Source organism: Microseira sp. BLCC-F43, assembly GCF_041929235.1.
In the GTDB taxonomy this organism is placed as follows: domain Bacteria; phylum Cyanobacteriota; class Cyanobacteriia; order Cyanobacteriales; family Aerosakkonemataceae; genus Microseira.
Genome location: NZ_JBHFNP010000137.1, coordinates 1 through 42,333, shown reverse-complemented (window position 1 = coordinate 42,333; position 42,333 = coordinate 1). Strand labels below are relative to the sequence as shown.

The following is a 42,333-nucleotide window of genomic DNA, read 5'->3' as shown; positions in this document are numbered from 1 at the left end:
TTTTCTTTGTTATTTTTTTTTTTTTTATTTTTCCTTTTTTTTTTTTTTTTTTTTATTTGTGGTGGGGGGGGGATTTTTTGTTTGGGGGCCGCCCCTGTTCGGGGGCCCGCCAAAAAAACTTGCGCCACAAGGGCTGTATTTCACCAAATTGCAAACTGCTATAAAGGCTCGTACTTCTAGGACGGTAAACTAACAGGACTAAAGCTGCGTGCCACAATTGCTGGCTGGTGCGTGACGTTACAAGTCTCATTGCTACGTTGAAATATTCTCACAACGTCACGCACCCTACAGAAAAAATATGCTAACTGTCAACTGTTCGCTGTCAACTGTTCGCTGTCCACTGTCAACTGTCCACTGTCCACTGAAAGTCACTCTTCGACGTTGAGGATTTGCGGCACTTTGAAGAAGTCGCCATCCCCTTCTGGTGCGTTGTTTAGGATGGCTTCCCGATCGGGATAAGGTCGCAGTAGATCTTGTCGCGTGATGTTGCTGACATCAATTGCCCTTGTTGTGGGTTCTACTTTACTGACATCTAACTCCCCCAGCTGCTCGACATATTCCAAAATACTCCCCAACTGGGTGGTAAATTGTTCCTCTTCCTCTGGGGTTAATTCTAGACGGGCTAGTATTGCAACTTTGCGGACTTGGTCGCGGTCAATCATAAAATTTGCTAATTGCTAATTGCTAATGGCTAATTGGTGATTGGTAATGGGTAATGGGTAATTGGTAATTGGTAATTTTTTCTATTAGCCATTAGCCATTAGCCATTAGCCATTACCCATTACCTAAAAGAACACATCTACTTGCGATCGCCCAGTAGTCTTCAGCCAGTTTTGGGCTTCAATATAGTTGTTGGGGGCGAGGCGAATCGCTTCTTGCCAATACTTGGCGGCTTTGTCGTATAAAGCTTCGGCAGCTTCGCTTTCCCCTGCTTCTTTGGCTTTGTCTCCTTGGTAATGAAAAATTACGGCGATGTTATTCAAAGCTTGGGGCAGGCGGGGATTGAGATCGATGGCTTGGTAATAGTATTCCAATGCCTTCTCGTGTTCGCCGTTGCTGGTGTAAATCAGCCCGATGTTGTAAAGAATGTAACTGCGGTCGTTGGAGTCTTCCTCCAGGGTTAGGGCTTCAAAGTAGTTGTCCAAGGCTTCGGCGTACTCGCCATCCGCCTGGGCGGACATGCCATCGCGGTAGTAAACGAAGGCTTCTTTGGCTTTCTTATTGGCGGGCATCAGCTTCAGGATCATGTCTGCCATCACCGTGAAGCTTTTGTCAATGAAATTGTCGTTGCGCTGAGTTCTTGGCATATTATTCCGTGCTATGGAGCTAACTTTTATTTTGAATTATGGCGCAGGGGGCAAGGGGATGGAATTTTATATTAGACATTTTACATTTTAGATTTTAGATTTCAGATGGAAATAAAATCTGAAATCTAAAATCTGCAATATAGCTACTGCCCCTTGACTAAAACACCTGGTTCGTGCTGTATCGGCAGGACATCCAACAGATCGGTTTGCACGCAATATTTTAAATCTTCATCGCAGTGCAAGCGGAGGAGACGCTGACCGTGACTGGCGTGGTGCATTAGCTGCAATAGGTTATCTTTCCACTGGTGATACAGCGCGATCGCGCTAATCACCTCATCGTTACCAGCAATTTCTTCCGGTGCCGCGCCGAGTTCTGCCAGCATTCCGCAAGCGATCGCTCCCGCACAGGCGGTATCTTCCAAGGAAAAACTGCCTTCCCATCCCGACCCTACTACCCAAACTGTTTCCGGGTTCTGTGCCAAAATATACTTCACTACGGCTTGGCGATTGACAAATGCGGCTGCCAGAACGGCTTTCGCGTCTTGCACCCGCTGTAAAGTACGAGTCCCGTTGGTTGTACTGATAAATAACCGCCGTCCCAGGACTCGTTCCGGCGTGCAATCGAGGGGAGAGTTGCCCATATCGCACCCTGTGACTGGCGCCCCGCCGCGTTCTCCAGCCCTGATGCGCTTTGCTTCGGGCCAAGCTGCACTGACTTGTAAGAGTTTATCAATATCGCTAAACACTTGCACCGCTTCGGCTCCAGATGCCAGCGCCGTTGCCATTGTTGTAGTCGCTCTCAGGACATCTACAGCGATCGCGCAATCGGGTACGCTACCGCTGGGAGTCAATTCGGGGGTGTGGTAAACAAATAACTTCACAAGCTTTCCGCACCTGCAATTAAAGCCGTCGAAATATCATTTTATGTGGTGCTTGTTACCGAATGTTAAACAATTTTCCGGCGGTTATTAAAAATTCACCCTGGCAAGACCGAGAGGGAAATAGTTGCTCCTAAGGGCGAGAAACAGGTCTGCTTTGGGTTTCCCTTGCCGATAAAGGCTGAATTAGAGGTTGATTGGCAATTTTTTGCAGTTCTACAGAGGTTAGGAGTGCTAGCCAGTCATTTTGCAGCGCGGGGTTATCAGCAGTGCGACGGAGGGAAGCAATCGCGCCCAGGGCATCGTACCAAATTCCATACTTGGCATAAACCGCAACCTTGTCCTGGAGGGAAGTTGTCCGCGCTAACTCGCTCGCCATCCGCGACGGAGGCGCAATCCGTTGAATCGAACCTGCGGCTAATTGACTATCAGAACGGTCATCATCATTGGGATTGCATACCAGAGTAACAGTCCACTTGTAAGTCTTGCCCAACTCCAGGATGGGAGAATTGGCACGATCGGGCAGGCTAAAGCTGACAATACCTGGTGAGGGAATCGTCGAGAAAGTGGTTCTGTAAACAAGTCGGTTGTCTGCCGTTGTCAGCACAAACTGCATCTGGGGCGTTTCCCCTGGGTTGATAGTAGGCACGTAAACAAAAAACGTCGGACGCGCCGCCAAAGTCGTGCCAAAGCCATTCACCGGCACCAAGGCAATGGTTTTATGGATCGTAGGAGATGTTTCCGCAATACAGGGACCACGGGAACCGCCCCCTTCCCGTTCCCCCGGTTTGTCAAGATTAGAAGGTGGCCTGTAGTTTCCCCAATTAGGAGATAATCTTTGATCGCTGGGCAAGCGCGACTGCGCTTGCACTGACTCCACACCGAAAGGGATAGCCACCGCCAACAATACCCCCACCGAAAGCTTGAGGAAACCTGAAAGAAATTTTGTCCGAGTCATAATAAAACCTTTCTTGTGGTAGAAATGAACAACCATAAAAGATAGTTAATTTGGAGTTTGTGTTCCTGCGGTTCAGTTGAAAATTGTTTATTCCCAACTCATCATCGATCTTATGATTTCCGATACGCTTGCGCTTGTTCCCAAACAAAATCCCTGGCAACGGACGATCCGACCCTTTGGAGCTTATGCTCTGCATGGCCTAGCCCTTTTGGGAGATATGCTAATTGCCGTAGACTCGGCGCGCGGGTATTTACTGCAAATTGATATAACCAGCGACGATACGGCGATTTTGAACCCCCATCAGGTGGCAGACTTTGAGGGAGCCACAGGTTTAGCTGTTTGGGAAGATACGCTGTGGGTGACGCGGGAAGAGAGCGTTTTTATCTGCAATTTGAACCAACTCAAGACCCAGGGTGCATCGCCGCTAGAGCATTTTGTCACTTTGCCTTACAGCGCCGACTCTGTAGCAGTTTGGGAATCTACGGTTTATGTCTCCTGTCAGAAAGCCGGCTACATTTTTATTTATAACCGCCAGACCCGACAACAGATAACCCAATTTTACGCCCCTGGAATTGGTGTGGAACATCTGACGGTGCGCGGGGAAGAAATCTGGGTTTCGGATGATATCGAACAAACCGTATATTGTCTAGAGCGGGCTACAGGTGAAATTAAATTTAGCGTCCTGACGCCGTTTGAGTGTCCTACAGGGTTAGCGTTTCGCACCGATGCCGGGACCGGGCAAGATATTCTTTACGTAGCTTATGCGGGCGATGAGCCTTATATTCGGGATAACCCGAATGCCGATCCATCCCACGAAATAGAGTATCGCGATCGCACGTTTATTCACCCCCTCCACTTCCACTACAATCCCGAAAAGCGCTACGCTCTCTCCAACGGCTATTTACTAGAAATGTCCTACGTCGAGGAACTCTTACCCCTCGAACAGATCGATTTAGATGACGTAGAATGGCGCATCGCCCTACCATCTGATACAGACCGACAAAAAGTAATTTCGGTTTCTCCCATTGGTCGCCCTTTTACCGAAGAAATTCTAGACGGACAGCGGGTAGCGTTGTTTAAATTTGACTCCCTCAAACCCGACGAACGGCATTTATTTGGCTGGAAGGCGCTGTTAGAAGTTCGCAGTATTAAATATCGTCTTACCCCCCGCGATTTGGAAAATCTTCCCCCACTATCGCCGGAATTTAAAGAAAGATATATGACGGATAACGACAACTTAGCAATGGAAACCGATATTATCCGTCGTGCTGCGAAAGAATCAATTGGAACTGAAACCAATCTGTTGCGGAAAATTTATAAAATTCGCAACTATGTTTATGACAAGCTTTCCTACAGCATTAAGCCGCACATTGACACCCCAGATGTAGCTTTAGAACGAGGCACTGGTTCCTGCGGCGAATATTTGGGCGCCCTGCTCGCTTTATCTAGGCTAAACGGCATTGCCAGCCGCACCGTCGGTCGATATAAATGTCCAAAATATGCCGAATATCAGCGCGTTCCTTTGCATCCAGATTACAATCACGTTTGGATGGAATTCTATGTGCCAGGAATGGGTTGGTTGCCAATCGAATCAAATCCCGATGATATTGTTGATAATGGCCCCTACCCCACCCGCTTTTTTATGGGTTTGTCTTGGTATCACATTGAAATTGGCAAAGCCATTCCATTCGCCATTTTGAAAGTACAAGGAAAGCCAGTGAATAAGGAAGAAGTTTCCATTGGAGATTTAGCGATCAATCACATCCGCTTTACAATCTTGTCAGAACTTCCACCCCCGGAATTTTAGATCCCCCCGTACCCCCCTTGTTAAGGGGGGTACGGGGGATCAGATATTGGAGTAGGGAACATAGATAACGTTTGATTTCTCCCCAAAAATTGTAGAAGGCCGTGCCCCGAAAGCCGGCAATTTATTTTCAGAACATAGATAACATTTGATTTCTCCCCAAAAATTTTAGATGCCGTGCCCCTGGGAGTAGGGAACATAGATAACGTTTCAAAAATTGTAGATGCCGTACCCCTGGGAGTAGGGAACATAGATAACGTTTGATTTTCCCCAAAAATTGTCGATGCCGTGCCCCGAAAGCCTGCAATTTCAAAAATTGTAGATGCCGTACCCCTGTAGCGGCACGGCATAGATAACGTTGCAAAAATTGTAGATGCCGTACCCCTGGGAGTAGGGAACATAGATAACGTTTGATTTCTCCCCAAAAATTGTAGATGCCGTGCCCCGAAAGCCTGCAATTTATTTTCAGAACATAGATAACGTTTAATTTGTTTTCAAAAAATTTAGAATGTTCCCTACAGCTCCTCGAGTTTACAGGACTTACGCAGCAACTCCAGATATGGTGGAGATGGTGCGTTATACTGCGTTAACGCACCCTACAGACAGAGACGCCAACGATCCTAGAAACCCGGTTTCTTTGCGTAAGTCCTGCTAGTGATAATGACTGGCGTTACAGTTTTTGTAACCAGCGAATCAAAAGCCAGATCTAAGAGTAAAACTGAAAAGTCAAGGTACATCAGTTACGCTTTTTTATCCAAAGAAGGCTAGTCAAGCTAAAGAGGGAAGTATGAAGTACTGCTATAGAGCAATCGCTATTTTAGGACTTGCTGCGATTCTGGCACAGATGACGGTTGGTTGCGGCGCTCAACAATCTGCACAACTCGAACAACCTGTCCCTGCATCTCCAGCTGCTACGGTACCAGCTGCAAAGCAACCACCGCCACCAGCTGCTACACCAGCACCCAATGTTAGGAGAATACCCGGTAACGAGCGACTCTCGCAACAAAATACTAACCTTCCCTCCCCCCAAGAGTCTCAAGCTGAACAAAACTATAATCGCGAGGGATACAATCCCGTTGCAGAAAATCCTTTTGTCAGGGTAAGCAACAGTCCCCTTTCCACTTTTTCCATCGATGTCGATACCGCCGCTTACAGCAACGTCCGACGCTTCATCAACGAGGGGCAATTGCCACCGAAAGATGCAGTCCGCCTTGAGGAAATGATTAATTATTTTAAGTATGAATATCCCCAGCCAACGGGTGCTAATCCATTCTCGATTACGACAGAAATCTCACAAGCTCCTTGGAACCCCGCCCACAAATTAGTGCAAATTGGTTTGCAGGGAAAACGCCTGTCTACTGAAAATCTGCCGCCCAGCAATCTGGTGTTTTTGTTGGATGTTTCGGGTTCAATGCAAGACTCGAATAAATTACCGCTGGTTAAACAATCTTTGCGGTTGCTCGTGAACGAGTTAAGACCCAACGACCGCGTGAGTATTGTTGTTTATGCTGGGAATGCAGGCGTAGTTTTACCTTCCACGCCTGCTAACCAAAAAGACAAAATATTAGACGCGATTGAAAACCTGGAAGCAGGTGGTTCTACCGCCGGGGGACAAGGCATTCAACTCGCCTATAAAATTGCCAAAGACAACTTGATTCCATCGGGCAATAACCGCGTAATTATGGCAACAGACGGAGATTTTAACGTCGGAGTATCCAGCGATGCAGAATTGGTACGCTTGATTGAAGAAAAGCGCAAACAAGGTGTTTTCCTAACCGTCCTTGGGTTTGGGATGGGAAATTTACAAGATGCCAAGCTAGAGCAAATAGCCAATAAAGGAAATGGGAATTATGCTTACATCGATAACCTGCTAGAAGCTAGGAAAGTTTTGGTCAAAGAAATAGGCGCAACTTTGCTGACGATTGCCAAAGATGTCAAAATTCAAGTAGAATTTAATCCAGCTAAAGTCCAAGCATACCGTTTAATCGGTTATGAAAACCGACTGCTGCAAAACCAAGACTTCAACGATGATAAAAAAGATGCCGGAGAACTAGGGGCAGGACATTCGGTGACAGCCCTCTACGAAATTATTCCGGCAGGGGTTAAAAGCAATGTGCCGCTTGCTAATGTTGACCCTTTGAAATATCAGCAAAACAATGTTAAGTCTGTGGCTGCTGGGAGTAACGAGTTGATGCAGGTAAAATTGCGGTATAAGGAACCCAAACAAGAAACTTCTAAATTGCTGACCGTTCCATTAATTGACCGGGGAATTCAGCTAAAAGATGCTTCGACAAACTTTAAATTTTCAGCCGCTGTGGCAGAGTTTGGCATGGTGTTGAGGGAGTCTCAATTCAAGGGTAATGCTAATTTTGATGATGTTTTAAGCTTGGCGAGTCAATCCCAGGGAACCGATTTAGATGGCTACAGAGCCGAGTTTATTAGGTTGGTTCAAAAGAGTAAGTCCTTGAAAAAGGCACGGGGATAAACCCTCAGAAAAAAGAAGGAGCAAACTAATGATGGATAGAAGCGATAGCCACAACATTACATCCCATCCCGATTGTGCTAAATTCGGCTATCAAATAGAGCGGGAACTGGGACACAACAAAAGTGGAGGACGAGTCACCTACCTAGCAACTAATACCAAGACTGCAACCCCTGTCATAGTTAAACAATTTCAGTTTGCCAGAGTTGGAGCCACTTGGTCAGATTATCACGCACATGAGCGAGAAATTGAACTGCTGCAACAGCTCAATCACCCCAGCATTCCTAAGTACCTCAATTCCTTTGAAACAACCGATGGGTTTTGTTTGGTACAAGAGTATAAACCAGCGGCTTCCCTCGCTCAGCCAGAATCTTTTACACCCCAAGAAATCAAGCAAATTGCCCTAGCTGTTTTAGAGATTTTAGTGTATCTACAACAGCAAAACCCTCCAGTTATTCATCGAGATATTAAGCCGGAAAATATCCTAGTTGACCGCGCAGAATCCCTCAAAGTTTATCTGGTAGATTTTGGGTTGGCTCGCATAGAAGGTGAGGAAGTCGCTGCTACCAGTGCGGTTAAAGGTACGTTGGGATTCATGCCACCCGAACAGATGTTTAATCGCCCGCTGACAGAAGCTTCTGATTTGTATAGTTTGGGGGCGACGTTGATTTGTTTGCTGACCAAGACAAAATCAACTGAGATTGGCAACTTGATTGATGAAAATTGTCGCATCAATTTCCAGCCGTTAATGCCAAAACTGAATCCGCAGTTTATCGCCTGGTTGGAAAAAATGGTCGCACCTAACTTCAAACATCGCTACCCCAATGCCGCTACTGCCTTGACTGCCCTTCAATCCATCGATATTCTTGCCCCAAGTACAACATTAGGAAGGCTCTCTCCTAAAACCAAAAAAATTTTGTTAATTAATCTGGGATTAGTCGCCGCATGTGGTACAATTTTCATCATAGGTGACAGAATATTAAACGATTCAACCATAGGGAATTCCAGTATAACTGTCCGGGAATTGCAGCAAATGGGTAAATGCGTTGGATGCGATCTGAAAGGGGCAAATTTTAGAGGAGCAGACTTGCGGAGTTTGGATTTAACAAATGCCGACCTGACAGGTGCAGATTTGAGGGGAGCCGATTTGCGAGGATCGTATTTGAAAAATGCCAACCTCACCAATGCAGATTTGAGAGATGCTAACCTGGCAAGTACCGATCTAAGGGGCGCTATAATGCCAGATGGTTCGATTCATCGGATTGACTAAAACAGGACTTACGCAAACACCAAAGTTTCTATGAAATGGGAAACTAGAAATCTAGGTCGAAATCCGGGTTCTGGTCTCGACGTGCCTACAAAAGCGCTATCGAATCTTAGAGTCAAGCTAAGTCACCCTAAAGGGTGAGTCCACTAGAAAAAACTGGCACAATATTTTCTCAATCTTCTAGTTCCTCCTGACATACTGAATTTATTCCGAAGCGGGATAGAACAAGACCAACAGATAAGCGAGAGATTGCTCTCAATCATGACTGCTGGTGTGACGGTGCAACAATTGGTCTATTAGGCTTTTAAACTCACTTCTAGTAATTCAGGAGGAAATATGAGGAATTCAGGGCAAATTTCTTACCCAATTGATTTGGCTGGATATCAATATCCTCATCCCCATTATTTGCAGACGCGAGCCAGGATTAATCGTCTGATTAAGCGCTATTTTTCCAGCGAAATTTTGAGCGATCGCCTAGCCGATCTGCCCAGGCAATTTGAAACTCCCCATCAGCGGATTTGGGAACCAATTAATTGGCATGCCATCAACCGCAATCAAATTATTGGGATCGACCCAGAATTATTTCTGAAAGTCCTAGCTGGTGCGGCTGAAGTCGAAGCCCCGATTCGAGCTTATGCTAAAGAAAGCTGGGATTATTTACAAGCAATTCATCCTCAAATGGCGCGGTTTATGGGTGGGCAATTTGCCAGAGATGGGAAAACCATAGAAGTGGGTATATGGGAAAAAGAAGAACGGCAACACTGTCCGACTTTTGCCAAAATTTATCAGCAATTAACCGGGGAAAAAATTAAGCCGAAACCAAACTCGGTTCAAGGATATCATTCTACAGGCAATCTGCGGCAAGATGTTTACAAACATGCGCTGAGTCGCATTGCAACCGAGTGGAGTGCTACATCTGTATACCTGTGGTTAATGGCGCATTCGACAGGAGAATTGCAGCAAGCGATCGCTCAACCATTGCAAGACGAAGTAAACCACCTAGCCAAATTCTGGGGGTTCACCCGCTGGGCGTTTGCTGACTCCTATTTCAGCCGCTTAAAAGGCACAACAAAAAATCTAGTAGGTTTGCTAAAACACCACAAAGGCGAACGCACTCATGGCGATGATGTTTTCCAATTGGAAAATACCGTTCACGCAGTCGAACTAGCCTTTACATTCGCGAGAGTGATGGTAAAATTACGCCTGTGGAACTATACTCTAAAACCTCGCTATCTCGAATCGTTGTTTGGTGCATCGCCGAAGAGAAGGTCCCTGGGGATTGTTAGAATAAGAAAAACCGCAGCCTAATCTCTTTGAGCAGCGTCATTAACTGCTTCAATAAAGAAGAACCCAATTTAGCTAAGGCAAATCAGGGTTCTTTATTGTTGAGTGAAAATGGGGAATTAGTTTCTAAATGGAAGTTATCCCAGCAATTGATTTATTACAAGGTAAATGCGTGCGACTGTATCAGGGTGACTATTCCCAGTCGCAAGTCTTTGACGAAAACCCAGCAGCGGTGGCGCAACAGTGGGTAGACCAGGGGGCAACGCGGCTGCACGTGGTAGATTTAGATGGTGCGAAGGCGGGCAAACCAGCGAACTTGCAAGCAATTGAAGCAATTGTGCAGGCGGTATCGGTACCAATACAAGTCGGTGGGGGACTGCGCGATCGCACCAGTGTCGCCCAACTGTTAAACTTAGGCGTCGGACGTGTAATTTTAGGCACTATCGCCGTCAAACAACCCCAGCTAGTCGCCGACTTGTGCGGCGAATTTGGCGGTAAAATCGTCGTAGGCATCGACGCCCGCAACGGCAAAGTCGCCACCGATGGTTGGTTAGAAACTTCCTCAGTTGCCGCAACCGATTTGGCACACCAAATGGCACAACTAGGTGCAGCGGCAATTATTTATACCGATATCCACCGCGATGGGACGCTCTCAGGGCCAAACCTACAGGCATTGCGAGAACTGGCAGAAAGCATCGCCATCCCCGTCATCGCCTCCGGCGGCGTCAGTTCTCTTACCGATCTCCTGAGTCTGCTAAGTTTGGAACCAATTGGTGTCAACGGCGTTATTGTCGGACGCGCCCTTTACACGGGGGATGTTTCGCTGAAAGAAGCCATACAGGCCGTGGGTTCTGGACGTTTGCAGGATATACCGCCAGATTTTGGTGATTCGGCATTTGCTTAAAAAAAATGGGATTTGCAATTTAAGGAAAATCCGTGCTATGCTTATAAAGCTGCGGACGGGCGTATAGCTCAGTTGGTTAGAGCGCTACGTTGACATCGTAGAGGTCACTGGTTCGAGTCCAGTTACGCCCATTTTGATTAATCAGGCTGAAATCCATGAAGAGCAAGGGTTTCAGCCTTATTGTTTAAATCTACAGTTTGTATTTAAACCTGTTAAGCTGCTACGCATTTAAATCCAATAAAGAGGCGGGCAAGATGCCCACCCCACAAGAAGAAGGGAAAATTTGACTCTCAAATTAGGTGCGTAGCAGCTTACTACAGGCATCTGACCTCAGAAATTGACCTAAATCTGACCTAAGTGTTAAATAGCTTCTGATATGCTCTCTGTCTAGCTGGTAGGCTGATTTACCTAAAACAGTCCGTCGCGTCTTATATCGATTCCGCTGGCGCCGGATTGATATCGTAGGGGTCACTGGTTCGAGTCAAGTGTCCATTTAAGATGGGGAAAGATGGCAAAATCCTCCCTAATAGCTAATTATGACAGACGCTAAAAACGTACTCGGTACGAAACTAGAGCTTTGCTGCACTTCTCCCATGACGGGATATTACCGCGACGGGTTTTGTCGCACGGGGGGGCAGGATTATGGTTCCCACGTTGTCTGCGCCCAAGTGACGGTAGAATTCCTGGAGTTTACCAAATTGCAGGGAAATGACCTCAGCACCCCCGTACCAGCTTATCAATTTCCAGGGTTAAAACCAGGCGATCGCTGGTGTTTATGCGCCCAACGCTGGCAAGAAGCGATGGAAGCTGGCATCGCACCCCCTGTAGTCCTCTCTGCTACCCATGCTAGAGCTTTAGAAGTTGTTTCCCTCAAAGAATTGAAACAACACGCGCTCAACGAGGAACGGCAATAGAGTTACGATCGATCCACTCCAATTGAGATAGTCGGTTATGGTCACGACTCAAGAGAATTCCGTTCGTCAAACGGCAACGCTGACTATCACATGGGAAAAGTTGCCCGATGACTTTAAATTAGAAGAAAAGCCTGTGGAAAATACGGGTCAACCGCTGATTGCTGGGGCATTGCGCGAAAGTTTGGAACTGGCAGGTTTGATTAAACCAGAAATGCTAATTGCCTCTAATTTTGGCCTCTGTGCCACTGTGAACGGCGATTTAGTCATTAAAGCACCAGATTGGGTTTATGTGGCTGCGGTGCTGCCTTTGGAGCAAAGAAAAGACCGCAAAAGCTATACGCCCAATTTAGAAGGCGATCTCCCCACCATCGTGATGGAATTTCTTTCAGACATCGACGGCGAGGAATATTCGGTTAAGCGCACCTTTCCCCCTGGAAAGTGGTTTTTTTACGAACGCATTCTGCAAGTACCGACCTACGCTATTTTTGCACCCGATACGGGACTTTTAGAACTGTATCGGTTGCAAGATGGACGGTACGAATTAGAATTGCCCGATGCTGATGGACGCCATTGGATGACGGATCTGAAGTTATTTTTAGGCGTCTGGCGGGGAGAAAAGGAACAACGTCAGGGTTATTGGTTGCGGTGGTGGGATGAAGCGGGGAATCTGCTACCTTGGGCAGTAGAGCAAATTGAACAAGAACGTCAGCGGGTGGAACAAGAACGTCAACGGGCGGAACAGGAACGTCAACGGGCGGAACAAGAACGTCAACGGGCGGAAAGATTGGCGGAGTATTTGCGAAGTCAAGGCATCAACCCTGACAATCTAACCTAACAAATAGTAGGTGGTGCGGGTGGATGAGCGCGATCGCCAAGTGACGCGGATATATTTCTTTGTACCCTGTTCCGTGGAAGAGCGATCGCCCCACACCGCCCGTTATTTCCAACACCTGCTCAAACAACGCGACGCACCAGTTCCACCTTATGAATGCTTTAGAATTAACGGGTCGAGCCAGAACGCATATTATACAAATAGAAAATCCAAGATTCGCCGTTCATCCTGAAGTGGTTGAACCATTTTTTGCCATGGTTCAAGCTGCTAAAAAAGCCGGAATTTTGATTACTCCATTTAGTTCTTTTCGCGACTTTAAAACCCAATTACGCATTTGGAATAAAAAATTTTCAGGTGAAAAGCCGTTGTATGATATGCACGGCTTTCCCAGAAATTACTCGGTTTTATCTGAATCGGAAATTATCGATGCGATTCTGAATTGGTCTGCCTTACCCGGAGCTAGTCGTCATCATTGGGGTACTGAAATTGATGTAATTGATGCTGGTGCGATTCCTCAAGATTATCAAGTTCAATTGTTACCTCAAGAAGTTGAACCAGGAGGGGTATTTTATCAGCTACATTGTTGGCTGAATGAAAATATGGAACGCTTTGGTTTTTTCCGTCCTTACCGTGAGTATCGCGGCGGAATGTACCCGGAACCGTGGCATTTGAGCTATGCTCGCGTTTCTATTCCAGCACTTGAATCTCTAAGTTTGGAATTATTAGAATGGACAATTCAAGCAAGTAATATAAAGGGTAAGCAATTAGTTTTAAAACGCTTGCCAGAAATTTATCAACATCACGTTTTGAACATTAATTTTTAAATGAGGCGGATCCTCTCAAATTCATTCCCAGGTTGCTCCTGGGAATGAGGTGGAATCTATAATATCGTTTCCGTCTCAATACCCATAGTTAGGACTGACGCCCAGAGGGGGAGACGGGGAGACGGGTCGAGATTTAATTAAGGGCTATTTGCCGGACATCATATAATAATTCGTTCCCAGGTTCAACCTGGAAACGATTGGTTAGAGGTTCTGCCTCGGCACTTATAATATTTCCACCGTTCCCCTAGATCCGTCAATTCGCACGCGCTGACCTTCTAGTAAGATACGAGTAGCATTGGATACATCCATTACTGCGGGAATGCCGTACTCGCGGGCGACGATCGCACCGTGAGATAAGCGCCCACCAACTTCTGCAATTAACCCACCGGCACGGGCTAACAGGGGTGCCCAACCGGAGTCGGTATAAGGGACGACAATAATAGCATCGCGGTCAATTGCGGGAAAGGTTTGCCAATTGTGCAGGATTTTGACTCTACCTTCTGCAATTCCTGGACTGGCGCCAATTCCTTGCAGTTGTTGGGTGGATGTGCGATCGCTTACATTCGAGGGCGGTGGCGGTTCGTTGCCGTAAAATACAAAGGGTACGGTTGTGAGTTGCCTATCTTGTTCTAGTTGCGATCGCCTAGCTCTAATCAACCCAGGTAAGCGTTCAATTAAAGCGCGATCGTTCGCTTCTACAATCCGGCGAATTTCAGAGAATTCCAAGAAGAAAATATCCCCTGGTTCCGATAGCAATCCCGACTGTAACCAAAGTTTTTCTATTGCTACAAAAGACCATCGCAATTCTGCCAACAATTGGCTGTAAATGCTCGTAACTCTTCCTTTAAGATTGAGGCGTTTTTGGATAGATTTAGCTTTACTACTTTGGCGTGCGGGGGGTGGAGAAATTGGTGGAGGATTGAAAATAAATTGCGCGAACAATTCTCGAACTGGACTCGGATCTTCTTTCCAAGTAGGAACGGCAATATCTGTTCCGACTTCGCTGAGATAACCATACCGTTCCATAAATCGGTCAAATTGCTCTAAAACTGACTTCCCCTCTGGAGTTTCATCTAACACCAATAAAACATTACTTGAGAGCATTTGAGATTCCCCTCTACTCCCCTGATCCAAATTGGGTAGTATATTCCCGACAGTTGCGGCGAGTTCTTGCAGTTCTCGCAATGCTGCTAATTCCGGCATTTCTTTGGCATCGAGTTCGTTATCATTTACCTTTAAAATTCCTTGCCGCAGTGCTAAACTTAGGGGCGACAAAATGCTATAATAAGTTGTTTTTTTGAGGAATTCTAAAATTAAATCAATTCGCTCTAGCAGCGAGTTGGCATTATTAGCAACGGATGGGGATTTCAACTCGGCTAAACCGGGAGCAAAGTACTTTTTATAATCCTGCTGGAAGTCTTTTGGCAAACTTATTTCCCGTTGCAGGAGGCGGAGTAATCCAGGTAGGTTTTGCAATGTAGAAAGCAGGGGAGGTTTGCTAAATTTAGCCCCTCTAGTCAAAAACTCCAAACTTTCCGGCGGTAGTCCCATACGGCGGAAGATTTGCCCCAATAACGAGGCATTAAAATAGGCGCGGGAATAGTGCAGCGTCGCGGTTTCATTAAAATCTAAACCCCGCGCGCGCTTACCCAAAACTAAGGTAAAAAGTTCTCCCCAAACGCCACAAGTTAGCGGACGATTTATCGACCAAGTGAGGGGACGAATTAATCCTGGAATGACTTCTGCGGCGATTTTTCGCGTCCAAATAGGCGATAAATTAGTAATAGGACGCGATTGTAACAACCAAAGCGTTTGACCATCGTAACTCCATTCAATATCTTGGGGAATGCCGTGATAGCGCGCTTCTAAGTGGCGTGCTAAGTAAGCGACTTGCCGAATTAGTCCTAGCGGGATTTCCCCTTCTCCTTCGATTTGTAAATTGAGATTATCGGGTAATACCCAACTGGAAGAAACGATATCGGCATCGCTAACAACTACGCGATAATTTTCTGGTGTTACTTGTCCGGAAACTACAATAGAAGCAGATCCGGGTAATGCTTCAATAACGACAGCATCGCCATATTGGATAATTGGATCGCGACTAAAAGCAACGCCGGAAAAAGCGCCTTGGACTTGTGCTTGAATCAGTACCGCCATTGCTGCTTCGGGGACATTGAGTTGTTGGCGATATTCAACAGCAGCGGGTGCATTATAAGAAGTTTGACATTGATTAATTGCCTGTTGCAATGCTGCTTTGCTAGTCACGTTTAAGATAGTTTGATATTGTCCAGCAGCAGAAGCTTGTTGCGAGTCTTCTCCAATTGCTGAAGAACGAACTACTAGGGGTGCTTGTGGGGAAAGTTGAAGGGATTCTATCAAAGGTTGGGGGTCATCTCCTGGGGGTAATACCCATCCGGGGGGGACGGGATAACCCCAACGTTTGAGTTGGGATAAAGTAGCAGCTTTTTGTCCGACTTTAACAGCATCTAAGGGTTGTTGTAGGGAAATCATGGCTTTATCGCCTCGAAAAAAGCGAAATACTGCTTGGGAATTGGGTTGACTTTCTGCGGTGGGAAGATCGAGATCGTCGGGGATTTTTTGGTAGATCCAACCTAGTAGAATACTGAGAGCGAGCGCAACTACAATGCGCTCGACTTCCCTGGGATACAGCATTGCCAAAATTAGGGGACATAAAATTAAAATCCACAGGCGTCCCGACTGGCGATCGCGTACAATTGTAAAACCAATTCCCCCAATCAAAAATACCAACAACGCCACCTTCCAATCGTGAACAATATAACCCCAAACAACGTTAGTCGTTCCCGCACCTTTTCCCATCCAATATCGCCCCATTACCAAGGCAATTAAAGCAATTAATTCCCAAGTTGGGTTGTTAGGAAAAAAAAACCGCGCCAGCAATACCGCTGCAATTCCTTTAAACGCCTCCGACAAGACAGCGAGGATACCAGCAAGGGTTCCCCCGTGGTAGAAAGCTGCTTGAACGCCAATATTACCCGTACCAATTCTGGCGAGATTGCGCCTTGTCAGTGCAAAGGTAATCCACGCAATTAAAGGTAGTCCCCCCAGTAGAGGACAGACGATGAATATAATTAGCGTTCCCCAAACTTGCATCATAATTTATTAGTTGTCGGGTGTGTCAGGCGCAGACAATGAGTCAATTTTGACCAGAGTTAATCGTTTTGCGCCTTTAGCACGATTCCCAGGCGGAGGGTTGTCGGGTGTGTCAGGCGCAGACAATGAGTCACTTTTGACCAGAGTTAATCGGTTTGCGGCGATTCACCATTCGCTGGCGGGGGGCGGGTTTATATAAACTTATATCGGTTGGTAAAACCCGCCCCTGCACAACTGACTACAGGACTTACGCAAGACAAACCTATCACCTTAGTTTCTTTGCGTCAGTCCTGACTATTCTGAAGATGACTCTAACTGGTCATTATTGGGTGGAACGACATCGGGAAGACTTCGCCCCAACAAGTAAAGCCACGCCAACCCTGCCAATCCCAGTATAATTCCCACTATACTGACAACTTGCGCGATGCGTAGCGGTCCCAACATTAAGCTATCGGTTCGCAATCCTTCAATCCACAATCTCCCGCTGCTGTAACAGATCAGGTAAACCAATATCAGCGTACCCGTCTTTATGCGCTTCGAGGAAAGCGAACGGAAGAATAAAGTCAGCAATATGCCGAACACGATGAAATTCCAGATAGACTCATACAGGAAAGTGGGATGAAAGTAGGCAAAATCTGGATACTCGCGCGGACGGTATTCGGGTGCAATATAGAGTTTCCAGGGTAAATCTGTCGGACGTCCAAACGCTTCTGAATTGAAGAAATTACCCCAGCGTCCAATTGCCTGCCCTAAAATTAGCGAGGGTGCGACTAAATCCGTTAGTTTCCAGAAAGGCACTTGTTTAATTCGTGCAAAGATTAAAGCGGCTATTAAACCACCCAAAATAGCGCCGTGAATTGCAATACCACCTTTCCAAATTGCGAAAACTTCACCGGGGTTTTGGGCATATTCTTGCCATTGAAACAGTACATAGTAAATTCTGGCACAAGGAATTGCCCCAACTAAAAGCCAGATTGCCAAATCGCTTAATAGATCTGGATTGATGTTACGACGCTTGGCTAAGTAACCGCTAAGACTGACTCCGATTAATACCGCTGATGCAATTAAGAAACCGTACCACCGAATCGTGAGCGGTCCCAATTTGACCAGAATCGGCCCTGGAGAAGTAAATTGAAAGGCTAAGGGCAACAGCGGAATACTTTGCCCAAAAGAGATAATGTTCATGGGTTTGAGTAAGGAACAACAAGCACAAAAAAAAACCGTTCCAGCACCCCTTGAGTAACTACAGGATTAGATTGTAAATGGCTTTGGGTTTACCAACCCTATTTCTTGTCCAAACAGATATTGTAGATGTCTGGCAGATTTAGCAATGGGGTTTGGTAAAGATATTAAGTATTAAATTATACAAATGTAAGCGCCTGATGTTGCCAAGTGCTAATTGCTAATTGCTAATTGCTCATCGCGAGATGTGAAGAGCGCAACAATAATATTCTTCGATTAGGCATTAGCGATTAGCCATGAGCCAATTTTTGGATTAAATAATCGGCAATGCGACAAGCTGCCCCTGGTTTTCCCATGCGACGAATACCATTTTCAGCTATTTGTTGCAGTCGGTCTGGATCGCGCAATAAAGTTTGAATAATATTGGCAACTTGGTGAGGTTGTTCGACTAAAATTAAAGATGGCCCTAATAAACGACTTTGTGCTTCGGCGAAAGCTTTTGTAAACTGGGGACCATTACCTGGAATGGCGATCGCAGGTTTCCCCAATCCGATAAACTGTTCGGTAGCAGTTCCCGCCATTGCGATCGCTATATCCCCCCGGTGCAAGCAATCGTTATAAGCGTGCTGGGTTAAGATTACTGTCGCTTTATCCTGGGTAAATACCAACGCCTCCCCATCTGGGATTTTCCACCGAGAGGCGGTATCCGTAGATTGTGCGACAAAACCTTGGGAAACCAAGCTTTGTCGCAAAAAATCGAGGTTTAACGTGGGTGCGATCGCTGCCAAAAACAGCACCTGTCGCCTCCCGAAGGCTTCTATAATCCCAGATACTGCTTGCAAGATCTTTTGCCAATTTTGATAAGCTTCTGGCGTTCTAGAACCGGGTAAAAGCGTTATCGTTAGTAAGCGGTCTTTCTCTAATTTTTCCAATTCTGGGTAAAAAATTGGTTTGGGAATCGATGGTTCCAAATCATCCATCATCGGATTTCCCATGTCAAATGCTGGAATTAACCATTGCTGCAAAGTTTTGGTGGTTAGCGGATCTCTGGGGAAAACTGCTTTACAGCGGGGATGGCTCATCAGCCAACGTTCCCAAGGGTAGTATACCGAACCGAACCATTTTTTTAACCAATCGTCGAACCGAGATTGACGGGGTAGCCACCCCGATTCATTCCGCAGATAATATTCTGATTGAGCCGTACCGACAAAGGCATAATTAGCACCGCTCAAATTCGCCAACAATAGGGGGACAATATCTCCAACTGCTAACACAACTCCGCCTTGTTTTGCCCAATTTCGCACAGTTTTAAACTGCTCTAGGAGGAGTTGGAGTAACCCGCCTTGCAGATCTCGTGCTAGTTGGCGTCCATCCATGTAAATAAAGCCGCCCGAGGGCATTTTCTTCACTGTCCCAATAATAGGAATACCCTGAGCTTGATAAGCTTGTCCTTCACCTACGATAGGCAAAGCTGCTACTTGGGGTGCATTGGGATGGCGCAAAAGTTGCTGCAAAATGCGGAGTGCGATTGCATCCTCCCCGTGACCGTTACTGACACAAAGTAATTTCATAATTGCTAATTGCTAATTGCTAATTGGTAATTGGTAATGGGGGATTTTGGATTGAATTTAATCTGAAATTTGCTATCTGCAATTACCAATTACCCATTCCCAATTACCGCGCATTAATCTTTTTTCGGTGCGGGAGGGGGAGGCGTTTTTTTATTCCCAGCAGCGGGTGACTCATCTGGTTGCAGCGAGGAGCGTCCGTTACGGATGACTTTAAGCATATCGTTTAACTGCTGCTCTAAGTTATTGAGGACGCGCGCGGCGTAGTCGTCCGCACCATCAACAATCGCGTCTGCTTCAGCTATTGCTTTGGCGCGCATTTCCTCCAGTTCTTGCTGCGCTTCCCGGTGCATCCGTTCGATTTCAGCCAAAGCTTGTTCTTGTGCTGCTTCGCACTCTTGCTGCACCATTTGCCAGAGTTGTTGGGCTTCTATTTTCGCTTGTCTGACAATGCCAGTTTCGTCTAAAAGCTGCGCGGCGCGTTGCTCAGCTGCCTCAACAATTTGTTGAGCATAGTTTTCCGCCTCTTGGAGTATTTCATCTTTTTGGCGGACAATTGCTTCTGCTTCTTCAAAAGCGGGTGGTAGATTTAGCCGCACCACATCTAGCTGTTCTAGTAACTGTTCTTCATCAACTAAAGTACGCCGCGTCAGCGGGATGCGCGGACTGTCGAGGATTGCTTCCTCTAGGCGATTGAGTTCTCGTTGAATATCTACGCCTGCTGTTCCACGCTGGGACTGATCTGGGTTATTGGATTGGTCGCCGTCGGGGCCGAGTCGGGCTGAGTTTTGCCGTAACATTTTTTGTAAATATCTATAGCAACGTGCTTGGGAACAAGATGATCGACGGAACCGCCAAATCTAGCTATTTCTTTTACCACGCTACTGCTTAAAAAGCCGAGTTCGGTAGAAGTCGCCAGAAAAACCGTCTCGATCTCAGGCGCGAGGGTTTTGTTGGTGTGAGCCATTTGTAGCTCTTTTTCAAAGTCCGAAACTACCCTTAGTCCCCTGATGATGACTTTGGCTTGACGCAGTTTAGCATAGTTCACCGTCAGACCATCAAAGCTATCCACTTCTATATTGGACAAATGTTGCGTCGCTACGCGAATCTGATCTAAGCGCGAGGCGACGGTAAAAAATGGCGTTTTACCGGGATTCCGCAGCACTGCTACAATCATTCGCTCAAAGAGCTGGCATCCTCGCTCCATCACGTCGAGGTGTCCCAGGGTAATCGGATCGAAGCTGCCAGGATAGATTGCGATCACAACTTTTGGCTGTCTGAGTTACTGACGCGATTATACCGGAGCTTACCCCATTCTGTGGGTGTTCTGTTCCTAAGCTACTCTAAATAGCACACACCCCGCCCCTAACTCCCGCTATGCGTCAACTTCAATCCCAACAAAAAGCGCGATTTTTTCAACAGTTGGCAAGTTTGCTAGATTCTGGTTTATCGCTACAGCAGAGTTTGAGTTTAGCAGGGAGAGATTTAACTTCTGGGTTTCAAAATTATCTGCAACGGGCTACTGTAGCAGTTGGCAGGGGTCAAAGTTTAGCAGCGGCGATTTCCCAACCTCCAGTTTATTTTGACGGTTGGACGCTGGGTTTGCTAGAAGCGGCAGAATACAGCGGTGCCTTGTCAGTTGCTTGTAGGAGACTAGCGATCGCATCGGAGCGCCAACACCGGCGCGATCGCCTCTATAATTCAGTTAAGCTAGCTACAATTGCGATTATCTGGAGTTTATTTTTACTAATAACAGCGATCGTTGCCGGAAATGCTAGCGTTTTATCCCAATCCGGTTTCTGGTTACTCGCGATTGGATTGTTGGTTTTACTAATCGTTGCTAGTAATTTCTTTGGTTCTCATCTCCCCATCCAAAGTTTACAAGGCGTGCCGATTTTGGCAAAGATATTGCAAGCGCGTTCGATGCTGTATTTTGCCGAGTTAGAATTACCCTTAAGTTGCGGCGTTTCTTTGGGAACTGCACTAGAGTTGTGGCAAAAGCATATTCCCGATCCGGTGATGGCTGGTAAAATTGCGATCGCATCCCAACGAGTGTTAGCCGGACAGTCTCTGAGTAAAAGTTTACAAGGTCGCTTACCACCCATTGCACTTGGGATGCTTCGCACCGGAGAAGAAACGGGAAATCTAGACGCCGCACTGGAAAAAATAGCTAAATACTATGAAGGTGAATTAGAAAGACTCTTGCTCCAATTAAAGAGCATTCTGATTCCCCTCAGTATTATCGCTATCGGTGCTTTAGTCGCGTTAGTTGGAATCTGGGGCATTACTTCGCTGATTAATTCATTGCCTGGTTAATTTTCTATGTTTTGGAAATCGCGAACGCATTTGTCGGTAAAGGTGAGTTCAGGTTGGTATCTTGCTTGGGGATGTACTCAGGATATATCTGATATTATTTGGCGCGATGATCGGGTGGCGATCTCTCGCATTCAACCCGCTTTTAGTCCTACCGGGCGGTTTGTTGTCGCGGGGGATATTTGGTTAAGTAATCAGGCGGAATTAATTGGGGGTTTTGATTTTAATATGAGGGACGGGCATGATGCCCATCCCACAAGAGATTTTGGTTTACTAAAGGACGGGCATGATGCCCATCCCACAAGAGATTTTGGTTTAGAGATTGTGGCTTGTTTGTGGGAAAAAAAGGGGATTGAATCTTTAAATTTTTTGGAGGGGATGTTTGCTTTTGCGGTTTGGGATCGGGAGCGGGAGGAGTTGTGGTTGGGACGCGATCGTGTTGGGTATCGCACTTTATATTATACCACTTATGGAGCGATTTGTTGTGTTGCTCCCCAGTTGAGAAGTTTGGCTCCTTTTCGCTCGAATGAATTAGATTTGGTGGCGTTGCGGGATTATCTTTGTTGTGGGTTTGTACCGGGTGAGCAAACTCTTTGGCGAGATGTGCGCGAGTTGCGTCCGGGTACTGTTTTGTGTTTATCAAATGATATGAATGAACCGCAGAGACGCAGAGAAAGCAGAGAGGTTTATTGGCAAGTCCGAGAGGAGATTGGAGAGAGGGAGAGGTGTTTGGAGTGGTATGGGGGGAGGGTGCGATCGCTTTTGGAAGAAGTAGTAGGAGAATGTTTGCCTCACGGTGAACCTGTGGGGGCTTTTTTGTCGGGGGGAATTGATTCGAGTTCTATTGTTGCAATGGCTGCGAAGTTGCACGATTGTCCTGTACATACTTATTCGATTCATTGTGGTTTGGAGTATCCGCATGAGTTGGAGTTTGCTAATTTGGTGGCTAATCATTGTGGTACTGAGCATCATATTTTGGAGTTAAATTCAGATACTATTTGGGAAGGGTTACCGTCAGCTATGGGTTATTTGGATGACCCGATTGGGGAGGGGTTGACGGTTCCCAATTTGTTGTTGGGACGGGCAGCTAAAGCATCGGTGAATACCATATTAAATGGTGAAGGGGGCGATCCTTGTTTTGCGGGGCCGAAAAATAAACCGATGTTATTAAATACTTTGTATGCATCGGTTGTTGAGCGGGATAAAACAGATGAGTTGGCTGCTTATCTCACTTCTTTTAAGAAGTTATATCTGGATTTGCCGCAAGTTTTGAAACCGGAGGTTTGGGCAGCGGTTAAAGATGAACCTTCGGTGTTTTATAATCTGTTAAATTCTCAGGGTAGTTATCTAAATCGGCTGATGTTACTCAATATTCAATATAAGGGTGCAGACTATATTTTAACTAAAGTGAATAATTTGACTCAAGGGGCGGGATTAAAGGGACTTTCGCCGTTATTTGACCGCCGCGTTGTAGAATTAAGTTTGCAAATACCGCCGGAATATAAGTTATTTGGTGCAGAGGAAAAGGCGGTTTTAAAACAAGCGGTGGCGGATTTATTACCAGAGGCGATCGTCAAGCGTCCTAAGAGTGGCATGGTAATGCCGATGCAGCAATGGTTTCGCAAAGATTGGAATCGGAAAGCGAGGAGTTTGTTGTTGGGGAAAAATGCGGCGATCGCACCGTATTTGAATCAATCTATCATTCGAGATTGGTTAAATTATCGCGGCGACGCTTGGGGACGTTATGGATATAAACTGTGGCTATTGGTGAGTTTGGAAATTTGGCTACAAGTAAATAGTAATCGCTGATTTCCTCATTTATAACACCTCTCTTCTCTTCCTCTGCGTCCTCTGCGTCTCTGCGGTTTAATCATTCATAAACAGCCAGAAACAATATGACTAATCAACCAAAACTCTCAACCACATATATAGAATCTGCCCCGCTATCGATCAAAATTAAGCTATCGCTGCTATCAGGTGCTTGACTTTTAGCAATTCCTTGATTTGCTACTCGCATAATTCTTTGTGGGCTAAAGGATTCTAATTCTACAAAGTTACCCGCGTCTAACCATTTGAGTTCTTCGCTTGTCAAATCTCGCCTGACTTCCTCTGGTAATTGTTTCGCTGCTTGTGCAGATTCGGTGGAATTTCTTATAAAAACACTCTCACTGGAAAATACCTGGCGGGGAAGCAATCCCAAGTCATAAATTACTGCATTACTGTGGAAAAACCAATCGGCGCTAGTGCGGAGATTGCGAACTAAGGAAACTCCGCTAGGACTAGCATCGTGTAAGGCATATACTTTTAAATCCAGATTGCGGCGTAGCATATCTAAGACTGTACTAAAAATACTTTCCGGATATCCGGTGATGCTTAACACCGCGCAACTATTTTCAAAGTGGAAGTTATTGGCTATTAGCATTTGAGCAATAGCTGCTTTATCGCAAACAACCACTCGGTCGAAACTATAAGCGCTAATCTCCGTACTAATTGAATTAGCTGTATTTTCTTCCCGTGGCAAAGACAACATTTTTTCAATTATATTAATTCCTTTCCAGCGATTTATCCAGCCATCAAACTGGCTTTGGGAAATAAAAAATGATTGCCCGATATCGTTGATGCGATTCAACTGGCGATACCCTAAATAAATAGATATCATCCCCGAAAGCACGCTAAATACAAACCAGAAAAATGAGTTAAATGACAGACTGATTATAATTCCTGCAATTATAATAATAACCCCCAATAATTGGAGAATTCGCGCAGTTTTCCGGCGAAATTTGGGGTTAGCTTTCTTGTTGTTAGTTGCAGTAAAAACGACACTAATAGCAATAATTGCCAGGAATGGTAATAATCCAAAACCTTGGGCTATAATAACGGCAATAATTATAAAAAATATGCTAATAAAGCCACATCCTATGAATCCTACTGGATTAAATACTCTTGCGTTTAAGCGTCGGTCTAAAAGATAAAATAGCTGTTTGGGAGTAAAGTACAGCCTGTTATCATCAGAGATATCGTTAATCGCCTTGGCAAAAAACGGATCGGTGAACTTAAATTTAGTATCTGTTACAGCAGAAGGTTCAAAAGCAAATGGGTGATTGCAGTTTTTACAACGTCCTTGGTTATTGGTGCGATCGCGTAAATTATTATCTGTCCCGCACCTGACGCATTTCATACCCATAATTCACCTCTAAAATACTTGATTCTCCAATAATATGCTGTAATCTTCTCGCCGACGAATCAATCTATGCTTGCCATTTTCTAACAATACCTCAGCAGGGCGAGGACGATGCAAGAAATGGGAAGACATTGCATATCCATATGCCCCCACATCTAAGATTGCAATCATATCCCCGATTTGTAAACTGGGAAGTTGGCAATTTCGCCCCAGATAATCTCTCGAATAAGTTGTATTCCCGCATACATCAGTAGGATGCAATGACCTCTCCCCCAACCCCTCTCCTGCGAGGAGAGGGGAGTAATTCTCCCCCCTTCCCTCGCAGGGAAGGGGGGTGAGGAGAGGGGAGTAATTCTCCCCCCTTCCCTCGCAGGGAAGGGGGGTAGGGGGGGTTAGGTTTTTCCAAGCAACAATTTCTCGATAACCTCCATGTACGGATGGTACTGATAAATTAGCCACAGTAGTATCGACGCCGACGATTTGTTTTTCTCCCTGCCATTTCACAGAAACCACTTGGCAAAGTAAGGTGGCGCATCCGGCGATCGCTGCCCTTCCCGGTTCTATAATTAATTCAATTTCTTTCCCTATCTTCAGCAGTTGTTGCGTCAACTCCTCCCCAAATTCTTCCCAGTTAAACCCTGGAATTTCCTTATTATAAGGATAGCCAAACCCACCGCCAAAATCTAGATATTCCCAATCAGGTAATAATTTCCCCGTCGCCAGGACGGTTTCGATTACTGAGGTAAATGCTTCTGTCGCATTAGTACCTGTTCCGCGATAAAAATGCAATCCGCTAAGTTTTATTTTGGCTGAATTAGCAATCGCGATCGCATCTTCAAATTCATCTGGATGCACGCCGATGCGACTTTCTCCGGTAATTTCAGGTAAATTTAATCTCAATCCCAATTTAGGGGCGGCAATCGATGTTTTTAATTCTTGATAAATCTCGCAACATAAACTCAACTGGGATAAACTATCTAAGTTTAAAGTTCTGACGCCACCAGTTAGTAACAAGCGCATTTCCGCTGCATTTAAGTTGCTACCGCTGTAGACAATTTCATCGGGGGAATATCCCGCTTTTAATCCTAAATAAATGTCGCCGGGGGTGTTGGCGTGAAGTTTCCACCCACAAGCATGGAAAATCTGCATCAAGGCAATGTTGCCATTGGTGACGCTGGCGAAGTGAAATTGGGTGCGGGGATAGGGAATAGACTGGGTAATTAGATCTATGGTTTGATGTAAGCGATCGCTTTCATAAACATACAGGGGCGATCCATATTTTTCCAGCAATTCCTCAGCTATTTCTAAGCTAATTACTTCTCCCCTCATAAAAACCTCCTAGCATATTTCCACACCTGGGGTGGCAACCAAAAAGGATGATCTAAAGATTGCCCATTTGCTTTTTCTTTTAATACCGATCTCCGCCATGCTTGCCACATAATCAACATCCACATGACGTTGCCAATGTAGCGAGTTTGTAAACCTTCTCCCAGCTTACCTGTCATTATATTTGCAGCGAGGTGAGGTTGCCAGCGTCCTTCGTCGCGCAATACATCCGGATTCAACCATTGACCAATTTCTGACCATAATTGATTAAAATACCAAATCTTTAAGGGAACTCCCATACCGCGTTTTTCGCGCCAGACAATTTCGGGCGGTAACCAAGATTCGACGGCGCGTTTTAAGATATATTTTTCACAAGCGCCTTGCAAGCAAAGTTCTCCAGACAGTTGAAAAGTCCATTCGGTGAGGGGTAAGTCACAAAACGGCGATCGCACCCAAAGTCCGCAAGCAAAAGATAAATTGGTCGCCCTTGGTTGGATATTTTGTGCGCCTTTTAACATTAAAGTAGCGCGACGCAATCTCTGGAAGAAACTCGGACAAAAAGATGGATCTAAAGCGTCTTCTAACCAAGATTGGGGGTTGAAAGTCTGGACTTCTTTATAAATGCGATCGCTGAAAATTTGCGCTTCATACCCGTAAAGTCTCCCAAAGGTTTGCAGGTATTGTTGGTTAAAGTCTTCTATCCCTCTAACCCCATTGTAAATTCCAGCAGCAATTAACGGTTTGTTCGTCCATCCCGCAAATAATTGATCGCCATTTTCACCGTTAAAAATTACCGATGTTTCTTGACTCGCAGCTTGATTTAACAGGTATAATGGAGTAGTAACCCCATCGCCAAACGGGATATCTAATGCTTGGGCAGTAGATGCGATACCGCGCTTCAATTCCTTCGGTGTCGCCGCCACTTTCACTAAGGGAATATCTAAATATCGACCAACTATTTCGGCATAAGGCAATTCCGAATAACCATCGTTGCCAAAATCTAAAGCATAGGCACGGACTTTAATCCCAGCTTGCACCAACAAAGCAGCAACAACTGAAGAATCAATCCCGCCAGAAAGCAACACCCCCACAGGTTCATCCGGCAAGTCGGAAATTTGTCGATAAATAGCATCTTTGAGCAAAATTTGCAGTTGGGAAACCGCTATATTTTCATCTTGAATTAATTCGGGTGCTTCTCGCCATTCTTGTAACCGTCGCCTGGTATATTTTAACGGGTTTCCCTGGAAAATTAATTCCGTTCCTGGGGGGATGGCGAAAATATTTTCAACCGGAGATAGGGGAGTTGGGACGTAGGAAAAACAGGAATAACCGTATAAAGCGGGGATGCTAACTTGGGGAGATTTAACAATCGGCAAGAGTTGCTGGAATTGGGAAGAAAACCAGATTGCTTGTTCTACCTGCGTCCAATATAAAGTCACGCGCCCAAAAGGATCTCTGCCTAAAATTAAGCGATCGCCTTCTACTTTAACCCAAGCATCTGGGCAATCGGAAAACCCACCCGCTGAAATAGCCGCAATTATTCCATTTTCACATAGCTTTTCTGGGGTTGCGTCTTTCGGGTTAACTTCCCAAACGCAACTGCCATCTTTTTGGTAACCCCAATAACCGATAAAATGACGGGGTTTCATTTAACATCAAACCTGCTAGTGCTAAGCGTGCGATTTCCCAACAACATCTGCACCTTCCAAGTGCCAGTCGCTGACCCAGAGTTAAGCTGATGATAGCAATAAGTAGGCCAAACAGATTTATCAATTTGGCGCGTTTGATAGCGACTTTGATGGGCAATATTTCCCCTAGGATCGATCCAGTCGCAAGCAAGAGATAATTTTTCCCCTACTGGGGCATTTTGTAACGTGACGCGGTAGTAAACTCTGGGATTAGATTGACGGACGATTTGATTGGCGCTGCTGCCCCCATTTTGCGTTAGAGTAACTAAACTATTGGATGCAGAGACATTAGCGATCTCATTTTCCACCCGGTTTTGATTCTGCACGTACACAGCAGTGGTAGCGATCGCGCCCATCAATGCTACCACTATACCCCCCATAATCCACCGATTTCGCCGTTTCTGTTCTGCCAAAGCTTCTTGGCGACGCAACTGCACCATCGCATCTTCCAACAACTCCGGCGGCAGATTTAATTCTTGTAAAATTTGCTTGACTTGTTCCGCGTTATACTCTGCCTCCCGACGCTGAGATAATCGTTCCACTTCGGCAACAACTTGTGCCATTTGAGCTTCCGTCAGTCGGTCGTTCATAATAAGTAAGTTAAAGCAAAAAAGCTGCTACTCTTACACTCTAGCTTTGGTAATTGGTAATTGGTAATTGGATTCATTGGCAGCCTACTCTTGACAATTATCTATTACCCTCGTTCCCACGGCATAGCCTAGTAAGTAGGTGGAGGTAAATAAAGTGAAAATAGTTATGTAAGCATAGGAACCGATCCAATGCCCACCCCACAAGAATTTCAGATCTCTTGTGGGGTGGGCGTCGGTGTCCGCCCCCTGTTGAGTTTATTTATCCTCACCTACTTAACAGCATTACCACTGTTTTTGGATATCACTAGCAACTTGCGTTAATAGCGATCCCTCTTATGCCACATCATCATAAAAGCGATCGCCTAAATTCCCTACAAAAGTTGCTCTAATTCAGATGAGGGAGAATGTTGGACTTTCTCTACCCCAGTAACATCGAACACAATCCCGTTCGCGCCTGGTAACAACCACCGCAACACCTGAATATAACCATCCGCATCGTTGCGACGATAAAATCAAGCCACAACTAATCGCTGCATATTAGGCAATTGACGCACAATACACCAGGGATGAATGTTCAATTTGGGCTTTGATTTTGGTATCATATAATTATCCTTCCCACGTTTGTGGGATCTGGTAAGAATTGCCTCCGCTCTTTTCGTTTTTCAGGCTAGAAGGGCGCTCGCTTTCAATGTACATATTATTTCCGGTGCGTATGCACCAATGTCAATTCAAAACATGGGTTACGTTAGGTTGCGGATTCGAGAGTTAGCCGATCAAAAGGGTTGGACGCTCAAGGAAATTGCCGAGCGCTCAGGAGTAAATTACAACACAGTGAAAAGTTACGTTCAGCGCGATGCCTTGAACACGGTCGATCTCTCCGCTGTTTTCAAAATAGCCAGTGCTTTTGAAGTAACGCTCGAAGATTTGGTGGAAGTTTTGCAAGATTAGGGATGCAATATTATATCAACGCGGGGTGCATCGATATCGTATATTTTCCTGGGTGTAGGGGCGGGTTTTACCAATAATCTTTGCTAGCAACAGATAATATCAAATCCGGTGGCATCGGAACGAGCGGCATTTCTTGGTAATTGGTAATTGCTAATTGCTAATTGCCCCTACAGGTCGTAATTCCGATGCAACCAGAAACGATATAACTAAAATAAAACCGCCTCGACCGACGCTGACGCAAAGAAACCGGGTTTCTCTCAAAAAGAGATCTACAAAGAAACTAAGGTGATGGGTCGCCCAAGCATAAGTCGAACTTAAGCAAACACCAAATTTTCTCTACAAAGAAACCAAGGTGATGACCTCCGAAGAGTATAAGTCCTAGCGCCTAACCAAAAGTCGAGCCATTCCACCCCCACATCGAACCTTTAGCATCGTTAAACTCGATGTAAATTCGATTTGTAGGCACGCCCAACGCTGAGTTAATTTTCTCACAAAAATCCTGACTCATCGACTTAGTTTGCGATGGACTCATACTGCCAACGCTTTTAACTTCAATGTAACAAACCGGATCGGTTGTTCCAGCAAAAGTCATCGCCACATCAGGTTCAAACGCCGTCATTACGTAAGCTTCCGGTTTACCTGTATGCTTTGCTAACGCGGAAGAAAGACTTTTGAGTAACTGCTGAACCGCAGATTTTTCCGGTGCAGAAACAGAAGATTGAACTTTGATTAAAGGCATGGCATGATTGCAGATTTGAGATTGATGGAATTTTAGATTTGAGATTTTATATTTCAGATTTATTGGATGGCAGATTCAGGGGATTTTAGATTGATGGGTTGCCGATTAAATTATTTCAAATCTTAAATCTACAATCTGCAATCTTAAATCTGAAATTACCCTTAGCCGCCGTAATTCCAGCCGGTGCTTTCTAGTAACAAAGCGTCGCCTTCCCGATGCACGCCAGCACCAATTACTTCGCCGACGTAAACGGTATGATCGCCTTGTTCTACTGCACCGACTACTTTACACTCTACGTAACCCAGAGAGTCTTTAATAATCGGACAGCCGGTTTCTTCTCCCAGATAAAATTCTACATCCTCAAACTTATCGCCGCTGCGGCGTTGCGGCTTGAAAAATTTCTGGGCTAAATCTTTTTGTCCCGCTTCTAGAACGGTGAGGGCAAACACGCCACTGGCTTTAATCATGGCGTGGGATTTAGAATCTTGCTTAACGCAATTTACCACCAACGGTGGCGTAAAAGAAGCCTGCATTACCCAACTGGCGGTGAAACCGTTAACTTCTTCCCCATCTTTGACGCCGCAGACATAAAGTCCGTGGGGAATTTTCCGCAGGATAGTCTTTTTCGCTTGTTCGTCTAACACGGGTTTATCCCCTGATTTGTTTTCTACATCGCTAAGTTTATCAATCCTCACGGCTGGTTGATACAACGGCAACGCTTATTGGGGCAAAAACTCATCATCCATCACCGCTATCAACTCATAAGGACACTCGGTAGGAAATGTCTCTAATGGTAACCCAGTTTCAGCTTTGGCTTGCTTGACCGCTTCTGTGTAAGATTCTGTCAAGATACTTTCGAGATAGGGTCCTGACTTCGCAGTTTTTCTGCGGTGGTTTCTACCCATTTCAGGTAATCTGTCTCGTATAGAGTTTGGCGATCGCTTTTTAGGGAAGGCATAGCAGTTTCCACAGACCCGATATATTCAACGATCCTGATTGCTCTTTCGCCGAAATAGATGACTGTGTTCTGGATGATACAGGCGAGATCGCGCGTTCTCGACTTTCCCCAATGCTGGACTGATAACATAAAGCGTTGTGCGAATCAACTTTTCTTCTCGCGTCACCGCTGCCATCTGATGCAAGGGAACCAGTACAATTCTCTCATCAGGCCAACCCAAGCGATAACAAATCGCCACGGGCGTATCTGCGGGATAATGTTGCTTTAGCTGATTTTGGGCGGCTTCCACGTGACGCGCACTCAGGTAAAGGCACAAACTCGCCTGATGCGCTGCTAGAGAGGATAATTCTTCCTTTTCCGGGACTTGCGTGCGACCGCTAATGCGAGTGAGGATAATTGTCTGCACCAATCCCGGTACGGTTAGTTCGACGCCAAGTTTAGCTGCTGCTGCTTGAAAGGCGCTAATTCCCGGTATGACTTCAAAGGGAATTTCTGCTTGTGCTAAAGCAGCGATTTGTTCGCCGATAGCGCTGTACAGACTCGGATCTCCGGAATGGAGGCGGACGACAGATTTGCCTTGGCGCACTCTTTCCACCACGATCGGCAAAATCTCTTCCAGGGTTTGATTCGCCGTGGGGATAATCTCCGCATCCTCGCGCACCCCCTGCAATATCTGTTCTGGTACGAGGGAGTCGGCGAATAAGATCGCATCCGCCTGGGCGAGAATTTTCTGCGCCTTCACCGTCAACAATTCCGGATCGCCCGGTCCCGCCCCCACGATGTATACTGCCGGTGCGAGAGTAGGTAAGGCTTTGACGTCTCCCAACAGGGATGTAGCGTTAGACATAAATCTAAAAAACTGAACTAATTTCCTAAATCCTTCCGGATCTTACCGACTATCCCAGTAATAAGGAATGGTAGATGCACCCTGGTCAAGCCCTAGAGGATTATATCTTCTGGGGCTTTTTCTTATAGCACGCGTCAGCTCCTCTGTAAAGTCTCCTTCTCTTAGCATTGCCCCACACCCAACAGCAACAACCTTGAGAAAGAAATGATGCCGCTAATGGGGATTGAGCCATTGTCAGGGAAAATTTATGAAAAAATATTGCAGCTTCTTGATTTAGTTGCTAAGGTATGACTGTAGATTTGCTTCCGGTCAATTTTGTATCAGGGAGATTTGTCACTTATGCTTTGTTTCAATCTTGTCCCTTCACAATTGACGGATTCTAGAATTTCTTGAATGCTGGTATAACTGCGCGTAAACGACCTATCACCTTTGTTTCTGCGTAAATCTTCAGTTCCCTTTCCCGACTATTTTTCCGAGAAACCCGGTTTCTTTGCCTGATGACTCGCCAATGCTTGCGTAGTGCCAGCTTAAATCAACAAGACTTACCCAAAGAAACCGGGTTTCTTGCTGCGATCTCTAATTCCCTTTCCCGAATATTTTTCAGAGAAACCCGGTTTCTAGGCTAGTCGCGTTCACCGTACAAGAAGTTTCCCAGATTTATCTACAGCAAAGAGAGTTCAGCACACAATTTCTGAGAAATGTCTTGTTTGTACAAGTTTAGTTTCATTTGATACCAAAATCGCGCATCACCGTTTGTCTCGCAGCGTGTCGAGAATTCTGCCTGCGAGAAATCTTTCAACTCGGCATCAAAAGTGCGGCGCGATGATACCTCAAATTTGGAGGGTTTAAGTTATGAACGTTCAAGGAAAAACGGCTCTAGTTACTGGAGCTTCCCGTGGAATTGGGCGAGCGATCGCACTAGAATTAGCCCAACAAGGGGTAAAACGCCTGCTGTTAGTAGCACGGGATGCAACCCGATTAGCTGAAGTGGCGACCGAAATCGAGGCGCTGGGGGCGGAAGTTGCGATCCTGCCATTGGATTTGACGCAATTAATCGAGGTGAATATTGCGATCGCACAAGCATGGCGAGATTACGGTCCGATTCATCTTCTGATCAATTGTGCGGGCGTTGCACATCAAGCACCTTTCTTGAAATCTCGACTGCCAAACGTGCAGCAAGAAATCGCCATTAATTTAATGGGAATGTACGCCATGACTCGTTTGGTAGCGCGACGCATGGCAACGCAAGGCGAAGGCACAATTGTTAACGTTTCCAGCTTGATGGGCAAGGTAGCAGCACCGACAATGGCTACCTATTCAGCCACTAAGTTTGCCATTTTGGGATTTACCCAAGCATTGCGCGGCGAACTTGCTCAACACAATATCCGAGTCATTGCTTTGCTGCCATCTTTAACCGATACCGACATGGTGCGAGACTTGCAGTGGTTCCGCTTCGTTGTACCGACAACTCCCCAAAAAGTCGCCCAGGCGATGATTGCCGGATTAGAGAAGGAATCTTCTGAAATTCTAGTGGGATGGCAAAGTCACGTAGCCGTGTGGTGTAACCGCGTTGCGCCTTGGTTATTGGAGAAAGTTTTACTGATGGCTGCTCCACTTTCCCAGCATAAACCTAAGCGATACCGACGATTGGGTCAGGCATAGAGATATGGGGTGCGGGTGCGTATCCGCGCACCCCATATCTTTACAACTTGTCTGGATCGATCCCCAATTCTCGCAGTTTTGCTGCCAAAGCTGCTGCTTTAGCTACGGCTAATTCTTTCTGGCGACGTTCATCCTCTGCCTCGGTGAGTACCAACTGCCCATCAGGGGTAAAAAAGCGTAACTTGCTTTCACAGATACCTAAATAACTCAAGTTGCTAGTTATCTCTCTTGGAGCGGCTAATGGCTAATGGCTAATGGCTAGATTGGTAAAAATCCTATATTAGCAATTAGCAATTAGCAAGCTGGCAACGCCAAAGTTTATAACTAGCAACTTGCGTTAATATCTTCTGCTGTCTCTTCTAGGATATTTAAGTCTTTGACGGGGGACATGGCAATAACGGGTTAAGGGGCGTTGGTGTTATGAGCAGGACTTACGCAAACACCAAAGTTTCTATGAAAAATCGTCGGTTTGGCAACCAGAGATCTACGCAGAAACTTTGGTGATAAGATCGTCGTGCGTAAGTCCTGATGAGTTTAGCGCGGCGATTTATATCATAGGGGACGGCGAGCGCTGCAACTCAGGAAAAAGGGGCGATCGCATTGGATGCGATCGCCCAAAATTGCCATGAATTCCTCAGCCAGCTACTAATCCTCTCTTAAATGACTCATCGCTTTTTCTAGGGCTGATTTCATTTTTTTTAGTTCTTCCTTACTGCTAGCCTTCAGAGCTATTTCCTCACCTTTATCTGTGGTAACGATCAGCTTGTAAGCCGACTCATCACTTGCTGTCAGGAGAGCCACAATTCCCAGCAATACCAACTCCGGCAATATTAACGTCGTTTGCCCTAAAACCCAGGTAACTAGCAATAGTAGACCCCCTACAGGGATGATATCGATTGGGGGCGAATTTTTAGACTGAAAATCCTTCTCCTCCCTCCATTTCTCAATATGGCGAATGGGATAATCCGTCCCTTGATACTCCAGCACAGTCTTAGTAATCCGAATGCGCTCTTCTTTGTTTTCGTAAAGGGTTGTGTCTGGCGATGATATTGTCATAGTGGGTGCCTTCCAATTCTCTAGGCGTGCCCCACGGCCTTATTGCTTAGGGTAGGTCTCTTATAATTATCAGCTATTCTTAAATTTTGAGATATCCATCCTAAGAGTTAATTTTATCGCTTTTCGCCCCTCTCCTCCTAGGAGAGGGGCCAGGGGTGAGGTCAGATTCCCCAGTAGGGGAAGGTTTTACCAACCCTTAAAATATCTGGTAAAACCCACCCTTACTATCACCGATAATCAGACATATCAATTGCTTGTTCCAACGCGCCTTTTATCTGTTTGAGATCGTCACCATCTTTAGGTTCGAGGGTGATTACTTCCCCTTGATTCGTAGTGACGATTAACTTGTAGGTAGGCTCTACCTCGGTTGGGTTTAAAACCCAAAGTAAAACCAGTATCGCTCCCAGTACTATTAACGTCGGCAGATTGAAGTACAAAGCCGCTGCTGCCGCTAAACAAGCAAGAAGGATGAAACCAATCAAGGGTTGGTCATCAGCTTCTTTCTTGTCCACCCTGACTTTGGAAATGTTCCGAATTGGATACTCGGTTCCTTTATACTCAAGCAGCGATCTGGTGATGCGAATCTTGTTCTTGTTGTAAAGTACTTTTTCGGCGGTAGATAGCATATGCGGGTGCGTTATCCTTTTGTACGAGTAGCCCCACAGCCCTATTGCTTAGGGTGCATCTCACCCTAGGTGAAATACACTCTTGTCTACTGATGAAGTTGCGGTGATTTCCGATTTCTTCACAGAAGTTTATAAAACTTTGACAGCTTTATTGCCTGGGGTAAATGACAAATGCAGTTCCGCGCTGTGGCTTCCTTAAAAATCAATGACAGGACAGATGGGCAAACCCACCTGAACCGACATCTACTTAATACTTTGACCAAATTAGATGCACCCAAATCAACTGCCTGTTGCCTCTATTTCTCTGCTTGGCTTTCCCTGTTTTTTAGCCTTGGCATATCAGCGCTTGGTACCTTAGCGACGCACAAGTTTTAGGATCAAGGAAAGTTAGCCTTGAAGCCACGACGCGAAGTCCTAAGAATCAGTACTAATACGTTATAGCATATCCGCAAAAATTCGGATCGACTTGCCACTGGGGCAAGTCTGGCGCTCCGAAGCGAGCTAAACTTAGAAACCCGGTTTTTTGGCACAACCGGGTTTCTAAGCTTCAGAAACCCGCTTTCTTGGTTGCTTTCTGGTTCCCAAACCAACGATTTTTCGTAGAAACTGGGAAGCAAGCGCGTAAGTCCTATATTTCTCTCTCATCCTATTTTAATGAACCGCTGATTATCTTGACATCTCTGGCATGGTAGGTACTATCAATTGCGTCTTCCAGCGCCTTTTGCAGTGCTTTTAAGTCGTCACCATCTTCGGGAGAGATGGTAATTTCCTCGTTATTGGGAGATAAGATAATCTTTAGATCGAAAATGGGTTGAGGCTGAGTTGATGGATCGACTGCTGCAAAGAAAAAAGCCAGCACCGCGATTAAGGCTACAATAGGCTGGCTAATACCAAAGGCAATTAAAATTGCTAGGAAAGTGGCAAAGACAGAGTTGTAAGAAATTCCTCCTTTTTCCCCTTTCTTGTCGAGTTTGATTTTAGAAATGTTGCGAATTGGGTATCGACCTCCTTGTGCTTCTAACAAACTGCGGGTGACGCGAATTTTGTTCTTCTTGTTGTTGTAAAGTGCTTCTTCTGCCATTTTGGGTGCATACCTTTCCTCTATGTGGGTTCCCAAACTTCGCAAAATGCATCTGACGCTTTGTGCAAAGACAAAACGCTCTACTGATATTGTTAAAGTTTGGGGCTAATTAGCTGCGACGCATTTTGCGGCTAATCTAGAAACAGCCGCGATCGTTTATAGGCTTTTTCCTATAGAGTTGGAGCAGATCCGGAAAGGATAAGAAAAAAATTTTTATCTTACCGTAACCCTTTTTCCCGCAGCAGTGCATCCACCCAAGCGGCATTTACTTCCTCTAGGGGTGGGGCTAGTTCGCGAGTATAATCTATCACTAAATCGTAAGCAGCTTGGTCATATACGCCAATTATTAAGGTTTGCAAGTCTATCGCAGGTTCAGTATCTTCCTCTTGCAACGGTAACAAAAATGACGGGATGCTATGTTGCAGGTTAAAGGCATATAATTCAGCTTGAGGACGGCGTTCGCTTCGACTCACCAAAATTCTATAATCGCTCTCGATGGGCTTTCCTAAAATTGGCATTGGTTCACCGGCACGCAATAAGTCAATTTCGACTAAATGGGTGAAACTCCCAAACACTCGCTGACGTTTCTTTAAATATGCTTCTTGCTATCCCGATTCAGCAAAATCTACAATCGATCCCTAAAGTTTGGTAAAGCAACGTCACGGGGAGCTTGACAGTTGTCCCCAATCGAGATATCGTCTCTGTTTAAGGTTGCTCTAGTTCAACGACAGCAGCCCTTGTCCAGCCAAAAATCTAGTATCGCTGCCCAATGCCGCTACCAACGGCAAAGGACAGCTTGACCCCCAAACTGTGCTTACCAGCCTGGAGGCTAATGGAGAATTTTAACATTTCTCTGTAGCCACCCTGCTTTGTGCTGCCTGCGGGGTGGCTAGATTTTTTGGTTTTAAACCGAAAAAAAGGAGAAAATATCATGGCAGAAGAGTTTTTGGGAGACTCTGACGGATTCGATCGTCCTAATTCTGACGCAGGCGAACCCCAACGAGAACGCATCGATTTTTTGATTATCGGTACTCGCGAGGGGGTGATGGCAGAAATCCGCAAGTTTTTCGCCATCGGATTTGCTCAACCTGATGATTGGAGTCCCCTGACGCCAGTACCCAATTCGGATCGGGTGATGAGCATTTTGGTTCGCTATCGCAAACCAGGATCTACCGATTCATCAACTCGGAAGTCGGGAGGTTAATGGGTTCAGGACTTATACCAAATCCGGGTTAACAACCCCCTTTATTCTTACAGACCGCGCAGGCGGTCTTTGTTTGTGTAGCCGCGAATGCGCGTCGTTCGGCATAAAGGGGGTGATGGAAGCGGATTTGGTATTACGCCGCAACTCCATATATGGTGGTGACGGTGCGTTACACTGCGTTAACGCACCCTACATCTAGAATCTTTGCGTAAGTCCTGTGGGTTGATGGAGACAAGGGAGACAAGGGAGAATTCTTTCCTATCTTCCCTGTCTTCCTTGTTCTTGTTTCGCCATGTCATATCCAAATAAGTTCGGATCGACTTCGCCTAACTGCAAGTCTGCTAACCCATATTCCGCCCAACGGCGTTCTACCATCGCCGCTACATCTGGATCTGATTCCAAAGGTGCGCCCCATTCGTGTTCGGTTTCGGGGGGGATTTTAGTTGTCGCGTCGATGCCCATGCGTCCGCCCAATCCTATTTTTTCGCTGGCGAAGTCTAAACTATCAAAGGGTGTATTGGGCAGAATAAAAACATCCCGCGAGGGGTCAACTTTGGAACTAATTGCCCATACGACTTGACGCGGATCGCGGATGTTAATGTTTTTATCGACGACAATGACAAATTTGGTGTAGGTAAATTGGGGTAAAGCACTCCAAAATGCCAGGGCGGCGCGGCGGGCTTGTCCGGGATATGCTTTGTCAATGGAAATAATGGCAGCTTTGTAACTTAAAGCTTCCATTGGCAGGAAGAAATCGACGATTTCCGAGACTTGTTGCCGTAGGATGGGGGTGTAAATGCGATTGAGTGCGATCGCCATCATCGCTTCTTCTTTCGGCGGACGCCCGCTAAATGTGGTTAAATAAATTGGATCTTTTCGCATTGTCATGCAGTGGAAGCGAATCAGGGGCGAATCTTCTTCGCCGCCGTAATATCCCATGTGATCGCCAAATGGCCCATCGGGCAATACCTCCCCTGGTGTAATCGTCCCTTCTAAGACCATTTCCGAGTCCGCTGGGACTTCTAAATCGACTGTTTTGCATTTCGCGAGTTGCACGCCGGAACCGCCGTACAGTCCGGCAAACAGCCATTCAGATAAGTCTACGGGGATGGGCGTCGCAGCTGCCATGATAATTAGAGGATCGACTCCGAGAGCGATCGCAATTTCCAATTTCTTACCCTGTTGCGCGGCTTTCCGTAAATGCCTCGCCCCACCTCTGACGGATAACCAATGCACTGTCATTGTATGGCGCGATTGCAGTTGCAACCGATAGACTCCCACATTCGGGACGCCGGTTTCGCAATCTTTGGTAATTACCAATCCCAGGGTGATAATTTGACCTGCATCGCCTGGATAAGGGCGAATCATCGGAATTTTGTTTAAATCTAGGTCATCTCCTTCAATTACCACTTGCTGACAGGCGGGGAAAAAGTCCCGTCCCGGTTTTGCTTTCAGCACGTCAAACAGCACTTTGCCAAACTCCATCGCCTGGGATATCTTTTTGGGCGGTTTGGGTTGTTGCAGCATTGCCAGTTTTTTCCCCAATTCCTCTAACTCCTGGGGGTGCTGCATGTTCATCGCCCAGCAAATGCGTTCTACCGTTCCCAGCAAGTTCACCGCTACAGGATAAGGCGACCCTTTGACATTTTCAAAGATTAACCCAGGACCGCCTTGTTGCAGCATCCGGTTAGAAATCTCCGCAATTTCCAAATCTGGGTCAACTAAGGCACTAATTCGCCGCAATTGCCCTCTTTCTTCCAGTAGTTTGATGAATCCCCGCAGGTCTCTAGCCATGATTAAGATATGTAAAGGTTAAACTTCCTTTTATTATGGACTCATAGACCACCCCGTGCGCGTGGAAGGCTATGCCAGACCACATTAGCTTGCTGTCAGTGACTGATTCTACCCTTCTCGATCGAATAAGTATTTATATCTATGAAGCTGTTCTGGAGATGCAGCGACAGCATCCGCAATGGTTGAAAGAAAAGTATCGAAAAGTGGCATGGAAAGATGACCGTTATCAGTCTATATTCAAAGATAGGTTGAAACAAGAACTACTAAATGCCTCTGACCAAAAAGCCCAACTGCTTAAAGTTAGAAAATTTTTGCAGCTTCTTGTGGAACCCAGCTTTTTTGAAACGGCTGAGTTCAAAGTATTAATAAAGAACCTACGTCAGATAATTATTCAGCCGTCAACGCCGTCAAATGACGGGGAAAATTTAGACTCAAAATCTGCGGGGGCTATTGCCATCTTACTTTTAGATGTAGAAAACTTACAATTGGATGTAGAAACCGAGAAATTTTTAGATAAAATATGTACCTATCCGATTCAAATTAAAATCGCATTTGCGAATTGGCGCAGCATGGGGAGAAAAGATGCTGAATTTCACGAACGCCATTACGAACTAATTCACGTCCCCCCCGGAAAAGACAGCGCCGATTTAAAAATGGCAACGGTTGGATCGTCTATTTTTGTACATTACCCAAATGCGAAAGAAGTATTAGTTTGCTCCTCGGATAAGGCGATTATTCATTTATGTACTACGCTGCAAACCCACGGGTTAACTGTATATCGGGTTCGCAAACAAAAAGATGCGATCGCAGTCTTTAACAGCAAGACGGGAGAAACTCAAACTCATTCCCTCAAAACCATCCCCGAAATGCCTTCGGTTGAGGAATTTATTGCCGGGTTAAAACTGTTAATTAAAGCCGAACAATTGCGGACTGGTTGTCAGTGGCTCAAGTTATCTAGAATTTCAAATCTTTTTCAAAGTAAGTACCAGATTACTATTACTCAAGTTGTCGCAACTCACTTTCCAGGGAAAAAACCAAGAGATATTTTCTTCGAGTATCCATCTGAGTTTGTGGCGCATCAAGTTTCGGAGCGGTCGCAACTTTATATTACTTTATTTGAAATGTCTGAGCCGAAAGCTTCCAATACCAATGGCTCGACTCCTGAATTAGATGAGCAAAATCATATGATAAATTCATCTATTAGTTCGCCATCTGAATTAGAAGAGGCGCTTGTTAATATTTTGAAAATTTTAACGGCTAAATCTTCTAATAGCGCTATTTCTATGTCAACTTTAGGAAGTGAATTTCATAAAAAATACGGTAAAACAATTAGTATTACTCTCGATGAATTGAATTTAAACGGTAATTTCCCTAAGTTTATAAAGTCTTGTAGTTCTTTAAAACTGGGGCAAACGAAGAAAGGGTGGCAAGTTGCAATCGCTCAAACAGAGGACTAAAGTCCCCACTACGAACCGGAGGCAGAAAATATACCCCTTTAGAGGTATGTCGAACTTAACTCTTGGTTGCCATCTTGGAGTGGCAGCCTCAGGGCCGATCCCATCTAAAACTTGGCAACAAAAAAATAACTAAAAATTTTTAATTTTAATATAACTTTTTCTTAAACATAATTTAATCACGGCTTAACCTAGAATTAGACTGATATTTTCCTTTTCTTAACCAGTAAAGTGTAGCGTGGGAAATGCTTAATCACAAATGCATTTCTGCTTAAGGATAGGGATAGTATGGCTTTATCTTCCACTACTTTGCGTCGAGCTGTAGTGGCTTCCGCGGTAACAGTTGGTGTTGTGGGAGGCTTCGTTTACACGGCGACTTCCCAAACAGCATCAGTAACACTTAATGGAGCAGGCGCAACATTTCCGGCGCCTTTGTATCAGAGGTATTTTCAGCAATTCAGCCAAAGAAACCCCAACATTCGAGTTAACTACCAAGCCGTAGGTAGCGGTGCTGGAGTGCGCCAAATGATTGCCGGAACGGTAGATTTTGCCGGGAGCGACGTGGCAATGAAAGATGACGAAATGGGGAAAGTTAGTCGGGGTGTAATATTTATCCCCACTGCTGGCGGCCCGGTTGCAGTTGTTTATAATCTGCCAGGGGTTAACAATCTCAAACTATCCCGCGAAGCGCTTCCTGGTATTTTTTCCGGTCAAATTACTAGCTGGAACGACCCCAAAATTGCTTCTGCTAATCCAGGGGTAAACTTGCCCAATCAACCGATTCGACTCGCAGTGCGTGCAGATAGCAGCGGTACTAGCTTTATTTTTAGCAATCATCTAAGTGCAATTAATCCTTATTTCCGGGGTCGAGTAACTGCCAGCACTACACCCAACTGGTCTGGAAATCCGCTGCGGGGTCAAGGAAATCCCGGTGTTGCACAAAGCGTGAGACAGACGCGGGGTGCGATTGGTTACGTAGAATTCTCCTTTGCCAAGAGCGCTAACATGCAGATGGCGCAATTGCAAAATCGCAGTAATGCTTACGTTGCGCCTTCGATGGAGGCAGCAAACCAAGCGTTGGCAGGTGTAGATTTTAACCAAGACTTCCGCGTTAACTTTACTGAATTTGGTAACCCGAACCAAGGTTATCCTATCGTGGGTTTGACTTGGATGATGGTTTACAAACAGTATCCTCAACCCGGTAAAGCTGATGCAGTGAAGCGCTTGGTACAGTGGGTGATGACCGACGGTCAACAAATCAACGATGACCTCAGCTATACGCGCATTCCGCCTCCGATTGCTAGCAGAGTTGTTCAAGCAGTCAATAGCGGCGTCCGTTAAGTCTTGTACCTAAAATGGGTGAGACAGATAGGATGCCTATCCCACAAGTAGAATTAATCTCTTTTGGGTTGGGTGAGACAGGCAGGATGCCTATCCCACAAGTAGAATTAATCTCTTTTGGGTTGGGTGAGACAGGCAGGATGCCTATCCCACAAGTAGAATTAATCTCTTTTGGGTTGGGTGAGACAG

38 protein-coding genes, 1 tRNA gene and 1 pseudogene are annotated in these 42,333 nt (G+C 45.6%); 17 read left to right on the top strand and 23 right to left on the bottom strand.

Going from position 1 to position 42,333, the window contains the following annotated elements:
* Positions 1 to 368: 368 nt before the first annotated feature.
* From gatC to ACE1CM_RS19570, 4 genes are all read right to left on the bottom strand, one after another.
* Positions 369 to 662, bottom strand: a complete 294-nt coding sequence (gene gatC / locus ACE1CM_RS19585; protein WP_374879518.1) for an Asp-tRNA(Asn)/Glu-tRNA(Gln) amidotransferase subunit GatC — start codon at positions 660 to 662, stop codon at positions 369 to 371.
* Between the two features lie 123 nt (positions 663 to 785).
* A complete protein-coding gene (locus ACE1CM_RS19580) occupies positions 786 to 1,307 on the bottom strand; it encodes a photosystem I assembly protein Ycf3 (protein WP_374879516.1) in 522 nt (173 codons plus the stop codon).
* Between the two features lie 143 nt (positions 1,308 to 1,450).
* Complete coding sequence (locus ACE1CM_RS19575) at positions 1,451 to 2,188, bottom strand: 2-phosphosulfolactate phosphatase family protein (RefSeq protein WP_374879514.1); 738 nt, start codon at positions 2,186 to 2,188, stop codon at positions 1,451 to 1,453.
* Between the two features lie 130 nt (positions 2,189 to 2,318).
* Positions 2,319 to 3,143: a DUF928 domain-containing protein gene (locus ACE1CM_RS19570; protein ID WP_374879512.1), complete on the bottom strand. Its 825-nt coding sequence runs from the start codon at positions 3,141 to 3,143 to the stop codon at positions 2,319 to 2,321.
* A 112-nt stretch (positions 3,144 to 3,255) separates the two neighbouring features.
* On the opposite strand from ACE1CM_RS19570, the gene ACE1CM_RS19565 reads away from it, so the two are divergent.
* From ACE1CM_RS19565 to ACE1CM_RS19525, 9 genes are all read left to right on the top strand, one after another.
* On the top strand, positions 3,256 to 4,950 hold the full coding sequence (locus ACE1CM_RS19565) for a transglutaminase domain-containing protein (RefSeq protein WP_374879510.1): 1,695 nt from the start codon (positions 3,256 to 3,258) through the stop codon (positions 4,948 to 4,950).
* Between the two features lie 784 nt (positions 4,951 to 5,734).
* On the top strand, positions 5,735 to 7,432 hold the full coding sequence (locus ACE1CM_RS19560) for a von Willebrand factor type A domain-containing protein (protein ID WP_374879508.1): 1,698 nt from the start codon (positions 5,735 to 5,737) through the stop codon (positions 7,430 to 7,432).
* A 28-nt stretch (positions 7,433 to 7,460) separates the two neighbouring features.
* Entirely contained in the window at positions 7,461 to 8,699 is a 1,239-nt protein-coding gene (locus tag ACE1CM_RS19555) for a protein kinase (RefSeq protein ID WP_374879506.1), read from the top strand.
* A gap of 333 nt (positions 8,700 to 9,032) precedes the next feature.
* The gene (locus ACE1CM_RS19550; protein ID WP_374879504.1) at positions 9,033 to 10,004 is read left to right on the top strand and encodes a hypothetical protein; all 972 of its coding nucleotides are present in this window, start codon (positions 9,033 to 9,035) and stop codon (positions 10,002 to 10,004) included.
* A 106-nt stretch (positions 10,005 to 10,110) separates the two neighbouring features.
* Positions 10,111 to 10,884, top strand: coding sequence for a 1-(5-phosphoribosyl)-5-[(5-phosphoribosylamino)methylideneamino]imidazole-4-carboxamide isomerase (gene hisA, locus ACE1CM_RS19545; protein WP_374879502.1), 774 nt, complete (start codon positions 10,111 to 10,113; stop codon positions 10,882 to 10,884).
* A 57-nt stretch (positions 10,885 to 10,941) separates the two neighbouring features.
* A tRNA-Val gene (locus ACE1CM_RS19540) sits at positions 10,942 to 11,015 on the top strand.
* 405 nt (positions 11,016 to 11,420) lie between these two features.
* Positions 11,421 to 11,798 carry a DUF2237 family protein gene (locus ACE1CM_RS19535; RefSeq protein WP_374879500.1) on the top strand — a complete coding sequence of 126 codons (378 nt, stop codon included), beginning with the start codon at positions 11,421 to 11,423 and terminating at the stop codon, positions 11,796 to 11,798.
* A 37-nt stretch (positions 11,799 to 11,835) separates the two neighbouring features.
* Positions 11,836 to 12,633: a Uma2 family endonuclease gene (locus tag ACE1CM_RS19530; protein ID WP_374879498.1), complete on the top strand. Its 798-nt coding sequence runs from the start codon at positions 11,836 to 11,838 to the stop codon at positions 12,631 to 12,633.
* A gap of 149 nt (positions 12,634 to 12,782) precedes the next feature.
* Positions 12,783 to 13,454 carry a M15 family metallopeptidase gene (locus ACE1CM_RS19525; RefSeq protein ID WP_374879496.1) on the top strand — a complete coding sequence of 224 codons (672 nt, stop codon included), beginning with the start codon at positions 12,783 to 12,785 and terminating at the stop codon, positions 13,452 to 13,454.
* A gap of 222 nt (positions 13,455 to 13,676) precedes the next feature.
* On the opposite strand, the gene ACE1CM_RS19520 is transcribed toward ACE1CM_RS19525, so the two are convergent.
* The 5 genes from ACE1CM_RS19520 to coaD form a co-directional block, all read right to left on the bottom strand.
* Positions 13,677 to 16,589, bottom strand: coding sequence for a glycerol-3-phosphate acyltransferase (locus tag ACE1CM_RS19520; RefSeq protein WP_374879494.1), 2,913 nt, complete (start codon positions 16,587 to 16,589; stop codon positions 13,677 to 13,679).
* Between the two features lie 291 nt (positions 16,590 to 16,880).
* On the bottom strand, positions 16,881 to 17,771 hold the full coding sequence (lgt, locus tag ACE1CM_RS19515) for a prolipoprotein diacylglyceryl transferase (RefSeq protein ID WP_374879492.1): 891 nt from the start codon (positions 17,769 to 17,771) through the stop codon (positions 16,881 to 16,883).
* Positions 17,772 to 18,058: 287 nt separating this feature from the next.
* Positions 18,059 to 19,339: a lipid-A-disaccharide synthase-related protein gene (locus tag ACE1CM_RS19510; RefSeq protein WP_374879490.1), complete on the bottom strand. Its 1,281-nt coding sequence runs from the start codon at positions 19,337 to 19,339 to the stop codon at positions 18,059 to 18,061.
* A 113-nt stretch (positions 19,340 to 19,452) separates the two neighbouring features.
* Complete coding sequence (locus ACE1CM_RS19505) at positions 19,453 to 20,136, bottom strand: DivIVA domain-containing protein (protein WP_374879489.1); 684 nt, start codon at positions 20,134 to 20,136, stop codon at positions 19,453 to 19,455.
* Positions 20,049 to 20,600 carry a pantetheine-phosphate adenylyltransferase gene (gene coaD / locus ACE1CM_RS19500; protein ID WP_374879487.1) on the bottom strand — a complete coding sequence of 184 codons (552 nt, stop codon included), beginning with the start codon at positions 20,598 to 20,600 and terminating at the stop codon, positions 20,049 to 20,051. Before coaD ends, ACE1CM_RS19505 begins: the two co-directional genes overlap by 88 nt.
* 113 nt (positions 20,601 to 20,713) lie before the next feature.
* On the opposite strand from coaD, the gene ACE1CM_RS19495 reads away from it, so the two are divergent.
* Positions 20,714 to 21,652, top strand: coding sequence for a type II secretion system F family protein (locus ACE1CM_RS19495; protein WP_374879485.1), 939 nt, complete (start codon positions 20,714 to 20,716; stop codon positions 21,650 to 21,652).
* A gap of 6 nt (positions 21,653 to 21,658) precedes the next feature.
* A complete protein-coding gene (locus ACE1CM_RS19490) occupies positions 21,659 to 23,458 on the top strand; it encodes an asparagine synthetase B family protein (RefSeq protein ID WP_374879483.1) in 1,800 nt (599 codons plus the stop codon).
* A 94-nt stretch (positions 23,459 to 23,552) separates the two neighbouring features.
* Here the strand turns inward: ACE1CM_RS19490 and ACE1CM_RS19485 are convergent, their stop codons facing one another.
* From ACE1CM_RS19485 to ACE1CM_RS19470, 4 genes are read right to left on the bottom strand one after another with little or no spacing between them, the layout of a single operon-like run.
* Complete coding sequence (locus ACE1CM_RS19485) at positions 23,553 to 24,833, bottom strand: hypothetical protein (protein WP_374879481.1); 1,281 nt, start codon at positions 24,831 to 24,833, stop codon at positions 23,553 to 23,555.
* Between the two features lie 9 nt (positions 24,834 to 24,842).
* On the bottom strand, positions 24,843 to 26,159 hold the full coding sequence (locus tag ACE1CM_RS19480; protein WP_374879479.1) for a diaminopimelate decarboxylase family protein: 1,317 nt from the start codon (positions 26,157 to 26,159) through the stop codon (positions 24,843 to 24,845).
* A complete protein-coding gene (locus ACE1CM_RS19475) occupies positions 26,156 to 27,805 on the bottom strand; it encodes an asparagine synthetase B family protein (protein ID WP_374879478.1) in 1,650 nt (549 codons plus the stop codon). The genes ACE1CM_RS19480 and ACE1CM_RS19475 overlap by 4 nt, the downstream gene beginning before the upstream one ends.
* The gene (locus ACE1CM_RS19470; RefSeq protein ID WP_374879476.1) at positions 27,802 to 28,434 is read right to left on the bottom strand and encodes a DUF3859 domain-containing protein; all 633 of its coding nucleotides are present in this window, start codon (positions 28,432 to 28,434) and stop codon (positions 27,802 to 27,804) included. Before ACE1CM_RS19470 ends, ACE1CM_RS19475 begins: the two co-directional genes overlap by 4 nt.
* A 189-nt stretch (positions 28,435 to 28,623) precedes the next feature.
* Here ACE1CM_RS19470 and ACE1CM_RS19465 point away from each other — a divergent pair, with 189 nt between their 5' ends.
* Together ACE1CM_RS19465 and ACE1CM_RS19460 are read left to right on the top strand one after the other, a co-directional pair.
* Positions 28,624 to 28,755, top strand: a complete 132-nt coding sequence (locus ACE1CM_RS19465; protein ID WP_374879475.1) for a hypothetical protein — start codon at positions 28,624 to 28,626, stop codon at positions 28,753 to 28,755.
* Positions 28,756 to 29,169: 414 nt separating this feature from the next.
* The gene (locus tag ACE1CM_RS19460; protein WP_374879521.1) at positions 29,170 to 29,382 is read left to right on the top strand and encodes a helix-turn-helix domain-containing protein; all 213 of its coding nucleotides are present in this window, start codon (positions 29,170 to 29,172) and stop codon (positions 29,380 to 29,382) included.
* 385 nt (positions 29,383 to 29,767) lie between these two features.
* Here the strand turns inward: ACE1CM_RS19460 and ACE1CM_RS19455 are convergent, their stop codons facing one another.
* The 4 genes from ACE1CM_RS19455 to cobM form a co-directional block, all read right to left on the bottom strand.
* Positions 29,768 to 30,121: a phenylpyruvate tautomerase MIF-related protein gene (locus tag ACE1CM_RS19455; RefSeq protein WP_374879473.1), complete on the bottom strand. Its 354-nt coding sequence runs from the start codon at positions 30,119 to 30,121 to the stop codon at positions 29,768 to 29,770.
* A gap of 161 nt (positions 30,122 to 30,282) precedes the next feature.
* Positions 30,283 to 30,765, bottom strand: coding sequence for a flavin reductase family protein (locus ACE1CM_RS19450; protein WP_374879519.1), 483 nt, complete (start codon positions 30,763 to 30,765; stop codon positions 30,283 to 30,285).
* Between the two features lie 75 nt (positions 30,766 to 30,840).
* Entirely contained in the window at positions 30,841 to 30,969 is a 129-nt protein-coding gene (locus ACE1CM_RS19445; RefSeq protein WP_374879471.1) for a DUF29 family protein, read from the bottom strand.
* A gap of 135 nt (positions 30,970 to 31,104) precedes the next feature.
* Positions 31,105 to 31,926: a precorrin-4 C(11)-methyltransferase gene (gene cobM / locus ACE1CM_RS19440; RefSeq protein ID WP_374879469.1), complete on the bottom strand. Its 822-nt coding sequence runs from the start codon at positions 31,924 to 31,926 to the stop codon at positions 31,105 to 31,107.
* Between the two features lie 852 nt (positions 31,927 to 32,778).
* Here cobM and ACE1CM_RS19435 point away from each other — a divergent pair.
* Entirely contained in the window at positions 32,779 to 33,588 is an 810-nt protein-coding gene (locus ACE1CM_RS19435; RefSeq protein ID WP_374879467.1) for an SDR family NAD(P)-dependent oxidoreductase, read from the top strand.
* A gap of 40 nt (positions 33,589 to 33,628) precedes the next feature.
* Here the strand turns inward: ACE1CM_RS19435 and ACE1CM_RS19430 are convergent, their stop codons facing one another.
* The 5 genes and pseudogenes from ACE1CM_RS19430 to ACE1CM_RS19410 all read right to left on the bottom strand — a co-directional run.
* A complete protein-coding gene (locus tag ACE1CM_RS19430) occupies positions 33,629 to 33,799 on the bottom strand; it encodes a hypothetical protein (RefSeq protein ID WP_374879465.1) in 171 nt (56 codons plus the stop codon).
* A gap of 434 nt (positions 33,800 to 34,233) precedes the next feature.
* Complete coding sequence (locus ACE1CM_RS19425; protein WP_374879463.1) at positions 34,234 to 34,644, bottom strand: DUF6232 family protein; 411 nt, start codon at positions 34,642 to 34,644, stop codon at positions 34,234 to 34,236.
* A gap of 227 nt (positions 34,645 to 34,871) precedes the next feature.
* Positions 34,872 to 35,270, bottom strand: coding sequence for a DUF6232 family protein (locus ACE1CM_RS19420; protein WP_374879461.1), 399 nt, complete (start codon positions 35,268 to 35,270; stop codon positions 34,872 to 34,874).
* 646 nt (positions 35,271 to 35,916) lie between these two features.
* Positions 35,917 to 36,351 (bottom strand): DUF6232 family protein, encoded by a 435-nt coding sequence (locus ACE1CM_RS19415; RefSeq protein ID WP_374879459.1) that lies wholly within the window; start codon positions 36,349 to 36,351, stop codon positions 35,917 to 35,919.
* Between the two features lie 218 nt (positions 36,352 to 36,569).
* A pseudogene (locus ACE1CM_RS19410) lies at positions 36,570 to 36,941 on the bottom strand (DUF4058 family protein); the annotation flags it as partial.
* 341 nt (positions 36,942 to 37,282) lie between these two features.
* On the opposite strand from ACE1CM_RS19410, the gene ACE1CM_RS19405 reads away from it, so the two are divergent.
* On the top strand, positions 37,283 to 37,555 hold the full coding sequence (locus ACE1CM_RS19405; RefSeq protein WP_374879457.1) for a hypothetical protein: 273 nt from the start codon (positions 37,283 to 37,285) through the stop codon (positions 37,553 to 37,555).
* Between the two features lie 258 nt (positions 37,556 to 37,813).
* On the opposite strand, the gene ACE1CM_RS19400 is transcribed toward ACE1CM_RS19405, so the two are convergent.
* A complete protein-coding gene (locus ACE1CM_RS19400; protein ID WP_374879455.1) occupies positions 37,814 to 39,349 on the bottom strand; it encodes a UbiD family decarboxylase in 1,536 nt (511 codons plus the stop codon).
* A 71-nt stretch (positions 39,350 to 39,420) separates the two neighbouring features.
* On the opposite strand from ACE1CM_RS19400, the gene ACE1CM_RS19395 reads away from it, so the two are divergent.
* The gene (locus ACE1CM_RS19395; RefSeq protein WP_374879453.1) at positions 39,421 to 40,806 is read left to right on the top strand and encodes an NYN domain-containing protein; all 1,386 of its coding nucleotides are present in this window, start codon (positions 39,421 to 39,423) and stop codon (positions 40,804 to 40,806) included.
* 285 nt (positions 40,807 to 41,091) lie between these two features.
* Complete coding sequence (pstS, locus tag ACE1CM_RS19390) at positions 41,092 to 42,144, top strand: phosphate ABC transporter substrate-binding protein PstS (RefSeq protein ID WP_374879451.1); 1,053 nt, start codon at positions 41,092 to 41,094, stop codon at positions 42,142 to 42,144.
* Positions 42,145 to 42,333 lie beyond the last annotated feature (189 nt).

What these genes read in the sequence shown, in the direction of transcription:
- ACE1CM_RS19400 (WP_374879455.1), bottom strand. Translation starts at nt 39,349, where the DNA reads ATGGCTAGAGACCTGCGGGGATTCATCAAACTACTGGAAGAAAGAGGG.
- ACE1CM_RS19470 (WP_374879476.1), bottom strand. Translation starts at nt 28,434, where the DNA reads ATGAACGACCGACTGACGGAAGCTCAAATGGCACAAGTTGTTGCCGAA.
- hisA (WP_374879502.1), top strand. Translation starts at nt 10,111, where the DNA reads ATGGAAGTTATCCCAGCAATTGATTTATTACAAGGTAAATGCGTGCGA.
- ACE1CM_RS19425 (WP_374879463.1), bottom strand. Translation starts at nt 34,644, where the DNA reads ATGACAATATCATCGCCAGACACAACCCTTTACGAAAACAAAGAAGAG.
- ACE1CM_RS19420 (WP_374879461.1), bottom strand. Translation starts at nt 35,270, where the DNA reads ATGCTATCTACCGCCGAAAAAGTACTTTACAACAAGAACAAGATTCGC.
- lgt (WP_374879492.1), bottom strand. Translation starts at nt 17,771, where the DNA reads ATGAACATTATCTCTTTTGGGCAAAGTATTCCGCTGTTGCCCTTAGCC.
- ACE1CM_RS19525 (WP_374879496.1), top strand. Translation starts at nt 12,783, where the DNA reads ATGAATGCTTTAGAATTAACGGGTCGAGCCAGAACGCATATTATACAA.
- ACE1CM_RS19505 (WP_374879489.1), bottom strand. Translation starts at nt 20,136, where the DNA reads ATGTTACGGCAAAACTCAGCCCGACTCGGCCCCGACGGCGACCAATCC.
- ACE1CM_RS19435 (WP_374879467.1), top strand. Translation starts at nt 32,779, where the DNA reads ATGAACGTTCAAGGAAAAACGGCTCTAGTTACTGGAGCTTCCCGTGGA.
- ACE1CM_RS19555 (WP_374879506.1), top strand. Translation starts at nt 7,461, where the DNA reads ATGATGGATAGAAGCGATAGCCACAACATTACATCCCATCCCGATTGT.
- ACE1CM_RS19415 (WP_374879459.1), bottom strand. Translation starts at nt 36,351, where the DNA reads ATGGCAGAAGAAGCACTTTACAACAACAAGAAGAACAAAATTCGCGTC.
- ACE1CM_RS19465 (WP_374879475.1), top strand. Translation starts at nt 28,624, where the DNA reads ATGCCCACCCCACAAGAATTTCAGATCTCTTGTGGGGTGGGCGTCGGT.
- ACE1CM_RS19475 (WP_374879478.1), bottom strand. Translation starts at nt 27,805, where the DNA reads ATGAAACCCCGTCATTTTATCGGTTATTGGGGTTACCAAAAAGATGGC.
- ACE1CM_RS19480 (WP_374879479.1), bottom strand. Translation starts at nt 26,159, where the DNA reads ATGAGGGGAGAAGTAATTAGCTTAGAAATAGCTGAGGAATTGCTGGAA.
- ACE1CM_RS19565 (WP_374879510.1), top strand. Translation starts at nt 3,256, where the DNA reads ATGATTTCCGATACGCTTGCGCTTGTTCCCAAACAAAATCCCTGGCAA.
- ACE1CM_RS19550 (WP_374879504.1), top strand. Translation starts at nt 9,033, where the DNA reads ATGAGGAATTCAGGGCAAATTTCTTACCCAATTGATTTGGCTGGATAT.
- ACE1CM_RS19510 (WP_374879490.1), bottom strand. Translation starts at nt 19,339, where the DNA reads ATGAAATTACTTTGTGTCAGTAACGGTCACGGGGAGGATGCAATCGCA.
- ACE1CM_RS19395 (WP_374879453.1), top strand. Translation starts at nt 39,421, where the DNA reads ATGCCAGACCACATTAGCTTGCTGTCAGTGACTGATTCTACCCTTCTC.
- ACE1CM_RS19405 (WP_374879457.1), top strand. Translation starts at nt 37,283, where the DNA reads ATGGCAGAAGAGTTTTTGGGAGACTCTGACGGATTCGATCGTCCTAAT.
- ACE1CM_RS19520 (WP_374879494.1), bottom strand. Translation starts at nt 16,589, where the DNA reads ATGATGCAAGTTTGGGGAACGCTAATTATATTCATCGTCTGTCCTCTA.
- ACE1CM_RS19460 (WP_374879521.1), top strand. Translation starts at nt 29,170, where the DNA reads ATGGGTTACGTTAGGTTGCGGATTCGAGAGTTAGCCGATCAAAAGGGT.
- pstS (WP_374879451.1), top strand. Translation starts at nt 41,092, where the DNA reads ATGGCTTTATCTTCCACTACTTTGCGTCGAGCTGTAGTGGCTTCCGCG.
- ACE1CM_RS19535 (WP_374879500.1), top strand. Translation starts at nt 11,421, where the DNA reads ATGACAGACGCTAAAAACGTACTCGGTACGAAACTAGAGCTTTGCTGC.
- ACE1CM_RS19485 (WP_374879481.1), bottom strand. Translation starts at nt 24,833, where the DNA reads ATGGGTATGAAATGCGTCAGGTGCGGGACAGATAATAATTTACGCGAT.
- ACE1CM_RS19530 (WP_374879498.1), top strand. Translation starts at nt 11,836, where the DNA reads ATGGTCACGACTCAAGAGAATTCCGTTCGTCAAACGGCAACGCTGACT.
- ACE1CM_RS19455 (WP_374879473.1), bottom strand. Translation starts at nt 30,121, where the DNA reads ATGCCTTTAATCAAAGTTCAATCTTCTGTTTCTGCACCGGAAAAATCT.
- ACE1CM_RS19495 (WP_374879485.1), top strand. Translation starts at nt 20,714, where the DNA reads ATGCGTCAACTTCAATCCCAACAAAAAGCGCGATTTTTTCAACAGTTG.
- cobM (WP_374879469.1), bottom strand. Translation starts at nt 31,926, where the DNA reads ATGTCTAACGCTACATCCCTGTTGGGAGACGTCAAAGCCTTACCTACT.
- ACE1CM_RS19580 (WP_374879516.1), bottom strand. Translation starts at nt 1,307, where the DNA reads ATGCCAAGAACTCAGCGCAACGACAATTTCATTGACAAAAGCTTCACG.
- gatC (WP_374879518.1), bottom strand. Translation starts at nt 662, where the DNA reads ATGATTGACCGCGACCAAGTCCGCAAAGTTGCAATACTAGCCCGTCTA.
- ACE1CM_RS19560 (WP_374879508.1), top strand. Translation starts at nt 5,735, where the DNA reads ATGAAGTACTGCTATAGAGCAATCGCTATTTTAGGACTTGCTGCGATT.
- ACE1CM_RS19570 (WP_374879512.1), bottom strand. Translation starts at nt 3,143, where the DNA reads ATGACTCGGACAAAATTTCTTTCAGGTTTCCTCAAGCTTTCGGTGGGG.
- ACE1CM_RS19490 (WP_374879483.1), top strand. Translation starts at nt 21,659, where the DNA reads ATGTTTTGGAAATCGCGAACGCATTTGTCGGTAAAGGTGAGTTCAGGT.